A 57,671-nucleotide genomic window follows, 5' to 3' on the forward strand; every position below is an offset into this window, starting at 1 on the left:
GTATAAGGTCATGATCATCTTGGGAGCCACTGTCTTTTCACCTTCCGGAGTAAGGGTCACGTAATCGAGTTTGACCTCTTCGTTCTCTTCATATCCTTGTTTAGTGAGCTCCTTAAGACCGGGATAGAATTTGGATATATTTATAGGTTCAGTCTTTATGGCCGTAACTCCGCGACCGCCTGTTTCACTGATTCTTGCTGTCAGTCTGGCTTGCAAGGCTGAGTCGGATTTAAGTTTTCCGGGGATAAGAACGGAGAATGAGTGCTTGCCTGCTTCGTCAAGAGTGTCATCCGCAACCAATATTTCTAAAGGTTTAAAGGAGCTTGAATCAGTATTGAAGCGGAACTGCTCGTAGCCGTGGGGACTGAATTCACACGGCTCAAGTGATACTCTTGCTGTAACAGGCAGATTTTCAGCCGGAGGCCCGAAAAGATATCTGCCGTCAACTTCAAAATCTAAGCTTTCGCCCGGAGAAGTAATTTTGGATGTGATTATTTCCGCAGCTATTCTGTCCGGCATAAAGTCTTCTACTGAGTAACGATAGTTTCCGATATTTTCGTTGCCTGCCAGAATATTGATAGAGAAATGTCCTGTCGGTGAATAATCAGGAATTTCCCGTTTGAATTCAACCATACCCTGACTGTCTGTGGTGGTTGTTTTGCGGGAAAGTTCTCTGCCGCGTTGATCTAAGTAGACTAGGACCACAGGCATTTTGCTTGACGGCACAAGCTTCTCATTTCTGATAATTGCCACGCCTTTGACTGTTTCACCTGGACGGTAAAGATCTCTTTCTCCGTATGAAAAGGCTGTGAATCCCTTCTGGGAAAGTCTTTGTCCGGCTACATCAAGACCAGCCATGTCGGTTGCAAAATGGTCTAAAAGAAGAAAGGTCATGTCATTATTGGATGTGACAATAACCATATAAGGAGTACCTACATCACGGAGGAAATCATTCTCATTGATGATGAGCATTCCTCTAGTGTTTGTAGTTCCGCTTGCCATGAGCTGATTCCGGTCACTGATAACCTGCACCTTTGCATCCATAACAGGCTTAAGAGTCGAGACCGAAGAAACCCAGAACAGTGTTTTATTTTCGCCCTGTTTAGCTACAATTCCCAGATCAGTAATCATTACCCAACGCTGAGCTTTCTCGCCTTGGCGGGGAACTCCGGCGCTGACTCTGTATAACCCTTTTCCGCCTTCAGCTATAAAGCTTTGCAGCGATAGCGGGGTGACAGTCTTTTGGTTCTGCTTGCCCTTAGTCGTTATTCTGCCAGAGAAAATTTTATTTCCGAGCGCAGGGGATATGTCATTTCCGTAAGTATTTGAATCAAAAGCCATGTATCCATAATGGGTGAACAGCGAGAACAGATTGTTCGGGAAAACACGGTCAACTTCCACATCCACATGGTCGGTGTTGACGGTCTTAATTCCTAAAGTTTTGTAGCCTGTTTCAGACAGGAACATTCCGTTGGCAGTGAAGTCTGCATAAGGAGTGATGTCCGGAAGACTTATTTTTGCAACGAGTTCTTTTTCAAGCACTGCGCCGTCTGCGGCGGTTAGTCCTTTTTTGAAGGTTAGCTCATATTTGTAGCCCGGCAAAAATGAGCCGGACAGGATGAGCTTGTTGCCGGACGAAGAGGCCGATACAGGAACCTCAGGCTTGATTGAAATCATTTCCAGTCCTTGCGCAGGAATAACAGGACTTGAAAAACCAAGTTCTATACTTGAACCGGAAATTGTGCTTGATCCGGTATATCCTTCGTATTTCAGAACTGGATCGAAAACTATTTCAATGGTTTTATCATAGTCTTTGCCAAGTACCATGCTGTCTTTACCGTCAGGCATGTCTTTAGCTATTTTCAGCGTATATACTTTTTTATCAGTGGTTTTTTCAATTGGAGAACTTACAAAACTCTGTGAGTAATCGTTATAATTGCTGTTAAGGCTTACGGGGATCTCTTTACCGTCGGGCCCTGTAAGAGAAATATTTTTGAGGGTCTGCTCGGCACTCACATAGTTACTGAAAGTGAAGCTTCCAGCTATTCTGATTTGTTTGCCGGGGCCTTCAACAGGTTCAGTCCATAAGTTGATTTCATTAACTACAAAACTGCCTGTCTGGACAGAAAAAGAGGTTCTTCCTGCAAGGGTTTGCCCTTTGGGGAGAAATTTATCCGGTTCCATTTTGATTGTGAATCTTGTGTCCGGAGCAAACGAAGGATCAGCCGTAAATTTAAGCCCGTAAGGATTAATCCATCTCCATTCACCTTTCACTTCCGGGGTTATTTGCGCCGGAGGAGTTGCAAGCGGGGCTGATGCTTCTTGAGGTCCTATCGGTTTGTCAAAAGCAATGAGCAGTTCCGAGTAACCCTGACTGTCGAGGCTTACATCCGTAACGACAGCTCCGTCTCCAGCTTCTTTGCGCTGTGAAACTGACTCATATTTGTTTTTAAGCAGGGCGGAAGCTTGTATAATGCAAAGCATAAGCAGCATTCCGATAATGATATTTTTCTTGTCTCTGAAAGGTGACGGTCCTCTGTCCATGGGGTAATCCTCATCATATATAGCGTTTATTCATTAATGTCGTGGTAACGGGATCATACTGCCATTTTTTTTACATATAGTCATCGTAAGATGTAGCTTTACTTGTTAAATAAACGCAGGGGATCAATTCTGTGATAATTGATATGTTTGCTTGCGAATTTGCCTGAATCCGCGGTATGAGATGATGAAATAGGTGTAGTTGTTTTATAATTATATTATAATTATTAACTGATTGTAAATGTTTCGGAGTGTGAGAATTATGGAAAAGCATAATATTGCAATTGTAGGGCTCGGCCGTGTAGGGACAGTTTTTTTAGAAAAGGTTTTACGCAGTGACGGTGTGCTTATAATTAAAAGCGTGTGCGAACCGGCTGACACCGCCGGTAAAAAAATGGCACTTGCCCATGGAATTCCGATAGGCTGTATTGATGACATCATCAAGTCAGGTGTGGACGTAGATGTTATTTTTGACTTTACAGGAGATGAACAGGTTGCGGAACTTTTACGCGGCAAACTGGAAGAATCTGGAAATAACTATACTCAGGTTGCACAGAAAAGAATCGCACGGTTGATCTGGTCTCTTATTGCCGACGATGATTATCTGCCGGAAGTAGAAGCCACAAAATATCAGTCCTATGCCGATATGCTTTTGTCACAGCAAAAGTAAAATTATTCGGGTTAATCCTATGAGTTTGTGAAGATAGGGAGAGTAATGGTGAATCTTGTTCCTTCGCCGGGATTGGAGTCGGCTGCTATAGTTCCACCGTGGTTATGCGTAATAATGAAATACGAAACAGATAAACCAAGTCCGCTTCCTGCTCCTGGGGCTTTTGAAGTGTAAAAAGGTTCAAATATTCTTTTTAAATTTTTTTCAGGAATCCCGGGACCATTATCTTCGATTTCAATGCGGATGGAATTTTTGTCAATCGAAGTGCTGATTGTGATTGTGGGAATTTCGGTTCTGTCAGCCTTTTCTGCCAGGGCTTGAGCCGCATTTTTTATCAAATTCAAAATGACCTGACTGATTTCCATTTCAGTAAAGTTAAAGTTTGGAAGCGGGCTGTACTCTCTTATAATTTTTATCTTTTTGAAATCGTATTGTTTTTTAAGATCATAGTCGTTAGCGGCCAGTGACAATGCGCTTTCAATCACATTTTCAACGTTGCCGAGTGTTTTGGCGGAGTTACTTTTGCGGCTGAAATCCAGCATGGATTTTATAATGGTAGCCGCGCGTGTTCCGGCATCTTGGATGTTGGACAAGTAATAATTTATTCCCCGTTTTTCCATATAATTTTGCATGTTTGTAAGATCTATACCGCATTCGTTTGCAATAGGTATGTTACCGGGGAGTTTTGGCGAAGTCCTTCGGATAATATTCTGGGTGACTTGCAGAATAACTCCAAGTGGATTGTTGATTTCATGAGCCATGCCTGCGGCAAGACCACCGACAGACATCATTTTTTCTGTCTGGATCATGATTTCCTGCATTTTTTTGCGCTCAGTAATATCACGCATAACAATCAGCAGTCTCTTTTTCCCGCCGATAGTAGCAACTCTTGCTAAGTTGTCAGTCCAGAAAGGATCGCCTTGAACATCTTTTACCATCCACTCGAAATGAACAGCTTCGCCAAGTAGAGCTTTTGTGAACAACTCACTAGCATATTTGTTGTCATAAGGAGGTGTGTTGAAACTGATTTCTTCAGGACTCATGCCAATTGCCTGCATTCTGGAAAGTCCGAAAAAGTCTAGAAAAGCCTGATTGATATCAATAAAAATCCGTTTTTCAATGTCCAGCACTCCGATGGCTTCTTTAGTAGAGTTGAATATTTCGCGATAGGTTATTTCAGATTTTAAAAGATCTTTTCTGGCGGATTCCCGGCTGTCGATCATTTTGTTGGCAAGGACAGCCATTTGATTAAACTCTTTAAAAGCTATCTTTGATTGATCAATTTTGACAGGAGAGTCAGTTCCTTTGCGGAAAAAACTTTCAAAAGAATCAAAGTTATCCGATAGAATCCTTTTAAATTTTTCAGTAAAAAAGAAAACGGCCAGTGCCAGAAGAGAAAAAAGTACACATACTGCTGAAATTTGTATTATAACCTTTTCAAATAGATCTTCTTTTTTATTATTAAGGATTTGTTCTATCTGTGTAAGATTTTCTCCGGAACCTACGTACCAATCCCAGTCCGGGACAGGCAGGCAGTAGCTGATTTTTTTTACCGGATCATACGATGTATCAATTGAAGGCACAGTATAGTTTAAGAAGCCGCCGCCTGACTTTGCAAGGTTAATCAAATCTTGCATAATTGCAGCACTTTTCGGGTTTTTACCATGCAATACATTATTCCCTTTTCCAGGACCTTGCAGGACTAATCCTTCATAGGTTCCGACAAAGAAATAATCATCTTTATTGTTATTCATCTGTCCTAAACGTTTAAGAACTTCATTTTGAGTTGCTTTCTTAATTGAATTATAGTTTTGCCCTGTTCCTATAACCCAGTCAAAAGGTGCAAAGTATTTTATATATGTTACTTTTTTAGAATACTTGTCTGTATCATCTGGTGTTGGTGAAATAAACTCAAGAAATCCCTCTTTTTGAGACTTGGCAAGTTCAATCATTTCTTTAGTGATGGCTCTTCCGTCAGGAGTTGTCAGTTGCAGCACATTTACATGATCTAATTTCTGATTGTCTGATGACATGATTTGTATCCCATTCATGCCAAGTGCAAATACATAATCGTTGTTATTCTTATGAACAAGAAACCGTAATGCTTCTACAATCAACCGTTTCAGCTCTTCTTTATTTTTTGTATCTTTATATGTTTCATATAAGTGGCTGGCTACGTTGTGCGCCTCTAACAATTCTGATTTAATAGAGTCTATTGCTACGGCCCGCGCTTTGTTTTTGCTGAAATCAATGTAGTCGACGACTCTGTTCATTTCGGCTTTAAGAGATGTTTTGACGAGGCCCATAGCAGCTTTTTCGGCCTGATGGCTGGCAGCATAATAGTTTGAAATCATGAAATAAAATATGATTCCACCGAATATAATAATCGTTGAAATACAGAATATGAACATATAACGGGCAAGTGTAGAGACTATACTCTTCATATAAACACCGATTTTTTAACTATAAAATATTGTTACAAGAGTTAATTTTCAAGACAGCTGAATAAATATGCAGCTGTTTGAAAAATAAAGTTGATTAAAGGAAGTCTTGTCTTTTTATTAGCATTACACTCTTAATGAGACAAGAAAGGATTTAACTATTCAGATTACAGTTATAAATAGTAGTTGCATGAGTTTACATCCGCGGAAGGTCTGAGAGTATTCTTTGAAAAGACGGGATATTGATAATCATAGGCGAATAACAGGCTCTACCTCAAAGAAAGGGGCAGTGAAGAATCCTGGTAAAAAGAAAAAGGACTTAGATTTTCATCTAAGTCCTTGATATTCTTGTGGTGCGCCTGAGAGGATTCGAACCTCTGGCCTACGGATTCGTAGTCCGGCGCTCTATCCAGCTGAGCTACAGGCGCGCTTCGGAAGAAAGTACTATGGAGAAAGTTCATTTTCGTCAAGCATTTTTTGAAATAAAGATGAACTTTTTTGACTTTAAAAATAGACTTACTTTGCGTATAATATTTAACTATATAAATTTGTTAGTTAAAATTAAATTTTATTGTTTTGGATAAAAACAAGAAGTGGAAGTGCTGCAAGAGCTATCAGGACTAAAATCCATATTTTACCTTTAAAAATATTGTAATCAGAAAACAATTTAACCCATGAATTATTCATAATAAAATGGCCGAAGATGAATTCAAAGGCGATGGTCATTGTCAGCCACATAAATCCTATCAGGAGTGCTTCTTCTGAAGAGTGTAATGGCAATAATTTTTGGCAAAAAAGGGTGTAAAATGTAAAAAGGGCGATTGCTGTGACGGACGAAAGCTGGTGTGCTGATAGCTCACCCATAAACTTTGCGTATACCGTTTCTCTGATAACGCCGTTAGCTATTGCTATGAAAACCATAGGAATCCATGCGGCTCCGTAAATAGCAACCGTTTGCAGGTGTATGCTCATTTGTTTTCCTCAGGACGCATGGCTTTTGGAACGGTCGTAATCTCTGGGAAATTGTCGGTTGTATGAATGGATTCATCCGGCAGAACCCACATGGCGGAACAATTTGGATAAAACCGTTTCAGAAATTTCGTTCCTACTTCCGGTCCCATTATAAAAACAGTTGTGGCTAGGGCGTCAGCCGTTTCTGCATTCGGCGCAATGGCTGTTGTCGCTATACTCTCATGTGATGATCGCAGGAGGAATGGATCGAAAATGTGATGTTTCCTCATTTTATCGTTACCCGAAACAGGAGTGATGAACTGGTAATAATCACCGGAACCGCAAACAGCCATATTCTTAATAGTAATTTCTCCGAGCAATCCTTTTGCCCTTGGATTTTTAAGTCCGATGGTCCATGTCCTGTTTCCGTAACCGAAAAAATCTCCTCCGGCTTCAACTAAGCCGTTGGCTATGCCTGATTTTTTTAGCTCTGCGGCGGCCGCATCAATAATAGTTCCTTTGGCCATTCCGCCAAGGTCGAGGGCCATTCCCTTGCGGGGAAGTTTTACAGTTCCTTTATTGTGGTCAATTTCTACGAGTCTGTAATTGATAAGGGGTTTTCGTTTTTGAAAAGTTTCAGGATTCAAGGCATAATAAAAATCCGTTGTAGTGATGGCGCCAATGGTAATGTCGAATGTGCCGTTTGAATTGCCGCTGAATTTTAAACCCCGCTCAATCAATTTAAGCGCGTTCTCTGAAACAGAAACATCTCTGAGTCCTGCTTCTTTGTTAATCCTCCCGATTGATCCTCTTTTATTACGATGATCAAAATCTTTTTGTAGAGTGCGCATTTCCGCGATTGCATCACGGGCGGCTTGCTGAGCTTTTTTTTCTGAAGAAGTTTCAAGAGTTAAATTCACAATGGTTCCCATCGCGACATCGGTATAGCGAAAGAATGAGTTCTCTTGGTTGTGCCTTTTCAGTAACCCTTTAGGGATAAGAAAGATTATGAGCAGAAAAACAATTGCAGGAACTATAAGGCATTTTTTGCGTTTAAATCTGGAATAAAGGGCCTTACACATAAGCGGCAGGCAAAGAATTGCTCCTGCAAGCGCGATCAGTTGAAATGAAACCGTAAGCTTCGCAGAAAACTTGATAATTGTTCCGGCAAGCAGAGGGCCTACTATAAATCCTAGATTAGTGATCAAATTTGCAAGGCCGATTGTTTTTCCCTGTTTATTACTCACTTCAGCACATATCGCCATTGAGCCTGGGATTGAAAGGGCTGAACCGGATCCGATAGTGATGCCCGCCCAGACAAAATCAGTGATATTCGTGCAATTTGCTAAAAAATATAGCCCACCAGCACTTATAAGAAGTCCTGAGCAGATGATAAATTCGCGCTTAGCTCTGGAAAAGAAACGACCTGCAAGTGGTAGTAAAAAAATGGTCGCAAGATTTGGAATAGAAAAAAGTATTCCTGTTGTTATGGATGGTAAATGCAAGCTGGATTTGAGCAGGACCGGGTAGAATGCTACCAACCCTCCTATGCCGATCGTCCTTCCGAATACGGCAAGCAGAGTAAAGGCGAAAGTCTGTTTATTCTCGATTTGATCAAGGGGCGGAGCTGTTTTGTGTATGGAATTATGTGGCAGGTCGCAAAACGATAAAAGTAAAAATGACGCCAGCATAAATACAGAAAGCGCGGTAAGGACTGGAATAAAATCCTTATCTATATATAGAATGCCGCCGAGCAGTGGCCCGAGGAAGAATGCTGTATTGATTCCTGCCGCCAGTATTGAAAATCTTTTGGTGAGTCTGCTCCCCTTAGACTGCGCACCTATGGCAGCCATTCCGACAGTTTTTATTGCTCCGGCGCACAGTCCCAGAACGAATTGTATGGCATAAAGAGAATTAAGAGACGGAGATATAAGGTATATGAGCGGCAGCAGAGCTGCAACACTTGTTGCTGTAAGCAAAAGTCTTTTTGATCCGCTGCGGTCAGAAATTGTTCCTGAAAGAGGGGCAATGAGTAACTTTGCAATAAAATACCCGCTGAAAGCAGTCCCCAGCCACATCCCTCCGGCCATTTCATCAAGGCTTAAAAGGGGTAGCGTGAATGTAAAAATGCCGATCCCTATCGAGGCTGTAAAGATGGCAACGATAAGGAGTGGAATCTGGATCTGTTTTAGCTTTTGGCTACGCTTCGAACTATAAATGTGCATGCTTCTTCAAATAGCTCTGGAATTTGGTACGGTGCTAGGAATACAGTGCGGACTGCTCCGACAATGTGGCCATAAATAAGGAAGGAAGTTTGTGGAAGCGGGACTTCTTTTATGGAGCCGTCTTCCATCCCTTTTCTCAAATAAGTTTCAATTTGGTCGATAAGTGTTTGAAATTTTGCGGCAATAGCGTGTCTATCCAGTTGCGGGTTTTCATCACTGAACGGCGAACATCTAAGTAGGGTCGGGAACGTCGTTTTGTGTGCACTTGTAAAATCAAAATAAGATTCAACAAATATTCTTAAGGCATCGAGTCCGTTTTCAGCCTTATCAGCTTTCTGGGTGAAAATGCTCAGCATCTGATCTATCAGAGCCATGCCTGCTTCGAGGAACAGATTGTCTTTATTGCCGAAGTAGTGCGATACCAGTCCCGAGGCTACTCCTGCGTGATCTGCAACCATCTTCAGAGTTGTTCCGGTGAATCCGTGTTTTCCGAATTGTTCCTGTGCGGCAAGGAGTATCCTTTGTTTTTTGGGCATCTTTGCTAGCTCCATAGCTTTTTAAAGCATGATTGAAGTGAAACTTCGTTGCTGATACAGATAGTTTTAAAAAAAGTCCGCTTTTAATTTTCCTCCTTTTTGTTCGTATTACTTTGCTCCGTAACACAAATGGAATTATAAATAATCCTTATTTTGCGGTCAGCTGTAGATTTTAAGTTAAAAAAGTTGTTAAGCAAAAAAATATTTTGTTCTTATAACAAGCAAAGAATAACTGGGGCCACAAATCTTTGGGAGTGTTTTTACGTCATGTTCAAGTACGGTAAGTTATTATTTTAAAATAGATAAATAAAAGTAACATCTATTTTAAAATAATAGCACATATTTGTCCTGCAAAATAATTAAAAGTTGTCAACAAAATTTTGAATATTGATTGACCAGCCAATTAAGGGATGGTATTACATTTATCAATATAAGGAAATGGCTTTAGTCGTTTCAGTTGACAAGCAGTGTTGAGAGTTCTGTGGTTCTGGTTTTTTTATTTCTCTCCGGAAATCGTAGTAAGCAGCTCATGGGTGGGTTTCGTCGAGTCGATTTCTGGGTGGTCGGAGGATATATGCCAGTTGGAAGTCAAAACATATTTGCCGTATCAGATTTAGCAAGCTTTAAATCGCGGCAACAAAACGAAATTCAAAATAGCTTCATGGCTGTTTTCATTTTCTACTTTCTGTTTGTTTTCTTATTCTTTTCTATCCTGCCTTTTTTTGCCTTTCTAAAAAATATATGTAGATCTTTTTCGCCAAGTACGGCTTTATTTAAAAGGTCCTTCTTGCACATCAAATCCAGTTTTCAGCACATCCATTCCAGAAAACCATTCCATTTAATACCTTCACATAACAACCCGATCTTTCCGGATCGTTTGTCGCCATCAAATTATGAAATATTCCCATACAGGGAATTATTTATTTTAAACCGGGTTTATTACTCATTGTCTGGAAATAATTTACCGTTTTTCCAGAGCATTTGAGGGGGTGGCAACGCTATAAGCAGCGAAACTGTTTGTAGTATTTTTGTCACATTTAATCAGGCTGATGAGGTTATGCTGGTAGTCCATTAATGCGGGAGTATTTCCGTCAAAGGAGGATGATTATGGCTGTGGATGTATCTTCGCACGTAGTGCGGCCTGGAAAACGTGATGCGGTTCTTGACTGGCTGCAAATGCTCACAGGGGCAGGTCTGGTTCTCTTCATGTGGTGTCACATGCTGCTTGTTTCATCGGTTGTTATTTCTCCGAAACTTATGAATGCGATAGCCGGTTTTTTTGAGTCAACCTATATGGTTCAAGTTGGCGGTCCTTTGATTTTCTTAGCTTTTTTGCTACATTTCGTGCTGGCAGCAAGGAAAATACCTTTCCGCTCTGACGGTCAGGCCGCCATTTGGCAGCATGCAAGAATGCTTAAGCATCGTGACACATGGCTCTGGGTGGTGCAGGCAGTAACGGCCATGATTATTCTTGTCATGGGAGCTATTCATATGTGGGTCGTTTTAAATGACCTTCCCATCACCGCTGCAAAATCAGCCGCTCGTGTATCCGACGGATGGTGGCTGTTATTCTACCTTGTTCTTCTGCCCTGCGCTGAACTGCACGTCAGTGTCGGCTTTTACCGCATCGGCGTTAAGTGGGGAGTTGTTAAGACGGAAGGAAGAGCAAAGGCCAAAAAATTTGAATTCCTCCTTTTCTCTATCTTTATGACCATTGGCATTATCACTCTGATCAGGTTCGTAACTTTAATGTAAACGGGGTTATTAAATGCAAACATATTACTCTGATCTCCTCGTAATCGGAGCCGGACTGGCTGGCGAGCGAGTGGCTGTTGAAGCCGCACAGGAAGGTTTTGACGTAATCTGCCTTTCCATTGTTCCCGCACGCAGATCCCATTCTTCTGCCGCGCAGGGCGGAATGCAGGCTGCGCTCGGTAACTGTGTTAAAGGGGAAGGCGATAGTGTTGATGTTCACTTCGGTGATACTGTCCGCGGTTCTGACTGGGGGTGTGACCAGGAAGTTGCAAGGCTTTTCGCGGATGCGGCTCCTATTGAAATGAGACGGCTGGCTCATTGGGGTGTGCCTTGGAACAGAGTTGTTCCGGGGAAGTCTTTTTATTTTAAGGGCGGAGAAAAATTTGATAAGGAAGAAAAAGAAGAGAAGCGCGGCCTGATCACTGCACGCTCATTCGGCGGAACCGCTAAATGGCGGACCTGCTATACTTCTGACGGAACCGGACATGCTGTTATGTGTACCATGGATAACAGATGTGCCGAGCTTGGAATTACTGTTTTAGACCGTAAAGAAGCAATCTCACTTATCCATGACGGTGATGTCTGCACCGGAGCTGTTGTCCGCTGTCTGCGCACCGGAGAACTTGAAGTCTATCTCTCAAAATCTACTGCAATCTGCACAGGCGGTTTCGGTCGTATCTATAAAGCCACTACCAACGCTGTTATCTGTGACGGCGGCGGGCATATTATCGCTCACGACACAGGCGTTGTCCCTATCGGTAATCCGGAAGCTATCCAGTTTCATCCCACCGGAATTGTCCCGACCGATATTCTGGTGACAGAAGGGTGTCGCGGTGACGGTGGAACACTGCTTGATGTTAATGAAGAAAGATTCATGAACATTTACGAGCCTGAAAAAGCAGAACTTGCTTCCCGTGATGTTGTCTCCCGCTGGATGACTCATCATATGCGCCAAGGTAAAGGCGTTAAATCTGCTTACGGTGAACATCTCTGGCTGGATATCCGCCATCTCGGCGACAAACATATTTCGACTAAGCTTCGCGAAGTTGATGAAATCTGTAAAAACTTCCTTAATGTTGACCCACGCAAACAACTTATTCCTGTCCGTCCCACTCAGCATTATACAATGGCCGGAGTCCGTACCAATAAAGACGGCGCTGTCTACGGCCTTAAAGGGCTGTTCTCCGCAGGGGAAGCCGCATGCTGGGATATGCACGGGTTTAACAGACTCGGTGGTAACTCACTTGCGGAAACAGTTGTAGCAGGCGGTATCATCGGGACTAAAATAGTTGAATTCCTGAAAGGTTACGAAACTCAGTTTAAAACGAAAGTTGTTGCTGATGCTGTCCATAAGCAGGAAGAAAGAATCTATAACCTTGCTCACAAAACAAACGGCACCGAGAATGTCTACAAAGTACGCGGAGAGTTGCAGGAAGCTCTTATGCAGGGTTGCTTTGTATTCAGAAATGATCCGGGCCTTAAGGCCTGCATTGAAACTCTTAAAGGAACTCTTGAAAAAGCTCGCAAAGTCGGTCTGGTTTCAAATGGAGTGGGAGCTAATCACGAAATGGGAGCGGCTCTCAAGATTGTCGGTCAGGTCAAACTCGGCCTTTGTATTGCGCAGGCTGCTTTGGAACGTACTGAAAGCCGTGGATCTCACAATCGTGAAGACTTCACCGAACGTAATGACCGTGACTGGCTTAAAAGAACTCTTGCATACTGGCCTGAAGGCAGCGATATGCCTGACCTTAAGTATGAAGAAGTTACTCCCGTGTACGAAATTCCACCGGGAGATCGCGGTTACGGCGCAGGTAAGATAATCGAGGCTGACAAGGCTGAGATAGAAGCAAAAATGATCAAGAGATAAACTCCTGAAAGTAATCAAGGAACATAAAATGAGCAGAAAACTCGAATTCGATATATTCCGCTATAATCCGCAGGATAAGGGTTCCGTTCCGCACATGCAGACTTTTGTTCTGGATGAGACAGAGAACATGACCCTCTTCATTGCACTTAACCGTCTGCGTGAGGAACAGGATCCCGGCCTGATCTTCGACTTCTGTTGCCGCGCTGGTATTTGCGGTGCATGTGCCATGGTTGTGAACGGTCGTCCCGGACTGGCTTGCCAGACAAAGACTATTGATCTTCCGACTCAGATAACTTTGCTGCCGCTTCCGGTTTTTAAACTGATCGGTGACCTTTCAGTTGATACCGGAACCTGGTTCAGAGAAATGTATCAGTCCACAGAGTCATGGATTCATACTCATAAAGTATTTGAAGATAATGCTATCGAAGAACGCATGGAAAATGATGTTGCCGAACAGATCTATGAACTTGAACGGTGTATCGAGTGCGGTTGTTGTATTTCCGCCTGTGGTACTGCCCGTTTGCGTGACGACTTCCTCGGGGCGGCCGCTCTTAACCGCGTAGCCCGTTTTGTTGTCGACCCTCGTGACCAGCGTACAGATAGAGATTATTTTGAAATTATCGGAAATGATGAAGGAATCTTCGGTTGCATGGGGCTGCTTGGCTGTGAAGATGTTTGTCCTAAGAATCTTCCTTTACAGAACCAGTTAGGATTCCTGCGCCGTAAGATGGGTATCACCGCTATCAAGGAAATATTCAGGAAGTAGATGATGCGAACTATTAAAGCTGAAACTGTCATTGATGCTGTGGCGAAGATGTGCGTGAGCGCGAATCGCTACTTGCCGGAAGACGTGCGAAAGCGTTTTGAAGAATGTGCAGCTGCGGAAGATTCTCCGGCTGCAAAAGAAGTCTTCAGGCAGATCAAAGAAAATTGGGAGCTGGCGGAAAAGTCAGGACTTCCGCTTTGTCAGGACACCGGACTCGCAGTTTACATTGTGGATGTCGGTGAAGATGTCAAAGTTGAAGGAATGACTCTGCGTGAAGCTATCACAGAAGGAACTCGCAAAGGGTACGAAGAAGGATTTTTAAGGAAATCTTCCTGTGATCCTCTGACCCGCAAAAACACAGGAGATAACACTCCTGCAATCATTCATTTTGATATTGTCCCCGGTGACAAAATCAAAATCACTTTCATGGCAAAAGGGGGCGGTTCTGAAAATATGAGCCGCGTGACCATGCTTGCTCCTGCACAAGGGTGGGCCGGAATTAAAAAGTTTGTCATCGAAAGAGTTGCTGAGGCAGGTCCTAATCCATGTCCTCCGACAATGGTAGGCATCGGTGTCGGCGGAACTTTTGAATACTCCGCGCTTCTGGCTAAGAAATCTCTCATGAGAAAAGTAGGCACGCCCAGCCCAGATCCGGAAATCGCAAAGCTCGAAGCTGAACTCATGGAAGATCTTAATAAACTTGGAATCGGCCCCATGGGGCTTGGCGGTAAAACGACTGTGTTTGATGTAAAAATCGAAATGCGCCCATGTCATATCGCAAGTCTGCCGCTGGCTGTTAATATCCAGTGTCATTCTTCAAGGCATGAGGAGGTGGTACTCTAATGGCCCAGTATTCACTCACCACTCCGCTGACTGATAAAGATATGGAGCAGCTTAAAGCCGGTGATGTCGTAAAACTTACCGGAACTATTTATACTGCCCGTGACGCCGCTCATAAGAGACTGACGGATCTGCTTGATAAAGGAGAACCTCTTCCTTTCGACCTGAAAGGTTCAGTTGTTTATTATGTCGGGCCAAGTCCGGCCCCTCCGGGCAGACCGATCGGAGCAGCAGGACCTACCACCAGTTATCGCATGGACACTTATGCCCCGCGCCTGCATTGCCTCGGCCAGAAGGCCAGCATCGGTAAGGGGAAAAGGAGCGATGAAGTTAAACAGGCTCTTAAAGATAATAAGGCTGTTTATTTCGGAGCAACAGGCGGAGCAGGAGCACTTCTTTCCATGTGCATCAAAGAAGCAAAGGTTATCGCTTTTGATGAACTCGGACCGGAAGCGATCCGTGAACTGACCGTTGAAGATTTTCCTTTACTGGTCATCAATGATTGTCATGGGGGAGAACTTTACGCTGTACCGGACAGAAAAGCCGCAGGATTATAATTATCTGTATGCTTAAAAACAACTGACGAATCAGGAGAAAATTATGGCTCTTTTTACTAAACAGGAAGCTCTGGATTATCATTCCAAAGGCAGAAGAGGCAAAATTGAAGTTGTTCCGGTTAAACCCTGTGCAACTCAAAAACATCTATCCATGGCCTACAGCCCCGGCGTTGCCGAAGCTTGTTTGGAAATAGCTAAAGACAAAGATAAATCCTTTCTCTACACAGGGCGCGGAAATCTTGTAGGAGTTGTTTCAAACGGAACAGCTGTTCTCGGTCTCGGTAATATCGGCCCTGAAGCCGGAAAACCTGTTATGGAAGGTAAAGGGGTTCTCTTTAAAGTTTTTGCAGACGTGGACGTTTTCGACATTAATCTTAATGTCACCGATCCTGATGAACTTTGCGCAATAGTAAAAGCTCTTGAGCCTACTTTCGGCGGCATTAACCTAGAAGATATCAAGGCTCCTGAATGTTTTTATATTGAAGAGAAGCTTAAAAAAGAAATGAATATTCCGGTTTTTCATGATGATCAGCACGGAACCGCGATTATTTCCGGTGCCGGACTTATCAATGCCGCAGAAATTGCCGGTAAAAAAATCTCCGATATGCGTCTTGTTGTTTCCGGCGCAGGTGCTGCGGCAGTAGCCTGTACTAACTTCTACATGACACTTGGAATTAAACGCGAAAACGTTGCTATGTTTGATTCAAGAGGGCACATCAACAAAAGCCGTTCAGGTTTGAATCCTCAGAAGCAGTATTTTGCTACTGACAAAGAGTACAAAGATTTAGCTGATGCCATGAAGGGTGCAGATTTATTCCTCGGTCTTTCCGCAAAAGGCATAGTCTCAAAAGATATGGTTAAATCCATGGCTGACTCGCCGATCATCTTTGCCTGTGCCAACCCTGACCCTGAAATCACTTATACCGATGCTAAGGAAGCAAGACCTGATGCAATCATGGGAACCGGACGTTCTGACTACCCTAATCAGGTAAACAATGTTCTCGGCTTCCCGTTTATCTTCAGAGGTGCGCTGGATGTGCGTGCAACCACCATTAATGAAGAAATGAAAATTGCAGCAGCCAATGCTCTTGCCGCTTTGGCAAAAGAACCGGCTCCGGATTATGTCTGCAAAGCTTACGGTGTGGATAAACTTGAGTTCGGCATTGATTATATCATCCCGAAACCGCTTGATCTTCGCTTGATCGAGTTTGAATCCGCTGCTGTAGCGCAGGCTGCAATGGACACAGGGGTTGCTCAGATCACACTTGATATCGAAGAATACAAGAAAGAACTGCGCGAACGTCTGGCTGCTTCCAGAATTCGCGTCACGGACTTTATCGAATCTTACCATTTGGGAATCTAACTTGAAAACTCCTTTCCGGCTTCAGGTGAAGCCGGAAAGGTCAAATAGGTGATGAGGTCTTTATGTTAGCATCAGCAGTCTGCGTAGAGGGTTAAGCGAAGTGTAATCAAAGTGCGTTGACAATCTGCTTTTAAAGCAGAGCACAGGTTACATTCGCTTGTCCGGCAGTCTGCATAAGCGCAAAGTGAGGGACTATGAGCGCTCAAAAGGAAAGTGGTAAGGGCAGAAAAGTGGGCTTTTTTCTGGGGCCGATTGTATTTGCTTTAATGTTACTTATTCCGGTGCCAAGCGGGATGGAGCCGGGAGCTTGGAAAGTTGCGGCTGTAACAGCTTTGATGGCAATCTGGTGGATTTCGGAAGCAATTCCTATTCCGGCAACGTCTTTATTACCAATCGCTTTGTTTCCTATTCTTGGAGTTATGAAGTCTGCCGCAGCATGTGGGCCGTATTCAAATCATCTTATTTATCTATTCATGGGTGGTTTCTTTTTGGCAGTAACGATGGAAAGATGGAATTTGCATCGTCGCATAGCCATTCACACAATTAAAGCCGTTGGAACAAGTCCGGGGCGTATGATTCTCGGGTTTATGATTGCTACCGGTTTTCTTTCAATGTGGGTTTCCAACACTGCTACCGCAATGATGATGGTTCCTATCGGTCTTGCTGTTATTCAGCAGGCAACAGGCTTTGATTCACAAACTCTCAGAGCTTGCCCCACTTCTGGTCCTGAATCTAACTTTGGTAAATGTTTAATGCTCGGTATCGCCTATGCTGCATCCATGGGTGGTGTCGGTACAATAATCGGAACTCCTCCGAATACCGTTATGGTCGCTATGGTCGACAAAATGTACGGTGTTCAGATCGGGTTCGGACAGTGGATGGTTTACGGTGTTCCTCTTGCTGTGATCATGATCGGTGTTTCCTGGTGGATTCTTACTCAGGTTCTCTTTCCCACAAAGGGAATGGAGCTTGCCGGAGGGCAGGATATTATTGATCAGGAAATTGAAAAGCTCGGACCTATGAGCAAAGAAGAAAAGTACATAGTAATCGTAGGTTGCATTGTTGCCGCTTTCTGGCTGTCCCGTGGGTTCGTTGCCAAAGCTTCTTTTATTAAGGAAGTTTGGCCTAACTTTAAGTATATTGCTGATGCAACAATTGGTATTCTCGGTTCATTGGTTCTGTTCGCTATCCCTACTAATTTTAAGAAAGGTGAATTCCTGCTTGACTGGAAGACCGCTGTTAAAATTCCATGGGATGTTATTCTGCTCTTCGGTGGTGGTTTAGCTATTGCGAACGGTTTTTCTAAAACCGGACTTGCTTCTTATATCGCATCCAGACTGACCATGCTTGAAGGTATGACTCTACTTGTTTTTGTCGGGCTGGTTGTTATTATCACAATCTTTTTGACAGAAATAACTTCCAACACCGCAACGGCTACCTTGCTTGTACCTATTATGGGTAGTGCTGCAATTGCGATGGGTGTTAACCCGCTGGCAACAATTGTCGGTGCTTGTGTTGCTGCTTCCTTCGCATTCATGCTCCCGGTTGCAACTCCGCCTAATGCAGTTGTTTTCGGTAGCGGGTGTGTTTCGATCAAACAAATGGCCGCAGCCGGTTTTTGGTTAAACATATTCGGAGCAATTCTAATCACGTTCTCAGTTGTTTACTTCCTACCGGTAATTTGGGGTGTTGATCTGAATGTACTCCCTTCATGGGCTGTAATGCCTAAATAAAACAATCATCTTATTTCCGGGCGATATTTTTATCGCCCGGAAATATTTTTTCAAAGAAATATTATTTTTATACTTTACTAAAAGATAAGAGTCGTAGCGGACTAGCGCTGACTAAATTTTATGATTGAAAGAACGAAAATTTTTGACCGAAGCCGGATTTAGGTAGAGCTAAAAATTAATGCCCCTTCTGCTCTTGCTTATTCGAAGGCGTTTCTTAGCTGAAAAGATTAAGAATATTCGGTCGACAATGTATGACAACTGCATGTTTGTCCGTTTTTTTCCTGCTACCCGCAAGGCGGGGAAAAAGGATAATTTATCCGTTGTCATGGGAGACTTCAAAATGCCTCGCAAGCATTTTCCCGGCAGTGACGTTACAGTTTGCCTGCTCATCGCAACAACTGGTTGTAGCACTTACGACTTGGCAGTATGGCGGACCTCATCAGTACCTCCTGCGTTTGCTGTCGGGAAGTCTCCTTCTAATAGAAACGAAAGCATGATATAAAAAACTATTGTGGTATTATTTTATTTCCTAAATCCGGAGAAAATATGTCGAATTGTCTTTATATAGCGGCTACAGAAGCACGCAGCGGAAAGTCTGCTATTGTGCTGGGCGTAATGCAGTTGCTGCTGACCCATGTTCGTAAGGTTGCGATTTTCAGACCTATTATTCATGACGGCTTTGGCGGCGGGCGTGATCATGATATTGATTTAATTCTGAGCCATTTTAAACTCCCTCAAAAGTATGAAACAACTTACGTCTATACTCAGAGTGAAGCGACAAGAATGATTAATGACGGAAATAATTCAGTATTAATGGAAAATATTCTTGAAAAGTTCAGAAGTCTCCAAGAAGAATATGATTTTGTGCTTTGTGAAGGGACTGATTATTTGGGAGCTGAAGCCGCAGTTGAATTTGAAATAAATATGGATGTAGTAGGCAATTTAGGCTGCCCTGTACTTGCTGTGCTTAACGGAATGGAAGGTCAGGAAGATGAAATATGTGATTTGTCCAGAAGGACATTTGATTTGTTTCAGGAAAAGGGGTTGGACGTTATTGCTGTTATGGTTAACAGGGCCGGCAAAAAGGTTTCCAGTGATTTGGTTGACAGGATAAAAGCGGGCTTCATCACTGTGAACAAACCTCTGGTATATATTATCCCTGATGATAAACGACTTGCAAACCCGACTGTAAATGATGTTGCAAAATGGATGGATTGTAAGGTCCTGTACGGAGCAGACAGACTGGAAACTCCCGTAAATGATTACGTTGTAGCAGCAATGCATATTGAGAATTTTTTGAAGTATGTCGGTGAGGGAAGTCTTATTATCACCCCCGGAGACCGCTCCGATATTATTCTTGCAAGCTTGGCGTCGCGCTTGTCAGATGCCTACCCGAATATATCAGGCATTCTTCTGACAGGCGGTATACATCCGGCAATGACCGTGCATCATCTTATAGAAGGCTGGAAAGGTGTTCCGATACCTATCTTAATTGTCCCGGAGCATACATACAAAACTGCGCAGATAGTGCAGGGACTTCACGGAACCATTGATCCTGAAAACAGTGTTAAGGTTCTGTCGGCACTCGGCCTTTTTGAAACATGTGTAAACTCTCATGAATTGCAACAGAAGCTGGTCTCAACAGTCTCTACAAGAATTACTCCGTTTATGTTTGAACATACCCTGCTGCATAAAGCACGTGAGAAAAAACAGCATATAGTTTTGCCTGAAGGTACAAGTGAAAGAATTCTGCATGCTGCTGATATTTTGACGCGTAGGGATGTTGTTACACTTACGTTACTCGGTAATGAGGAAGAAATCAGGCAGATTGCATCAAATATTGATATCAATCTTGAGGGCATAAATATTGTCGACCCCGTGAAGGCAGATTGTTTTGAAAAGTTTGTGGAAGATTATTATGAACTGCGTAAGCACAAGTGCATTATGAAAGAAGATGCCCGTGACCGTATGAGTGATCCTACGTATTTCGGGACAATGATGGTCAAGACCGGAATGGCGGGTGGAATGGTTTCCGGATCGGTTACTACAACAGCTCAGACTATCCGTCCTGCTTTTGAATTTATAAAAACAAAGCCCGGAGTATCAATAGTTTCCAGTGTTTTTCTAATGTGCCAGAATGATCAGGTTATGGTTTACGGGGATTGCGCAGTAAATCCTAATCCTGATGCCAGCGAGCTTGCGGAAATTGCAATCAGCTCGGCGGAGACTGCAAGAATCTTCGGTATCGAGCCACGGGTGGCAATGCTTTCGTATTCAACAGGATCTTTGAGTAAAGGGAAAGATGTAGATAAAGTGGTGGAAGCGACCAGAATTATTCGCGAGAAAGCACCGGATTTGGCGGTGGAAGGACCGCTTCAATATGATGTTGCTGTTGACCCTTACGCTGCAGAGGAGTTTATGCCCGGTAATGCCGTTGCAGGCAAAGCGACTGTTTTGATTTTTCCTGACCTTAATACAGGTAACAATACGTATAAGGCTGTTCAAAGGTCTGTGCCTGATTCGGTTGCCATCGGTCCTATACTTCAGGGACTTAAAAAACCGGTTAACGATTTGAGCCGCGGGTGTCAGGTGCGTGATATTGTCAACACTGTGGCAATTACGGCGATTCAAGCTCAGTCTGAATCTTAATCAGCCAATAATTCAGTATCTTATGTTTAAATTAATTTTGTTGAATGCCTATTCAATATATAGTTGTAATAAGTCGTTAAAGCGTTTATATACAGCTTTAAAGGTACTGTTTGATCAATCGATCAATGAGGTCAGCTTCATTTTTGCCGGGATGCTGATATTTACAGGTAGGCAAACTATGTAATGGTATGCTAAAGTTTTCGGTGCACGCCTTCCAAACCAAAAGACACGGAGAAAGTATAATGGCTAAGAAAATGAAAACAATGGATGGTAACCAAGCCGCGGCATATGTAGCGTATGCTATGTGTGAAACCGCAGCTATCTTTCCTATCACTCCTTCATCCCCTATGGCTGAGTTTGCAGATGAATGGGCTCTTAAGGGTGTAAAAAATATTTTCGGGACTTCAATGGAAGTTCGTGAACTGCAGTCAGAAGGCGGAGCTGCCGGAGCCCTGCATGGTGCTCTTGCTGCCGGTAACCTTTCCTGTACCTTCACAGCCTCACAGGGCCTCCTGCTGATGATTCCTAACATGTATAAGATTGCAGGCGAGCTTCTCCCCACAGTCTTCCATGTTTCTGCCCGCGCTCTGGCCGGCCACGCTCTTTCCATTTTCGGTGACCATCAGGACGTAATGGCCTGCCGTCAGACCGGATTTGCAATGCTGGCTTCTAACTCCGTGCAGGAAAGTCTTGACCTTGCACTTGTTTCACATCTTGCAACTATTGAATCAGACATTCCTTTTGTTCATTTCTTTGATGGTTTCAGAACTTCTCATGAAATTCAGAAAGTCGAACTTATCGACTACGCTGATATGGCAAGTGCTCTTAACTGGGAAAAAGTAAGAGACTTCCGTGACCGTGCTCTCAATCCTGAACATCCTCACACCAGAGGAACAGCTCAGAACCCGGATATTTACTTCCAGGCTCTTGAAGCAATCAATCCTTACAGAGACGCAGTTCCCGGTCATGTTGAAGATGCAATGAAAAAAGTGGCTGATATTACCGGCCGCAAATATAAACTTTTTGATTACGTAGGACATCCTGAAGCTGAAGATGTTATTATTGCAATGGGTTCCAGCTGTGAAGCCATTGAAGAAACAATCGAACGCCTTAACGCTCAGGGCGAAAGACTCGGACTTGTAAAAGTCAGACTTTTCCGTCCGTTCTCAATGGAACACTTAGGACGCGCACTGCCTGCAACCACTCAGCAGATCACTGTTCTGGATCGCACCAAAGAAGGCGGAGCTATCGGTGATCCTTTGTACCTTGATGTTTGCACCGCTCTCAGAGAATTGAAAATTGATCTTCCTGTTCACGCCGGACGGTACGGCCTCGGTTCAAAGGAATTCACTCCTTCCATGGTCAAAGCAATCTATGACAACATGAAGTCAATTGCTCCCAGACATCATTACACTGTCGGTATCCACGATGATGTTACCCGTCTTTCTCTTGAAATCGGACCGAATTTGGATGTTACTCCTGAAGGCACTGTTCAGTGTAAATTCTGGGGTCTCGGTTCAGACGGTACTGTCGGGGCTAATAAGCAGGCGATTAAAATTATCGGTGATAAGACTGATAAATTTGCGCAGGGTTACTTTGCTTACGATTCCAAAAAATCAGGTGGTATCACCGTATCGCATCTGCGTTTTGGTGATCATCCTATCAAATCAACATATCTCGTTGAAATATCTGACTTCATAGCTTGTCATAATCCAAGTTACGTTAAACTTTATGATCTTTTAGACGGAATCCGCCCCGGCGGAACATTCCTGCTGAATACCAGCATGGGACTCGAAGATCTGGAAGTTGAACTTCCTGCAAAGCTCCGCCGCAAAATTGCCAAGAACAATCTTAAGTTCTACACAATTGATGCTGTTAAAATTGCCGCAGCTGTAGGTCTTGGCGGACGCATAAATATGATTATGCAGACCGCATTCTTTAAATTAGCAAATGTAATTCCTTTTGCGGATGCTGTTGCTTACCTTAAAGAATCAATTAAGAACGAATACGGCAAAAAGGGCGATAAAATCGTCAATATGAATAATGCCGCTGTTGATGAAGCAGAAGCCAATATCAACGAAATTAAATATCCTGAATCATGGGCAACCATGGAAGATGAAACGGTTGAAGAACACTTTGAACCGGAATTCATCACTGATGTTGTTAAACCTATCCTTGCTCAGAAGGGTGACGAGCTTCCTGTCAGCGCATTTTCACCTGACGGCCGTTTCCCGATGGGAACAAGCCGTTTTGAAAAACGCGGCGTAGCAATTCTGGTTCCTGAATGGGACAAAGACAATTGTATTCAGTGTAACCAGTGTTCATTCGTCTGCCCTCACAGTGCTTTGCGTGCTGTGCTTGTCAACGAAGAAGAACATTCAATTGCTCCGGACAGCTTTGAAACAGTTGAAGCCAAAGGTAAAGGATTTGAAGGCCTGCAGTATCGTATGCAGGTCAACGTCCTTGACTGTCAGGGCTGTGGGAACTGTGCGGATATCTGTCCTGCAAAAGACAAAGCTCTGCATATGAAACCTATAGCTTCGCAGACAGATGCTCAGGTTCCTAACTATGACTTCTCTGAAATTGTCTCCTTCAAGGATGACATTCTTCCCCGCACTACTGTTAAGGGCAGCCAGTTCCAGCAGTCTCTGCTTGAATTCTCCGGTGCCTGCGCAGGTTGCGGTGAAACTCCTTATGCGAAAGTTCTGACTCAGCTCTTCGGCGAACGCATGATTATCGCCAATGCAACCGGTTGTTCCTCCATCTGGGGTGCATCTGCTCCTTCCACTCCTTATTGCGAGAATCTGGAAGGCCACGGACCTGCATGGGGTAACTCCTTGTTTGAAGATGCCGCTGAATACGGTTTCGGTATGGAAATGGCTATCTCCAACCGCCGTAACCGCTTAGCTATGCAGATGAAGCAGGCTATGGAAGGCGAGATGAGTGCTGACCTGCGCGAAGCCATGACAGGCTGGATTGAAAATAAAGATGACGCTCAGAAATCACTTGAATACGGTGATAAACTTCGTGATCTCCTTTCTATCGAAGCTGATTGCAGTGACCTGCTTTGCGAAATTGAAGAGCAGGAAGATATCTTCACCAAGAAATCAATATGGTGTTTCGGCGGTGACGGATGGGCATACGACATCGGATTCGGCGGTCTCGACCATGTTCTTGCTTCCGGTAAGGATATCAACGTATTGGTAATGGATACCGAAGTGTACTCCAATACCGGTGGTCAGGCTTCTAAGGCAACACCTCTCGGATCAGTTGCCAAGTTTGCAGCCGGTGGTAAGATGACCGCCAAGAAAGATCTTGGACGTATGATGATGACTTACGGTTATGTCTACGTCGCTTCCGTCTCCATGGGTGCTAACAAGAATCAGGTAATGAAAGCATTCCTTGAAGCTGAAGCGTACCCCGGTCCTTCTTTGGTTATTGCATATGCACCTTGTATCAATCAGGGAATCAGAAAAGGCATGGGTAAAACCCAGTACGAAGGTAAACTTGCAGTTGAATCAGGTTACTGGCCTCTTTACAGATTCGATCCACGCCGCGCAGAAAACGGTGAGAATCCTCTGGTTGTTGAATATAAAGCTCCTGATGGAAATATTCAGGACTTTCTCTCCGGTGAAAACCGTTACGCAATGCTGGAACGCATGCTTCCTGAAACTTCCAAGACACTGCGTGCCGGAATTGAAAAGGATTGTCTGCAAAGATATAAACTGCTCAAGCAGCTCTCTGAACTTGATTACTCACTTGATGATTCAGCCGAATCACCAGCCGAATAATCTCTGTCTCAATATGAATTAAAAAGCCCCCGGATTCGTTAAATCGAATTCGGGGGCTTTATTTACCTGCCTAAACTAGCTTTATGATTTTTATCCGGCATAAAAATCCGCATTTATAATGTTCTTACTTGGTAATTGCAGATGGTAAACTTACGCAGATTGCTGTTCGAGGAGAGCCAGCTCGGCTTGAAGGAGGGCCAGGTCAACCTGTTTAGTTTTTAATTCTTCTGCAGCTTTTTCATCACTGGATGATTTTGCTCTGAGTTCTTCAATTTCTTCTTCAGCGTCGCTGATTTCATTTTTTTTGTCAGTTATTTCGTCAGAATCAGTTTCGGTTCCCTGAGCTGCGCCACTTCCCCCGGCACCTCCGGCACTTGCCCCTTTGGCTCCGCCAGAGTTACTCTTTGAACCTTCTGAATTTTCAGAGCCCTGCTGAGCGTCTCCTTCGCTCTTAGCTCCAGCCCCTTCCGGCTGCACTTCTTTCATGTTTGAAGTGTCTAGACCATTTTTTTGGGCAAAGGCATCCATGGTTCCTTTCAGCTCATTTTTTTGTTTATCATTGAGTTCTGAAGGGTCCTTTGCTCCGAATTCGTCAAGTTTGGTTTTAAACAGATCCATAGCTTCGGCGGAGATTATAACCGTGTCGCCAGACTGAGTTTTAGATTTAATAAGTTCTTCGTCGTGTACCTGTTTTTTTTGAATAGCCTGACTCGTGTCCACTGAGCTGCCGGTTATACTCTGATCAATCGATGAAATTCCATCCATAGCATTCTCCTTTTTTGAAGTTAAAGCCGTCTAGATGAATTAAGTAAGCAAGATATTGACCAAGTTATATTAAGTTATATTAAGAATAAAAAAGCCGCCTAAAGTGGCGGCTTAAAAAAAATATGAAGTCTGCGGCTAACCGCGGCCTTTAGTTTTTGTTTTGCCGTGCTTGGCATTTTTTTCAATAAAAGCGATCAATTTCCCGGCCACGTCTTTGCCGGTTGTTTTTTCAATTCCTTCAAGCCCCGGTGAGGAATTTACTTCCATAACAACCGGACCGTGTTTTGAACGGAGTATATCAACACCGCAAAATCCCAGTCCCATAATTTTAGCACTGCGGACGGCTGTTGAACGTTCTTCAGGGGTAATGGTTATAAGTGAAGCTGTTCCGCCCTGATGCAGGTTGGATCTAAAGTCTCCTTCGCGTCCCTGCCGTTTCATGGAGGCAATAACCTTATCACCGATGACCAGACAGCGGATGTCAGAACCGGATGCTTCAGCAATAAACTCCTGAACTAAAATATTGGCATTAAGTCCTTTGAAAGCTTCTATTATACTTGCCGCTGTATTCTTTGTTTCTGCTAAAACGACTCCTTTCCCCTGAGTTCCTTCCAGCAGTTTGATAACAAGCGGAGCACCCCCGACGACATTGATGAGGTCTTCAGTGTATTTTGTGGAATGGGCAAAAGCTGTTACAGGAAGGCCTATTCCTTTTCTTGCTAAAAGTTGCAAGCTTCTAAGCTTATCACGCGAGCGGGTGATGGATACGGATTCATTTACGCAATATACGCCCATCATTTCAAACTGGCGGACGACTGCGCAGCCGTAAAAAGTAATTGATGCACCGATGCGCGGAATTATTGCGTCAAACCCTTCAAGTGCTTCACCTTTGTAAAGAATACTCGGGTTGTGAGAAGTTATATTCATGTAGCAACGCAAGGGATTGATTACCTGTACTTCGTGGCCACGCTCTTCGCAGGCGCGGACCATGGAGGAAGTAGAGTAAAGTTCTTTTCTGCGTGAAAGAATGCCTATTTTCATATCAATCTCCGGAAATTAAAATCTTTTTATGGACAGCAGCTAAATCTTTTCCCAAAACATAGGAACGTTTGGGATCTACTACTAATTTTTGCGCCATGGCAGTGCGGCCCAGAAGCATTCTGAACTTCATGGTATCGCGATTGGTTAATGTGACTTCTACTTCCCAAGTAAGTTGGCCCATCGTCAACGGCGTCATAATTACAGTTCTTTTTTCCACTCCGCCGCCGGAATTAGTTACGCGACGGGTATCTACGACAGGGGCTTCGCAGAACAGTTCTATATCTTTTCTTCCCTGCGCAGGGTGAATGCCGAAACGAATCCAGCGTTTACCGTCACGCTCGAAAAATTCTTGCTGAAAAGAGTGCAGGCAGGATGTTTTTGCACCTGTGTCAACTTTAGCCTTAATTGCGGGAATTCCAAGTTCAGGGAAACAGGCCCACTCCCGCCAGCCGATGATTGTTCGGCCGTACACTGTGTCCGGTCGCTTCACTCTGTGCTCCTAGGTTATCATTTAAGCGCAAAATCAATGAAGAATGGACATCTTATCAAGATTAGACGTATTGCGGCAAATAGTATTAACGGCTCTCTGAAAATCAGAGCGAGGAAGTGGATAAATGTCGCCGCATTTAAATGCAAGGAAAAAAGATATATTAAAAATGCGGATGAATATAATTTCTTATTTTATCTTTAGCAGTGAAAGAAAACCTTCCTTGATAAAAAAACAGTTTCAGGCAAGAACAGCCACACGCGTAGCAAAGGAGGGGGCGTTTGACCATTATAACATTTAATTCGTTACTGGATGAAAAAATAGCAGATACTGCCGCTCAGATGAAAAGGGTGTTGCGTGAGCATGATCCTCTAAAAATTGCGGTAGCATGGACCGGCGGAAAAGATTCCACAGTCGTTCTTGCCATATGGCGTGAAGTTTTGAAGGCTGAAGGAATCTTGACACCTCTATGCTTTTCAATTGACACAGGGGTTAAGTTTCCAGAGGTAATGTCATTCAGGGATAATCTTGCCGAGGATTGGAATATCGATTTAAAAGTGATTCGCCCTGAAGTTGATATAAAAGCATATCCTATCGCAAAAGATACGGTTTCCTGCTGTCGGGATTTAAAAATTATTCCGCTTCAAAAAGCTCTGGCAAAAGAAAGCATTGAGGTCTTAATCACCGGAATCAGACGTGATGAACACCCGAGCAGGGCTGCCAGAGAACCTCTTGAACATCGCGAAAATCCTGATCACACCGTATTTAATCCAATCCTTGAGTGGACAGAAATGGATATATGGTCATTTATAACTATGCATGAAATTCCTCATTGTGAACTTTACGATAAAGGATATAGATCGCTGGGATGTCAGCCCTGCACTGTTCTGGGAGAAGGTGAAGGGGAGCGGCAGGGGCGAAATAAAGATAAAGAAAAGAATCTGGAACTGTTAACTTCGCTTGGATATTTTTAATGAAAATAAATTTTTGTAATACTACTTATATAATAGATAGTTCGTGGGATAATTTTTTTACAGCAGATAGATTGGCGCAACTGGATAAAATCGGTGCAGCAATAGGAACTGATTTTACTCCGCCGGCTGATAAAGTTTTGCGGTTTTCACAAGTTGACCTTGCACGTGTACGAGTAGTCATTCTGGGACAAGATCCATACCCGCAATCAGGCGTGGCAACAGGGCGATCATTTGAGGTCGGTAATATCAAACGCTGGTCGGATTTGAAACGGAACGCTTCACTGGTTAATATGCTTAAGTTGTTGCATAAAAATTATATCGGAGCATCTGACATTGCTGCAATCAGCAAAGTTCGTGAAGATATAGACGAAGGAAGCTTTCCCGTTCTGCCGCCGACGGAACTTTTCAGTCATTTTGAAAAGCAGGGTGTTTTGATGCTGAATGCTGCCTTTACCTGCAAAATTGATAATTCGGGTAGTCACACAGATGTCTGGAAATCATTTTCGCAAGACTTGCTCAGGTTTATTGCAGAAAATAACCCGCAAATTAAATGGTTCCTCTGGGGAAAAGATGCGCAGGAGTTCTGTGCATTTATTTCTGATTCAAAAAAGTTTAAAAGTTATCACCCGCGTTTGTTTGACCAAAAAGAAGGTTCTTTTTTAAAAGAAAACCACTTTGCGAAATGCCCGGAAATTAATTGGGTTGAATAATATAATTAAAAAATCAGTTTCTTTTTTAAATACCCATTCCACAACTAAAAAGTTTTGGGATTCTTAAACCCTTTTCCCAAAAGGGTTTAAGCCGGCCGAGGCTATTATTTCTTTATTGCCGCTATGGTTGGCTCCGAGGCTGATATATATTATGGTTTCGCTCACGCATTTTTGTTAATCGCGATAATTGAATAAATCAGGTGAAAAATGATCAATAGAAAAAAGACTCGTGAACTGTTTATAGGGAATGTAGGAATCGGCGGCGACAACCCTATCAGGGTTCAGTCCATGTGTAATACCGATACCCGTGACGTGCTTGCTACCGGAATGCAGATTAATGCTCTGGCTGAGGCCGGATGTGAGATTGTGCGCGTTGCTGTGCCCGATGAAGCTGCGGCTGCGGCTCTGGCTCCGCTTTGCAAAAATTCTCCGGTTCCTTTGATTGCAGATATTCACTTTGACTACCGCCTTGCCCTTGCTGCAATTGACGCAGGAATTAACGGGTTGCGCATTAATCCGGGCAATATCGGCGGAGAAAAGAAAGTTGACGCAGTTGTTTCAGCTGCAAAAGAGCGTAAAATCCCGATTCGTATCGGTGTAAACGGCGGTTCACTGGACAAGGGACTGCTTGCCAAGTATGGCGGACCCACACCGGAAGCAATGGTGGAAAGTGCACTGGAACATGTGGCTCTTCTCGAGAAAAGAAATTTCCATGATATTAAAATTTCACTGAAATCATCTTCAGTTTTAAATACTATTGCTGCGTATAAACTCCTTTCTGAAAAAGTTGATTATCCACAGCATGTTGGAATTACCGAAGCAGGAACTCTTGTTCGCGGCGCGGTGAAGTCCGCAGTCGGGCTCGGTATTTTGTTCTGGGAAGGTCTGGGAGACACCATGCGTGTTTCACTTACTCATGACCCAGTTGCCGAAGTTGGTGTTGCATGGGAGATTCTGCGCTCTCTGGGACTTCGTGAAAGAGGACCTGAAATTGTGTCCTGTCCTACCTGCGGAAGAACCGAAATCGCGCTTATTGAACTTGCGGAGCAGGTTGAAGAAAATCTGCGCGGGGTTAAAGAAGTTTTCACGGTTGCTGTTATGGGCTGCGTAGTCAACGGACCGGGGGAAGCAAGAGAAGCTGATATCGGAATTGCCGGAGGCCGTGACCTCGGCATAATTTTCAGAAAAGGTGAAGTTGTCCGCAAAATTCATGGTTCAGATAATCTTCTGCCGGAATTTATGAAAGAGATCGAATTATTTTTGGAAGAAAAAAGAGGAAAATAAATGCGTTTAAGCCGTTATTACATACCGACATTAAAAGAAGATCCTTCCGATGCGGAAGTTGTTTCACATAAACTTCTCATGCGCGCCGGAATGATCCGCAAAGTTACCAGCGGAATCTATAATTACCTGCCACTAGGACTGAAGTCTTTGAACAAGGTTGCAAATATAGTTCGCGAAGAAATGAACCGTGCCTACGCGCTTGAAGTGCTTATGCCTATGGTTCAGCCCGGAGATTTGTGGAGAGAGTCGGGCCGCTGGGATTTTTATGGCAAAGAACTGCTCAGAGTCAGCGATCGTCATGGCCGTGACTATTGCCTCGGACCTACGCACGAAGAAGTCGTAACTGACCTTGTTCGCGGTGAAGTTAAATCATATAAGCAGCTTCCGATTAATCTGTATCAGATTCAGACTAAATTTCGTGATGAAATCCGTCCTCGTTTCGGTCTGATGCGCGGCCGTGAATTTGTTATGAAAGACGGTTATTCCTTTGATAAGGATGAAGCCGGAGCAGAAGAATCTTACCGCTTGATGTTTGAAGCCTATAAAAAAGTATTTTCACGCATTGGACTTCGTTTCCGCCCTGTTCAGGCTGACTCAGGTGCTATCGGCGGCGATTTTTCACATGAATTTCATGTTCTTGCTGACACAGGTGAAGACACAATTGCTGTTTGTCAGAACGAAACTTGCGGATATGCTGCCAACCTCGAAAAAGCGAAAGTTAATGCACCCGCAGGCGAATGCGCATGCAAAGCTGAGTGTCCTGCAATTGAAGAAGTTGCAACTCCCGGCAAACACACTGTTGAAGAAGTCTGTGCATTCCTTGAAATTTCTGCTGATAAGCTGATCAAAACTCTGCTGTTTAAAGTTGACGGGGAGCCCGTTGCGGCCCTGGTTCGCGGCGACCGTGAAGTCAACGATGTTAAGCTTAGAAATATGATGGGCGGCAACGAAATAGAATTTGCGCTTGAAGATGAAGTGAAAGAATGGACAGGTGCTCCTGTCGGATTTGCCGGACCAGTCGGGCTGAAAGTTAAACGTATTTTTGCAGATCACGAACTTTGCGCTTCAACCGACTGGGTTGCAGGTGCAAATAAAGCTGATACCCATATCAAGCACCTTTCTCTTGGCCGCGATTGTAAAATTGAAAAATTTGCTGACCTTCGCGTAATCACAGAGAGTGATCCCTGCCCTGACTGCGGTGGCAAAATTGAGTTCACTAAGGGCATTGAGGTCGGTCATGTTTTCAAACTCGGGGAGAAGTATTCCAAAAAACTGGAAGCTACTTTTCTTGATGAAAACGGTAAAAGCAAACCGATGGTCATGGGCTGCTACGGTATCGGCGTTTCCCGCATTGTTGCTTCTGCAATTGAGCAGAATAATGATGAAAGCGGAGCTATTTTCCCTCCTTCCATCGCACCGTTTGAAGTCTGCATGATTTCTCTCGGAGGTAAAGATGAAGCTGTGAACGAAAAAGCCGCGGAACTTTATGAAAAGCTTATGGAAATGGGCATTGATGTCGCTTATGATGACCGCGCTGAAAGACCGGGCGTAAAATTCGCTGAGGCTGATCTCATCGGTTATCCGATGCAGCTGGTTCTTGGCGGTAAAGGTCTCAAGAGCGGCATTATTGAAGCTAAGAACCGCAAAACAGGCGAAAAAATAGAGCTTCCGCTGGAAGGATTCGCAGAGGCATTCACTTCGTGGCGCGCAGAAATATGGCAGTCATGGGGTCTTTCTTTATAGTTAAAAAAAATCTCCCCGCTAAAAGCTGTTTTGGCGGGGAGTTATGCGGAAGGTTTTTTTAAAAAAAGGTCCTTCTCTGATAGCCGAAGGCCAATTCCTCAATATGAGAATATTTTCAGTCAGTGATATTACCCGCGCCGTTAAGGACGTTTTGGAGGCCGAGTTCCCCTTTATATGGGTTAAAGGACAGGTCACTAATCTGGCACGCCCGGCATCCGGTCATGTTTATTTTACGCTGACTGACGGCGACGCGGGGTTGTCCGTAGTCTGGTTCAAAGGCAACCAGCGAGGTGCGTCAGGTGAAAGGGCTGAAGGAGTCACTGGCGATACTGCTGAGAAAATCAATCCTCTGACAGGCGAAGTTGAGTCCGGGGAAACTATTAAGCTTGAGGACGGCATGGAGATTCTCTGCGCCGGACACATGAATGTTTATCCGCCGCGCGGGGCATATCAGCTTATTGCAGAACTGATTCAGGAACATGGAGTCGGTGATTTAAGGCTTGCTTTTGAGGCCATGAAGCGCAAACTGGCGGACAAAGGTTATTTCTCTGAAGATCGCAAGATGGAGATTCCCCGTTCGCCTTCAAAAGTAGCTGTTGTAACGGCTCCTTCAGGCGCGGCTATAATGGATTTTCTGCGCATAGCGCAGGGCCGTGGAACCGGGGCCGAGATCAGGATTTATCCTACGCTGGTTCAAGGAGATAAAGCTCCTGTCCAGATTGCTAAAGCCATTGATAAGGTCTGCGAAGATGGCTGGGCTGAGGTTTTGGTGCTGATTCGCGGTGGCGGTTCACTTGAAGATTTGTGGGCGTTTAATACTGAATCTGTTGCGGACGCGCTTTTCAGATCGACAGTTCCGGTTGTCTGCGGAGTCGGGCATGAAGTTGATATTTCAATTGCCGACTATGTTGCGGATAAAAGGGTTGCAACTCCCAGCCACGCCGCTCAGGAACTCTGGCCAAGGCGTGAAACCCTTATGCAGAGCGTTGATGAGCTGGAAAGCAAATTGGTTCGCAGTTATAAAAATTTTCTTGAAGTCAGAAATTCCAGACTTGAAACTTTGCGAAAAGGGCTGACATGGCTTTCACCTTCGCAAAAAATTGATAGACTTCTCAGTTCCTTCAGTGATGAAAATCTCAGACTGAAAAGAGCTGCCGATCTTTTTACAGATCGCAAATCTTCAGAGCTTGAGGCTCTGATATATAGACTTACCGGCGTACTTGATGAAAGACATTTTGAAAGTATTGATAGAGAAATATCACATCTTTACGCAATGCTTGAAAGAAACGGAAAGATCTTTATGGATAATAAGTTTTCTGAATTTGACAATATGGCTAATTCCTTGCGAATGCTTGATCCTGAAATGCCTCTTGAACGCGGGTACAGTCTTGTTACAGTTGAAAAGAGCGGAACATTTTTGCGAAGCCCGGATGAAGTCATGAATGGTGACGGGCTGCGTGTTAGAGTTAAATCCGGAGAAATTCGGGCAAAGGTTGTAGGCAAATGAGAATTTTAGAGATTCAATTGAAAAGTTCCATGAAGTATATGAAAGTTTTTACCCTTGTAATCGTCTGCTGTTTATTTTTTGCGTCGTCAGCATTCGCGGCTGTTTCCTTGGCTTATCCCCAGAAAGCAGGACTTGGTGAACCTTTTCTGGTCAGAATAACTTCTGATACAAATTTGGATTCTGCTTCGGTAAATTGGCTCGGAGCGGCGGTCCATCCGGAAATTGAAAATTGGAAAGGAAAGTATGTAGCCCTTGTAATGCTTGGAACAGATGTCCTTAATGATAAAGCAGGTAAGAAAAATCTGACTATAAAAGTTGTTGAGAATGGAAAAGAACGTAGTTTTAAACGGAAGATTAAAATTTATAATAAGAAATATAAAGTGCAGCGGCTGACTCTTCCAGAAAAAATGGTAACTCCGCCCAAAGAAGTTCTTGAACGTATCAGGCACGATAGCGTAGAAGTTAAAGCTGCAAAAGAGACTCAGTCTGCCAAAAAAATGTGGGCTGTTCCTTTTATTAAACCGACAAAAGGTGCTGAATCAAGCCCTTACGGGGCTAGGCGGATTTTAAACGGTATCCCAAAGAATCCTCATCGCGGACTCGATTTCAGAGGGACGAAAGGAACGGATGTCTGCGCAATGGCGGATGGGAAAGTTATTCTTGTTAAAAATCACTACTATGCAGGTAATTGTATCTACCTTGATCATGGTAACGGGGTTGTTACGATGTATTTCCATCTTTCGCAATTCGATGTTAAGGAAGGCGACATGGTTGTACGCGGGCAGACTATCGGGCGTATCGGAGCAACCGGAAGAGTAACCGGACCACATTTGCATATGAGTGCAAGTGTACAGGGAAAACTGGTTGATCCAAGCTTTCTGCTTGAAAAAAATACTGATAAGCTGCTCGGTCTTTAGAACGCAGACAGATGAATAACTATATGAAATAATTATATGAAAGATAATAAAAATTTTGAAGAAAGACTGGAGCGTTTGAAAGCAATTGTCGCAGGTCTTGAACAGGGTGATCTCCCCCTTGAAGAGGGCGTTGCTCTTTTTAAAGAAGGACAGTCGCTTGCTAAAAAATGTGCGGATCAGCTCCAGAAAGCCGCGAATGAAGTTAAAATTGTTGGTGACGGGTTAATTAAAGATTTTGAAGCTAAAGTTGAAAATGAGGATATGACTGATGACAATTAAAGAAAAACTTGCAGTACATGCTGCAGAAGTTGAGCAATATCTCGCAGAGTGTCTTAAAGGTCGCGGCATACCTTATGGTCTGCTTGAATCAATGGATTACAGCCTTCTTGCAGGCGGTAAACGGCTTCGCCCTGTGCTGGCACTTGTGTGGGCGCAGATGCTTGGAGCGCAGAAAGAAGCGGTTATGCCTTTTGCCGCAAGCCTTGAGCTTATCCATACCTATTCTTTAATCCATGATGATCTACCTGCAATGGATAACGATGATTTAAGACGCGGCAAGCCTTCCAATCATAAAAAATTTGATGAAGCCACAGCAATTCTTGCCGGAGACGGACTGCTTACAGAAGCTTTCGGTCTTATGACACAGGCAAAAGCTCCGGCAGAAGTTGTAGTAGAAGCTATCAGCCTCGCGGCTTATTCTGCAGGAGCTTGCGGAATGGTCGGCGGTCAGGCTGTTGATATGAGCTATACAGGACGCGATGGCGTAACTCTTGACGAACTTAAAGTTATGCACGCAATGAAAACCGGGGCTTTGATTCTTGCCGCCTGCAAGTCAGGAGCTATTCTGGCCAGAGGAGTCGGCGCAACTGATGATGATGTCAGACGGGCAGAAGAGTATGGCCGTTTGATCGGCGTTGCATTCCAGATTGTAGATGATGTTCTTGATGTTGTGGGCGATGAAGCTTCCCTTGGAAAACCTGTAGGAAGTGACGAAGAACAGGGCAAATCGACTTACCCCTGTCTTATCGGACTTGAAGAAAGTAAAGAGCTTGCACGTAAATATGTGGATGAAGCAGTGGAACTTCTTTCCCCGTATTCCGGTGCAGAAGCTGATTTATTGTCAGAGCTTGCGCAATATATAGTTGATAGAGTTTATTAATCACTGATTTTTTATTCTAAGTGCGGTGGCGTTTTTTGTTTTAGGCGGTTAACACTGTTAAGTGGTCTTTGAGATTACAGGTGAATATTGGCCTATGTTTTTGAGTAGTATAACCCGGTGCGAGGTTCGGGGAATATGAGCAGTTCTGAAAAGTCATGTAAATGCGGGGAGTATCCCCTGCTTAAAAGTATAAAGAATCCTGTACAGGTTCAGTCTCTTGGAAAAGAAGAGCTGGTTCAGCTTGCTGACGAACTTAGACAGTGTATTATAAATACCGTTTCCAAGAGTGGCGGGCATCTTGCTCCTTCTCTTGGTGTAATTGAGTTAACCATCGCACTTTTTAAGTGTTTTGATTTTGATACTGATCGTATCGTCTGGGACGTCGGCCATCAGGCTTATGCTCATAAAATTTTGACCGGGCGTTATGAACAGTTTCATACGTTACGCCATAAAGACGGCATCAGCGGTTTTCCGCGCATGTCGGAAAGTCACTATGACCATTTCGGCGTAGGTCATTCAAGTACGTCTATTTCTGCCGTTCTAGGGATGGCTGTTGCTAATGACCTTGACGGCGGCGGCCGCAATTGTGTTGCTGTTATTGGTGACGGATCAATGACTGCCGGGCAGGCTTTCGAAGGTCTTAATCAGGCCGGAGGAATGAAGCGCAAGATGGTTGTCGTTTTAAACGATAATGAAATGTCTATTTCCGCTAATGTCGGAGCGTTATCTTCATTTTTAAGTCGTAAGTTGTCTCATCCTGTTTTGACCAGATTCAAAAGAGATTTTGAAAGTCTTTTGAAGCAGATACCTAAAATAGGTGATGACCTTGCTATGTACGCAAGGCGCGGCGAAGATTCGTTTAAAAGTTTCTTTACTCCGGGAATGCTTTTTGAGGCACTTGATTTTACCTACCTTGGACCGATTGACGGGCATAACACTGCTGATCTTATTGAAGTTTTCGAGCAGGTTAAAAAACTTGATACTCCAGTGCTGGTCCATGTCCTGACTAAGAAAGGCAAAGGGTACACACCGGCTGAAGAAAATCCGACACATTTTCACGGTGTCGGCAGTTTTGAGCCTGAAACAGGTATGGCCGCCAAATTTAAAGGCGGGCTGCCTTCATATACTGAAATTTTCGGTAAAACTCTCTGCCAGCTTGCAGCAAAAGATGACAAAATTATGGCCATCACCGCTGCGATGCCGGAAGGAACCGGAACCGATTGTTTCAGAGAAACTTATCCTGATAGATTTGTCGATGTAGGTATATGCGAACAGCATGCCGTAACTTTTGCCGCAGGACTTGCAACCATGGGGTATAAGCCGGCTGTTGCAATTTATTCGACATTCTTCCAGAGAGCGTACGATCAGATAGTACATGACGTTTGTCTGCAAAATTTGAATGTTAACTTTTTCTTAGATCGCGGAGGACTCGTCGGCGCTGACGGTGCAACGCATCACGGCGTATTTGATATGTCTTTTATGCGCCATATTCCAAACCTCATCTACATGGCTCCTAAAGATGAAGCTGAGCTTGCACGTATGGTTGCGACCGCTTTTAATTTTAACGGCCCCGCAGCGGTCCGTTACCCACGCGGAGTTGGAATCGGGGCAATAATGGACAAAGAACCTTCTTTGCTTGAAATAGGTGAAGGGGAGCTTCTTCGTGATGGATTTGACGGAGTAATCATTACTCTGGGGTCCAGAGTCTGGCCTGCCGTTGAAGCTGTCGAAGAGCTTGATGACGAGTATGGAGTCTCCATTGCTATTTTTAACACTCGCTTTTTAAAGCCGCTGCCTGAAAAACAGCTTCTGGAATTGGCTTCCCGCTTTAAACGGATAGTCATTGTTGAAGAAAATGCTAAAGCCGGTGGTTTCAGTTCAGCTGTTGTCGAGTTTTTTGTTGATCAAGACGTGCTTGACGGGCATCACATTAAACGTCTTGGTATTCCTGATCAATTTATTGAGCACGGAACACAGAAAGAACTCCGTGAAGAAATCGGTATTGATAAAAACGGAATGAAGAATGCGATGCTTGAACTACTTGATAAAAAATAGTTTTTGCTGAAAGAATAAAAAAACCTGCCGGAGAGATCCGACAGGTTTTTTTGTGCCTAATTTTATTTCTAATTCACTATCAGCAGTACATTACCGGTGTCAGCGGTAATTCCGTCAGGTGCATTTTCCCCGAAAGTCTGTAGCACTAGATTCGCATCAACAATAACTCCCTGCTCAAGCAAGCTGGCACCGACTTCTTTAGCAATAAGGTTGAAGAGCTTCACTTTCAGCAAAATCTCTCCTTCACCCACATCTTCGGTGTTTTTTGCGCTGATTTCACTGCGAAAAGGGCTTATTGGAGTATCGCGGCCCATTGCCATACCCGCAACGCCGGGCAAGGCCCCTGAAAGTGATAATATATCGCCATCTTTAACTTTGACGATATCGATATTATCCGCAGGGCAATTGTTAAGAAAAACAGTTCTGATTCTGCTTTCTATATATTCAGGTAAAAAGCCGGTACCTGCTAGGAGAAATTCTCTTATGCTCATTCCGGCAATTCCGCGCACGCCGACTCCTTTTTGAAGAAGCATTACAATACCTATTGTTCCGGCTGCGACTGTTACAGATTTTAAATTTTCGTACATGCTCACCCCGTATCGGTTTTATTCGTTGTCGTGGGTATTATGCTTTTTATGATATAATATGCTGTTTTATTTGATTTTTAAATAATGGACCTAACAAGGTGTCTTGTCAAATATGGGAACAAGAAAGATACGCGGATATAAAAAAGGCCCATCTGAATGGAATAAATTCTGTGACCGATTTGAGCACTTAAGAATTTATTATTCAGATGAACCTTTTACAGTTTATAAAATATTGAGCAAAAATATCTATTTATTTTTATTCATTTCCTCTTCACGTAAAGCACGTCTAAGTACTTTACCTACCATTGTTTTCGGCAGCTCTTTACGGAATTCAACCTGTCTTGGTACTTTATATCCTGCAAGTTTTTCACGGCAATAGGCAATTATCTCTGTGCGATCCATCGATTGCCCTTCTTTAAGTACAATATATATTTTAACAACTTCACCACGGGTCTTGTGCGGTAAGCCTACTGTTACAGCTTCCTGAATTTTAGGATGTTCGTATAATACTTCATCCACCTCACGCGGGTAAATATTGTAACCGCTGGAAATGATCATATCTTTTTTGCGGTCCACTATATAAAAATATCCTTCCTCATCCATATAAGCGATATCTCCGGTGTAAAGCCAGCCGTTGCGTATTGCTCCGGCAGTTTCATCGGGTTTGTTGTAGTACCCTTTCATGACCTGAGGACCGCGAACAATCAGTTCTCCCATTTTTCCAGGAGCCAAGGGAATGCTTCCCACTTCCATATCTACAATTGCGGCATCTGTTCCAGGGACAGGGACACCGATTGATCCCGGCTTTTTCTTTCCGTCAAGCGGGTTGAGATGCGTTACAGGGGAGGCTTCCGTCAGTCCGAACCCTTCAACAATGGTTGCACCGAAAACGGAATCAAACTGCTTAATCGCTTCAACAGGCATAGGGGAGGACCCTGAAATGCAATATTTAATCGACGCAATATCAAATTTAGCTAATTCTTTTTGCTGGAGCAGAGAGATATATAAAGACGGTGCGCCGGGGAAAAGAGTCGGCTTAAGTTTATGCATTGCCTTAAGAACATCAAGCGGCACATAGCGGGGAAATGGAACCATAGTGGCTCCAAGTGATGTAGAATAATTGAGACAGACAGTAAGGCCATATATATGAAAATAGGGGAGAATTCCAAGTACTACCTCTTGCTGTCTTCCCAGTTTATGAAGCATAGCATGAAACTGCTGAATATTGGCCCCGAGGTTTGCATGTGTGATTTTGCACCCCTTGGAAAGTCCTGTTGTTCCTCCTGTATACTGGAGCAGGGCTGTATCTTCAAGCGGGCGTATATTCGGGGCTGAATATGTTTCTTTGCCTTCAATCAGATTCTTCCATTTTAGGACGGAAGAATCGTTATATGGAATTTTAGGCGTGTTTTTATCTTTCAGTCTTCTGAGCTCATATAAGTGCTTGAGTGGGAATTTTAGAGCGTCTGAAATTTTGGTGATAAAATATTTTTGGACAGGAAGTTTGTCACGCAGTTTAAGCAGCTTGGGCCAAAGCATGTCCAGAGTAATGATAAATTTTGCACCTGAATCATTTAACTGATGGACTATTTCAGTTTCCATATAAAGCGGGTTTGTCATTGTGACAACGCCGCCTGCTTTGAGTATGGCCCAGTAAGAAATAATCATCTGCGGTGTGTTCGGAAGCATTAAAGCGACTCTGTCGCCTGTTTCGATTCCGTTTTTGCGCAGATTCGCCGCCATTACTTCCGCATAGCTTTTCAGCTTTTCATACGTAATTGACCAGTTCTGAAATTCAATGGCTTTTCGCTTAGGCCATTTTTCAGCAGTTCTATCCAGATATTCAAAAAGAGGGCAGTAATTGAAATCCAGATTTTTGGGTACTTCCGGATCGTAATGATCAAGCCATGGGCGAATAGGTTCCACTCAACACCTTCCGATTATTCAATATTAATCTGATACCCTCAAATTAAGGGCAGGTCTTAGCTGCAGGGAGGCGCGAGTATAATGATCAGTTTAAGTTCTGGCAAGTATGTATATTAATTGCGTGTTGCCGTGGTAAAAATGGAAAGAATGTAATCTGTTAAATTCTTATTTGCTCCCTGCCCGCACTCTGAAAAAGGGCATCCTAATACAAAAGGGACTTCTAGTGGTCTTGGAGTGCCATGATAAACAACGATGTCACGCTGATCTTCATCGGCTTTTATGAGAACCTGCGTGGTTATAAAGCAAGAATCCGGTCCACTTTTAATTCTCTGTATCTCTGGGGACCATTCACTGACAATAACAGGGTAATCATCAAAAAAAGGCCAGTCTCCGCCATCATCAACTGCAAAACCTACAGTCTCAGAACTTTCCGCTACAGCCTGTTTAGGAGAAATACTGCCGATCCTGGCTTCAATCAGATAATCAACGTTACCGTCCGGATTATAATGGTATCCTAATCCTTGCAGCGCAGATATTATGTTTTGCTCCATGGGAACAATTCCGGATTCAAGCCTTTGAACGCTGCCGTCATTGTTTAGCTGAAATAAAACAACTTTGACATTGAACGACCCTGATTTAGGGTTGAATATCGTCATTGGAACAGCAGGTTTAACTTCATGGCTTGCACAACCTGCCAGCGTCAGCAAAAATATGAATGTAATTAATTTTACAATTGCAGATTCTTTAAGCATAGTATCCTCAGTTTTTATATAAAATTATTGCTAAGAGCTTTCTTATACCATTAAGGTGAATGGGGCAAACATATAGCAAAAGTCTGCGGTGAATTTTAATGGTCCAGATCAGCCATTCTTGGTTAAACGTGATGATCTGAATCTGTAATATATGCTCAGTTTAGAAATTGAGCGGGGGATTTTATGAGCGGGAAGGATATACTGCTGGATACGGGGACAAATGAGTTTGAAATAATTGAATTTTATATTGATGAAGCAAAAGCTGATGTCAATGATAAGGATTATTTCGGAATAAATGTTGCCAAAGTTTTGGAAGTTGTTGAGGCCCCGAAGGGACTGGAAGCAGCTGAAGGAGCTCCTCATCCGAGTTATCTGGGAACAATGTCTCTGCGTGATATAATTCTACCGGTGATTGATTTATCGGTGTGGCTGGGGATTGAACGTAAGGAATCAGAATTTCAATTAATTATTGTGACTGAGATTAATTCTGTCATTACCGGTTTTCTTGTCAGCGGAGTGACCCAGATTCACAGGATAGGGTGGACTGACTTAAAGACGCCGAGTAAATATATCGCTGATATGGGCTCAAACTGCATCACAGGGACAATAGATTTGAATGATCGTTTTGTCTTAATGATAGATCTTGAAAAAATTCTTGGTGAGCTTGATCCGAGTATGGCTGAAAATCTGGAAGGAGGAGGTTTGTCGGCTCCTGAAAAGTGGTCAGCACTTATTGTAGATGATTCCGCCTCTGTCCGGACCCTGCTTAACAAAAATTTCGAAGCAGCCAACTTTGATGTTAAACTTTTTACCAATGGCCTTGAAGCGTGGGAAGGATTGCTTGCCATGCGCAATGAAGCAAAGAATAGCGGAAAATCGATTACTGACATGCTTGATGTTATTGTTTCTGATATAGAGATGCCGCAAATGGATGGCTATACGCTTACCCGTCAGATCAAGGAAGATTCTGAATTATCAAAGCTTCCTGTAATTTTGTTTTCTTCGCTGATAACCAAGGGGCTTTATCATAAGGGCGAGAAAGTTAAGGCAGATGATCAGGTTACAAAGCCGGAATTCGGCGCGCTTACAGGGCGGGCTATTGCGCAGATAGAAAAATATAGAGCAAAACGTGCGGAAGTTCTGTAATAACAAGATAATACAGAGCCCCTGTCGGTGATTCCGGCAGGGGCTTTAAATATTTATGCGGATTATTTTTTGCGCCAGCCTCGTTCTTTCATACATTTCTCAAAAATATTAGCCTGCGAGTAGTTCTCGGAAAATTCGGCTTCATATGTTGTCGGCTCCGGTGGAGCGTCGTCAGTTTCTGCTCCGATTGGGTCAATTTCAGCTGACTGCTGTCCACAGAAAGCTTTATCCTTTGCGAGGATCTCATTTCGCTGGGCAGGGTCAACCAGATTTGGATTCTGCCATTTAGAACATCCTCCGATAATCAGCAGTGCAGCTATAACAGTCAAAATTTTTTTCATAGTTAACTCCGTTTCTTTATTCCGGTTTAAGGTCGCGTTCCATCAGGTCACAAACTGCTTTATCAGGGTCTTTGTCTTTGTACAGTATTTTGTAGACTTGTTCGGTAATCGGCATTTCAACGCCTAACTTTTTAGCTAGAGTATGAACAGATTCTGCTGTTTTAACTCCTTCGGCGACCATTCTCATTTTAAGGATTTCAGAAAGCTTAAGACCTTGTCCCAGTTTTAAGCCGACTTGTCGGTTGCGGGAAAGATCTCCGGTGCAGGTGAGTATGAGATCTCCGAGTCCGGACAGTCCCATGAACGTTGCGGGATTTGCTCCCATTGCAACGCCGAGTCTGCTCATTTCGGTAATACCTCGAGTTATGAGAGCTGCTCTGGCATTGTTTCCGAAATTCAGACCGTCAGCTATTCCGGCGGCTATGGCCATAACATTTTTTATGGCACCGCCCAGCTCAACACCTCGGAAATCTGGATTGGTGTATACTCTTAAATAATTATTGGCAAAGAAAGCCTGAACTTCTTTTCCAAGCTCTTCATCTTCGCATCCCAAAACTATGGAAGTGGGTTTTTGCGCGCTTAATTCATAAGCAAAGGTCGGCCCTGAAAGGTGTCCGTATCTTGGGTTTAGTCCTTCAAGAGCTTCCTCAATGACTTGAGACATAGGTGCGCCTGAATTCAGTTCAATTCCCTTGCTGGCGCAGATTATTGCAGGATTTTTAGGAAAGAGGTGCTTGAGACTGATCAAAGATGAGCGCATGAACTGGCTTGGAACAACAAGAATAAAATATTCTGCTCCGTCCATGACTTTTGCAGGATCGCAGTCACATTTGAGTTTTTTTGAAAGGTCACAATTCGGTAAGTATATTGTATTGCGGCCAGTTTTTTTTATCTCATCAATCAGTTCCGCACTTCTGCCCCAGAGGCTCGCGTCATGATTATTCCGGGCAAGCGTGTTTGCTAAAGCGGTACCCCACGCTCCGGCACCAATAACAGCAATCTTCATATTTACTCCTTCAAAACAAAATATTGGAATTCCTCAAAAAAGGTTTCATCTCTTTTGCGGATATTATTTACATACACTTAACCGGAGTAATGTACGCATACTAAGTGATTATGGCAACCCGCATCACCGCAAGAAGAGCTTATCTGAATAGTATAAGCTTTACTTTATCTCTTTTAGTGTATAGAATAACTTGTATTTATAAATAGCTTAAATTGCAGGAGATTGTCATGAACGATACTGTTAAAGCTGAATGTCCTTACTGTTCCTTTAATGGGCCGCACCATTTATATAAAGCCATAACTCATGTTATAGTTTTAAACTCATGCAGCACACATGACGGGCAGAGTCCTACGGCTGACTCGGATGTGTATATATGCGGAAATTCTCTGTGCGGGAAACCTTTTAATGTTAAAAAGTAGATTATGCTTGAATCTGAGCTTGAAATTAAAAAAGGTGTGCCGTTAACGCCGGATCAGCAGCAAAGGTTTGAAAAGCTCGAGCAGGGTAAATATGGTGTGGCAGCGCACCTTCAAACTTATTCAGCTATATTATCTGCAACAAATATAGCCATGCTGGGATTGATTAATACTTTTACCTCAGCCGGAACAGGGTTTCAAAGTTACTGTTTTTATGGATCTGTTTTGGGGTATATTATTTCTTTGCTCATCTGCCTGTATGCCTTGTATCCAAGGTATGCAGCAGTTCCCATGTCTGAGATCAAACTTGAGATAATAAATGAAAATAAAGAAATTGCGCGAGCAAATAAGTGGCTTAAAGAGGCTTTCTTTATTTGTCTTATAGCGATTGCTTTATCGGTCCTGACAATCCTAAACAGTATTTTTTGTTAATAGCCTTTAATCAGCAAAAAGAGGGTGCATTGCACCCTCCTTGTTAGAGATTGTTTGCCGAATTTAAACAGATCAGAGAGGCCCTGTGCTCATCACATGCGACAGATCTTCGATCTTTCCAGTCTTGATTCGGTATTCATAAATCTTCTGCATATCTTTGTAGACTTGGAATACTTGGAAGAAACCATGCCAATGGGCATAGTCCGGTCCATTCATCGCTGCGCCTTGGCGTGCGCGTCTGCCGCAATGGTGCCAGAGGTAGTACATCAGCTCCTGAAATCCGTCGTTCCAAGGATCATCAATCAGCAACAGATTCTTTTCAGCTAGTTCTTTTTGCATCTTCGTCGCGCCGTCCCAATAGGTGTTGTAAAGATCTACAGCATCATCAAGGGTTTTGCGTTGGACATTTGTGTGAGTCGTGCCGTGGCAGTTGACACATACCTGACGCATAAGTTCATCACCTTTTTCGCCGTCTCCGCGTTCTCCGCTGCGGATGACGCTCTTCTGGTGCATCAAATCCCACTTGAGGCGTTCATTGATGTTATGAGTGGTACTCAGTTCGCCGATTCCGCTCATATGGCAGACTGCGCAGGTAGGGGCTTCATAGTCGCCCGGCTGCCACGCGTCAGGAGCACTGTCCCATCTCCAGTCTTCACCATGTGCGGCGTAACGTTGACCGTGCTTACTTTCCTGATAAATTTCAATATCCGGATGGTCCGGTCCCAGATGACAACTGGCGCAAGCTTCCGGCTTCCGGGCTTCCTCGATGGAGAATTTGTGTCTGGTATGGCACACAGTACAAGTACCGATTGATCCATCGGGATAACGTGTTCCTACGCCGCCCGGCCAAGTGTTTTTGATAGGTTTGTTGTCCGGTCCAAGTTCAACCTGAGTCCCGTGACACATCTGGCAGCCGGCTGAACGTGAAGCCGTGCTTTGAGGTGCATCGTCTTTTACTCCGATAAACTGTGCGCCTTCATAGTAATACATCAGTTTTATAAATTTTTTGTTGTCGATGACCGGATTTCCGGCAAGCTTGGCATGTCCGCTTTTCAGGAACTGATCGACTTCCTGTGGGTGGCAGCGGGAACATGTTTTAGAAGAGACCATCGGGGAAATAAAAATTTTAGTTCCTTTAAGCCCTTCGCATTGACTTGCCATTGGTGATGTTTTTTCAACAACATGACAATCATAACAGGATACTGTGGCGTGAGCCATTTTCCCTGATTTCCAATCATCAACAATTCCGGGAGTTTTCTTGGCATGACATTCAATACAATTTGTAGCGTCTTTAGAAAACCCTCTTTTAACCACCAGCTCTTTAGGAGCAAGGTTTGGAAAAGGAGCCGTAGTTTGTGCAGCATAAGCAACTGCAACCGACAGTGTTATGACCATCCCGGCTATCACTAATTTAATTACCTGCTTTAACATGATTCCCCCCAATTAAAATCATAAGTCCTTTTCAAAGAACTTGTTAGCCATTTCAATCATGTCTTTGTGACCGACATGAGGGTGGCAACTTGCGCATTTCTTATCCGTCTGTCCGTACAGATAAGCCCGATGGGCGAGAAGAGCTCCAGGTTTAACACCTCTTGGTTCCAGCTTAATGTGGCAATGCCTGCATGCGCTGTCGTAGGTGAATTTCAGCCTGTTCTTCTCGGCATTTTCGGCCCAGTCGAACTCTGAAGGGTTGAACGTGAAGTTATGGATTACGTCACTTGTTCCGGTGATTGCTTTGGTGGTCAGATATTCAAGAAAGTTTCCATGCGGCAAATGACAATCTACACATTGGGCCGCAAAGCCCTGCGGATTTTCTCCTCCGTGTATAGACTGCTGCCAAGCCGCTCTGAAAGGTTTCATTCCATGACAAGTTTGACAGAAAACATCTGTATTTGTCGTATCTATCATAAACCCAGATGCAAGCACCGTAACAACTGCTACCAAAAGTCCCGTTGCAACTCCCCAACGCCATCTTCGACTGAAACCGCTCCCCCCTTTGGGTTTAGGGTTTTTCGGCATTTTTCAGTCACCTCCATGTTGTTAGGATTTGTCTCTTAACTTACTGATTTATTATCTGTTTTTTTGAACACCTCCTTAAAAAAAATTAATAGTTCTATAAATATCTCATCATTAGAAAATTGTGTCTATGACTTAAGTCAAAAGATTTGGATGTATGAAAAAAAGTGGAGTGTGGAATTTTTGAGCCTATACAAACTGCTCATGGTAATTAATTGTGTTTCAACCCTTGAGCATGAAGCAATATGCAGGTATCACCTTTTTATAAAAACGAACCCGGTCTGAGTCAGGCCGCAGTCAAGGATGGGATATGGCTATAAAATTTACTGAGATTGAAGAAAACATTTTGGCACTTGCAGGTGGAACTCTTTCCGAAAGTGCCACTCCTTATGCTGATATAGCTGAGAAAGTCGGGACTGATGAAAATACAGTTATCGAATTGCTGACTCGTCTTAAAGATGAAAAAATAATTCGCCGTTTCGGTGCCACTCTAAGGCATCAAAAAGCTGGATACGGGGCTAACGCAATGGTTGCGTGGCGTGTGGAAGCTGATCAGAATCCTGAGAAAATCGGCGAACAGATGGCGAAAAGACCGGAAATCAGCCATTGTTATCTGCGTAGTGTTTTCCCTGAGTGGCCTTACAATTTATACACTATGATTCACGGCAAAGGTCTTGATGATTGTAAAAAAGTAGTAAGTGAACTGATGGCGGAAACAGGCATCACCGATCATTGTATCTTGAAAAGTTTGAAAGAACTCAAAAAAACCTCAATGAAATATTTTGAGTTCAAAAAGAGCTCTTAATTACTGTTAGAAAATATTTTTAAGTTCATTTAAAAATAGTGTTATACCTCAATGCTTAAAATTATAGATAGGAGTGTCTTTTATGGCTTCATCTTCTGATCTTTTTAAACACGCGCAGGAAGTTCTACCCGGCGGTGTTAACAGCCCTGTCAGAGCTTGCAAGAGCGTCGGCTGTGATCCTCTTTTCATAGAAAAAGCAGACGGCAGTCGTATGTGGTCTGTCGACGGGCAGGAGCTCATCGATTACGTAATGAGTTGGGGCCCGATGATGCTCGGTCATGGGTATCAGCCTATTAAAGACGCTGCACATAAAGCCGTGGATATGGGCGCAAGTTATGGCGCACCGTGTCCTGATGAGATAACTCTTGCGGAAGAAATTATTAAAATGATTCCATCTATTGAGATGGTCCGTATGGTTAATTCCGGAACCGAAGCAACCATGAGTGCTCTGCGTCTTGCACGTGGCATAACCGGGAGAGATAAAGTCCTTAAATTCGAAGGATGTTATCACGGGCACAGTGATTGTTTTCTCGCCAGTGCCGGATCAGGACTCGCAACTTTTTCTATTCCCGGAACCCCCGGTGTTCCAGAAGGCACAGTTAAAGATACTTTGCTTGCTCCATACAATGATTTAGCCGCAGTTAGAGCCGTTTTTGAAAAAGAAGGCAAAAACATTGCTGCTATTATTGTAGAACCTGTTGCCGGAAACATGGGACTCGTCCTCCCTGCTGAAGGATTTTTACAGGGACTTCGCGATATTTGCGACGAGTACGGTGCACTTTTAATTTTCGATGAAGTGATCACCGGATTCAGAGTCTCCGCCGGCGGAGTACAGAAGCGTTTCGGAGTTGAAGCAGATCTGACTACTTTGGGTAAGATTATCGGTGGCGGTTTCCCCGTAGGAGCATACGGAGGAAAGAGTAAATTTATGAACCGTATTTCCCCTTGCGGTGACGTTTATCAGGCTGGAACTCTTTCCGGTAATCCTGTTGCCATGGCAGCAGGTATTGCTACTCTTCGTGCTTTACAGAAGCAGGACTACGAAGCTCTCGAAGCTCGCACGCTTAAGCTTGCACAGGATCTTAAAGCCGCACTCGAAGTGAACGGATTCAAAATGACTTTGAATCATATTGCCTCGATTTTTACCTTGTTCTTTACTGACAAGCCGGTAACTGATTTTGCGTCTGCAAAGACTGGCGATGCTGATATTTATTCTGCTTTTTATCGCCATATGCGTGCAAAAGGTATTAACCTTGCTCCTTCAGCGTTTGAATGTACTTTCACTTCTTTCGCGCACAGCGAAGCTGATTACGAAGCTACTCTTGAAGCTGTTAAAAGCTTTAAAGGTTAATTTATTAAGAACTCTTTGATGTCCAGAGTGGGAAATTTTTGTAAGAAGTTTCCCACTCTGGACTCCCCTTTCAAACTTTTTTTAGTAAGTTTTTACCTCTGCTAGTTTTAACCGAAGTTTCTTGCGCCTTGGTTGATGTTTCTATATGTTTCAAGGTAGTGAACTCAATAATCAAGGCTGGTTTTACGCGCCATGTTGAAAAAAATATTAAATATGGTTTTGCTGCTTTTATGTCTGCTGACGATTCCGTCCGTTGCGGGTACAGCTAATAGTGCGGTGCGTTCCGGCCAGAATTCATCTGCTCCTTCCCCTTTTTCTTTTTCCGGAAGTTCCGGTTCTTATAAACTCGGTGATTCTGTTTTTAGCCTAAGCGCGCCAGGAGCTTTGACAGATGATCCGGACGACCAGAATAGTGATCCCAAACTTCATAACACTGAATTCTCCTACAAAATTGACAACAAAGTTAGCGCGACTGTTTTGTCTACAAACTACCTTCTTGATAAAGAACTTGTTGAATTTGGCGGAAAATATAAATGGCTTGGCATGGATGATCGATGGGCCGGAGTTGCGGATATAACAGGATCAAGTAACTTTTTACAGCTCTCCACGTCCCATGCGTTTTTGCTGAGTGATGACACTGGCGAAGGGCTTGGTCTCATGCGTTTTTCCCTTGCGTATCTTGAAAAAGAGATAAAACAGGATTTTGATTTTAGCGGAACACAGAAATACCGTATGCCTCAGTATAATATCGGCGCAAAATATGAAAAAGAGTTTGAACCGATTGAAGATTTTTATAGCGTGTTTGAAGGAAGCTACAATTATTACTATGCTGACGGGGCAAGTCTGATCCCGGAGAAAGCAATGGCTGCTGCAGATACGACCACTGCTTTTGTAGGATTCGGAGGCGGTAGCCAGCATGTCGCCAAGATACGGAATAATTTCGGCAATGATTGGTTCAAAGTCTCTGGCGGACTTGGTATTGAATATACGCAGTTTAATTCCGTGTCGGATGTTGATCTGGGGCGCGAAGATGTAGCCCGTCTGACCACAGAACTTGGCGGAACTGTTAATGTTCTTGACTGGTTGCAACTGGATAGCGGCTGGAAATGGTCCGATATGCAGTCCGTCTATCGCGGTGGAATTAATGCTGATGCCGGACCTGCTGTAGTCGCATTCAAGGCGAAAAAAGTTGAGAATCGTTTTGCTGTAGATGATGAAAGGCTTGCTTTAGAACTTAATTTCCCTCTCTGGGATATAGTTTCATTTTTCAAAGGAGATTTGAATCAGGCGTTCCGCGGGGATCATAAAAAGTTGAATTTTAGTGATAATCTTAAATTCTCCGCTGAGAATCCCGCTCCTGTAAGGTTCAGCAGTGCTATGACTGATGCAGGTAGAGTTGAAGGCAGTGCTGATAAAGTTATCAAAGTTCACCGTTTTAAAGAGCGGAGTATTGCCGGTAACTAGCTGAGGCCGGTCTGTCTGTAGTCTTTTCGAATCTGCCATGTTCTCTTCTCCTTTGCTTTGTTTATCTTTTTTCCGTATTTACTTCTTATGAGCAATTCTAAAACAGCTATTTATTCCCTCACTGCAAAAGGTGCAGACCTTGCGCGTAAAATTGCGTTTGCAACAGGCTCGGTTTCATACGTCCTAGAGCGTTATGCTGAAGAAAGTGATATACCGTTCACTGGATTCACGTCTCTCATTTCAGATACTTTTTCTGCTTATGAATCACATATTTTTATTATGGCTTCGGGTATTGTTGTTCGGGCGATAGCTCCGCATTTAAAATCAAAGGATACCGACCCCGCTGTAGTTGTACTTGATCAGGAAGGGCGATTTGCAATTTCGCTTGTTTCCGGTCATTTAGGCGGTGCTAATGAGCTTGCCCGTATGGTTGCAGGTCAGATCGGAGCGACTGCTGTTATTACAACCGCTACGGATTGTGCCGGGGTTCCTTCAATCGATATGCTTGCACGTGCCAGCGGGTTGGTAATCGGTGATACAGGCTCAATTAAGCATGTAAATTCGGCTTTGCTTGATGGTGATAAAGTAGGGGTATATGACCCTGAAATATTTCTGAATATAGACGGGCTAAGTGAGTTTTTTTATAAAGTTGATAACGTTGCAGATCTTGATGAATTGCGATGCGGTGTCTGCATTGATTGGCGCATTCACGATTTGCCTGAAAACGTGCTGAAACTTTATCCGAAGTGTTTACGGCTCGGAGTAGGATGTCGCAGAGGCGTGCCGGCTGAAGAGATTAATGCGCTGGTAACGGATGTTCTGGCGGATCATGGAATTGCTCTGCAATCAATTGTTTCACTTGGAACTATAGATGCGAAAAATGATGAAGTAGGAATGCTTGAATTTGCACGGCAGAAGAACTTGAAAATAAATTTTTTCAGTGCAGATGAATTAGAAGAAATTAAAGGAACCACTCCTTCGGGACTGGTGATGAAACATATGGGAGTTGGCAGTGTATGCGAAGCAGCAGCAATGAAACAGTCCGGGGGGGACAATCTGATTGTCCCGAAGAAAAAAAGTGCACGGGTGACAATGTCTCTGGCCAAGGATGTGCGGGTAAAGGGTGTTTAAAAATAGTCGGCCTCGGCCCCGGTGATGAATGTTTAATGTCGCCGCATGCACGTGAAGCTATCCATCTGGCTGACGTTGTGGTAGGGTACACAGGCTATATAAAATTAATTGCTCCGGATTTGCTTGAGGGTAAAGATGTTTTATCCACAGGTATGATGGCGGAAGTTGAGAGATGTCGTAGGGCTGTTGATGAAGCCGTGGCCGGAAGAAATGTTGCAATGGTTTGCAGCGGCGATCCCGGCATCTATGCCATGGCCGGGCTTGTTATGGAACTTTTGGAAACACACGATTTTTTCAGTGATATCTGTTTTGAAGTTATCCCGGGTATTCCGGCTTTCGCTGCTGCGGCAGCTTTGCTAGGAGCCCCGCTTATGCACGATTTTGCCTCTGTCAGTTTAAGTGATCTGCTTACGCCTTGGGATAAGATTGAAAAACGGATCAGGTGTGCGGCTGATGCCGACTTTGTAATCGCAATTTATAATCCCCGTTCTAAAAAAAGAGCCGGACATTTAATTGATGCTATAAATATTATAAAGTTATTCAGACGCGGATCAACACCTGTCGGGATTGTAAACAGGGCTTATCGTGAAGGCCAAAAGGTTCAATTAGTGACTCTTGATACCGTGAATGAACAGGATGTTGATATGCAAACTGTTTTGATTATTGGTAATTCTTCAACTAGAGAAGTTGCCGGTAAAATGCTGACCCCGCGCGGTTATGCCGGAAAGTACGACATATAATAATTCTAAAAAGTTTTTTATTTAATAGCAGTTAATGGATTGTTTTTATTGAGTGTGCTTGACATGGTTTTTTTTCTAAATTAAATCTCCAAGAAGACTGTAATTAGGTTAACGTTATTTTAATGGAGGAAAATTAGGATGAAAAAGACCTTATTGATTTGTATGGTTACAGCTGCATTGGTATGTGCGTTTGCACTTCCATCTTTGTATGCTGTAGACGCTCCCGGCGATTTGGTTATTAAAGCGCCTGCCGGCACTAAGATGACCAAAGAACCTGTTAATTTCTCACACAAAGGACATGCTGCTCTTGACTGTAAAAAGTGTCATCACAAATGGGATGGTGCCGGTGCAATTAAGAAATGTGATTCTGAAGGATGTCATATCGACACAAGCAAAGAAGGTAAGAGTGCTCCAACTTCTTACTACTCCGCTTTTCATGGTAAAGCAGATAACAGCTGCGTAGGCTGTCATAAAGCTATGAAGAAAGATAAAGCTAAGACTGGTCCTACCAAATGTAGCGATTGTCATCCTAAGAAGTAAGTCTTCTTGATTTTGTAATGAAAGGGGGCTTGCGAGCCCCCTTTTTAAATTTTCACAGAGGGTAAGCTATGACCCCGGATTCACCGGATAAGCAGGCAAAGGAAGAGGTTCTTGACCTTAATGATATTGCGGAAGAAATTGTCACGGACGATGCTTCTGGAGTTCATGATGTAGATGCAAGTTTTGAGCAGGAACTCGAAGACCTTTTTTCCGAAGATCTGGAGCTTGAAGAGCCCGCTGTCGGTAAAATCGAAGAAGATTCAGAGGATGATGATCTTCTTGTTCTCGATGATGTTGTCGAAGATGGCGAAGACGTGCTTGAACTTGATGATGTTGTCGAAGATGGCGAAGACGTTCTCGATCTCGATGATGTTGTCGAAGAGGGTGAAGACGTTCTCGATCTTGATGATGTTGTCGAAGAGAACGAAGACGTACTTGATCTTGATGATGTTTTAAATGAAGCTGGAGAATTGGAATCTGCCGATTCTGATTCTGATACAGATGCAATGTTGGAAAATTTTGATCTTGGCGAAGAATCACTTATGGCTGCCGAAGGTGATTTCGCTGAAGGTGAGGTTGATGCTGAGGGATTAGATAATATTATCGACGGACTTGGCGGTGACAGCACTGTCGCCGCTGACGACAAAGACGATATTGATAATTTATTTGACGGCGACACAGATGTCGCAGCCCTTGATCAACTGCTGCAAGATTCCGGTGATGATAACGAAACTGATGAACTGGATGATCTGCTCGGTGAAGTTTCAGATGATGTGGATCTTTCCGGACTCGGCGAAGATGTCCTTGCAGATGAAGATATCGAAAGTCTGCTGTCTGACGATGCAGATCTTGAAGAGCTTTCGGAAGAAGGACTCGATCCTTTAGAAGCTGATGAACATGACGCTGTAAACGGGCCGGTTGAAGCTTCTGAAACCACTGAAGTGCCAGAAGTTGAGATAGCAGAAGATTCAGAAGCCGAAGAGACTGCAACTCTTGAAGATTCAGAAACTGAAGACGCTTCAGAGCTCAGTGAAGAAATTTTAGGAGATGTCTTTCTTGATGATGATCTTGACTCAATTCTTGAAGAAAAAAATGCAGATTTGGATGAACCCTCTGATGCAGATGCCGTCGATCTTGATAAAGATATGGACGTATCAGAACTTAATAAGCTTAATGAATTAGATGATAGTGATGATATCCAGCTTGATGATGACGATATTGATTTAGGTGAATTACTTGAAGATGTTGAAATAGATCTATCTGATCTTGATGAAGATGATATTTTGCCGGTTGATGAGTCCGGAGCGATTGTGACAGTTGCGGCTGTAAATGAGCTGGCTGATAAAATTGATTCGTTTGATTCAGAATTAGCTAAACTTAAAGATCTTATTGACTCTACTGCGGCCGGATACACAGAAGCAAATCTTGAAGAAAAAGCGGTGCTGGCTGAAAAGCGGGCTGAAGACCTTGAGGTCGCTCTTGCCGAGTCTTCTGAAAGAATTATTGCTCTTGAAGAAAAAGCAGTGCTGGCTGAAAAGCGGGCTGAGGACCTTGAGGTCGCTCTTGCTCAGTCTTCTGAAAGAATTATTGCTCTTGAAGAAAAAACTGTTCAGATTGGTTCACTTGAGGACACTGTTTCATCTTTGATGGCTTCAATTCAGGGACTTGAAGAACGGCTGTCCAGTGGAGAGATTGAGTCTGTTGTCGGACAGAGATTAAGCGAAACACTGAAGGCTGATTCTCCGACAGTTGCTGCCGTTGCGGTTGCTGCCGCTGACGAAATCCAGGAACGAGTCGAGGAATGGGTTCAGACCGGAATGCTCGATATTAAGGCTGATGTCGCTGAGAAAATTACAGCTTTAGAAGAAAAACTTAATGCCGAGCCTGATATGGCGGAACTTGTAAGTAAAGAGCTTGAAAAAGAACTTGATCCTGAGTCTACCTCCTTCTATCGCATCAAGAGTCGACTCACAGAAGATATTGAGGATTATTTAACTCCGCGCTTGATTGAAAAAATAGAAGAGATGAAAGGTGATGTCGAAGACAATTTCAAATCTACTATTGATGAAATTCTTGCTGAAAAGCTCGAAAGATCAGTCCCTGCTGAAGCAGCGCGGATTATCAGAGAAGAGATTGCGGCTCTTGCCCGCGATTTTGACGAATAGAAATTATAAAAAAATCAGATTAATTGACGGTCCGCTGGAGTAATCTTCCAGCGGACCTCTTTGATTTATATGGCTTTAATTATTGAGGTTTAACCTATATTCCACCGCCGTCCTGTTCCTATTTGTGTATTAATATGCGGGTCGACTAAATAGGGGTCTCATGTTAAAGAGCCTCTCAAAAGAGAGGGGCTTTTAAGTTTTTTTCTTTTTACCCGCCCGGTAGCCCTGCCTGTGGAGGTCGTGGCCATTTCCCCCCGGGCGGGGTTTTTCAGCGTAAGAAGGAGGCATATTATGGATAAAATTGAGAAGCAGGCTTTGCAGGTAACTAAAGAGATCATAGTGAAATTTATTGAAGTGGGAAGAATTTCTCCTTCTAATTTCTCTGAGACTTTCAGTTCTATCTATGCCGATGTTATCGCGTCTGTCAGGGCTCAGCAGATCAAAGAGGAAGACGTCCGTGGAGAATCTGAGTAGATGCAGGGTCAGACTCATCAGGAGCACGGTAAAAAAGTTGCGGCCATGTTTGGACGCATTGCCGGGTGGTACGATTTTCTGAATCACGCTTTGAGCGCAGGGCAGGACATATACTGGCGATACAGACTGGTTAAACTGGTCCGTCCCGCTAAAAACGGTTTGGTCCTTGATCTCGCTGCCGGAACTCTTGATGTTTCTGTGGAGCTTGTAAAACAGTATCCGGACATCAAAGTTCTCGCTATGGATTTTGCGTTTCCCATGCTCGCCTGTGGCAAATCTAAGAAATTAGAAGGCAAATATGAGAGTACAAGAGGAAATCAAATTGCCGCCGTGCAGGCTGACGGAAAGAAACTTCCTCTTCCTGATTCATGTCTTGACGGAGCAACTATAGCATTTGGAATTCGTAATATTCTTCCACGCGAAGAAGCATATAAAGAAATTTTGCGCACACTGAAACCCGGTGCAAGATTTTGCATTCTTGAATTCGGTTCAGGACGTAAACGCATATGGAAAGGGTTCTACAATTTTTATTTGAACAGAATTCTGCCGCTCCTAGGAAAGATCGTCTCCGGAGATTCTGGAGCGTATACCTATTTGGCAGATACAATCCGTTCTTTTCCTGATGAGAGAACTTTAGGCACAGAACTTCGTAACTCCGGTTTTGACAGAGTTATGTTTGTCCCGCTGCTTTCAGGCATCGTGTATATCCACGTTGCTGAAAAACCGGCAGATTAGAACCGCCTAAGCAGAGTAGTTAAAGTCCTACGAGAGATTGACCGAAAGAGATAAGCAACAAGCCGAAGATCATTGCGATAAGGCCGAGAATGCGTAATTGTCTCGGTCCTCTTTCGATAATAGAGATTAGAATTCTGGGCATACGCTCAGAAAACAAAAAATATGGTATTCCTTCAAGAATGAAGGCCAAGCCTAGGGCTGATAGCAGAAAAGACCAGTCGATATTCATAATAGCTGCAGTTTTATATGGGCTGTCAGACATTGTCTACCCCTCTTCAGGTAGTTTGTTGATAAATTTTTAGTTATATGGTGATAAAAAAATTGTCGGTATCCGGCTTTCCGGAAAAACATTAAAGGATATAACGTCATGATTAAATTTGAAGATATTAAAAATAAAAAAAGTTATGTAGCAGTTGTAGGTCTCGGTTATGTAGGTCTGCCGCTGGCTGTAGCTCTCGGAAAACATTTTAATGTTCTTGGAGTTGATATTTCCGAAAAGCGTGTAGGCGAACTGCGTGACGGTTACGACCGCACTGCGGAAGTTCTTGAAAAAGACTTTCATAATTTTGTAGAATTCAGCAGTAATCCTGAAGATCTTAAAAAAGCAGGAATTATTATTATCGCTGTTCCTACACCGATTGACGCAGCTCGTAATCCTGACCTCCGTCCGGTTGTAGGCGCATCCACCATGGTTGGTAAGCATATGTCAGAGGGAACAATTGTTGTTTATGAATCAACAGTTTATCCCGGACTCACAGAAGACATCTGCATTCCTATCCTCGCTGAACAATCCGGTCTTGAATATCACAAGCAGTTCGGCGTCGGATATTCACCTGAAAGAATTAATCCGGGTGACAGAGAACATACTTTGCAGACAATTGTTAAAGTTGTCTCCGGAAGTTCTGAAGATGTCGCTGAAATTTTAGATAAACTTTATTCAACTGTTGTTACCGCAGGAACTCACAGGGCTTCATGTATTAAAGTTGCCGAGGCTGCAAAAGTCATTGAAAACACTCAGCGTGATCTTAACATCGCACTTATGAATGAACTCTCCATGATTTTTGATCGTCTGGGTATTGATACTTTAGATGTTCTTGAAGCTGCCGGAACTAAATGGAACTTTCTTCCGTTCCGTCCGGGCTTAGTCGGCGGTCATTGTATCGGAGTCGATCCCTATTATCTTACCACTAAGGCAGAAGCTATCGGACATCATCCGCAGGTTATTCTTGCCGGACGTAAAATCAACGACTCTGTCGGTAAATTTATTGCTGACACAACTGTTAAGCAGATGATCGACGGCGACAGTAAAGTTAAAAATGCTAAAGTCGGTATCCTCGGTCTTACTTTCAAAGAAAATGTTCCTGATCTGCGTAACACCAAAGTTGTTGACGTTGTTGACGAATTGCTTTCTTTCGGTGTGAAAGTTCTGGTTCACGATCCTTATGCTGATCCGAATGAAGCAATCGAAGAATATGGACTTAAAACCGTTCCTTTTTCTGAATTTAAGGACCTTGATGCTCTTATTCTTGCTGTTTCGCATAAAGAATATCGCAGCCTGAGTTTTGACGAAATTAAGAGCTGGTTTAGAGAGCCTGAAAATGCACTGATCATTGACGTAAAATGCTTTTTTGATCGGGATGAGCTGGCTAAGGCTGGAATCAGATCCTGGAGACTCTAGAATCGGTGAAAGATATTCTTTTTGTCACTGCGACTGTAAAGGAGATGAAAGCCGCCCTCGGAGGCGTATGCGAACTGCCTGATCTCAGGCAGGGTGTTGCAGTTCCTTTTGATTTCAGTGGTCAATCAGGTTTATTACTGGTTACCGGTATCGGGATTATTAATTCATCTTTTGCTTTGGGACAGACTCTTGCAAAATATGAAATAGGGATTGTTGTTCTTGCCGGAATAGCAGGTACTTTCAATCCTGATCGGTTTCCAGTCGGTTCAGCATGCATCGTAAAGACGGAAATATGGCCGGAATACGGGCTCAAAAATGGAAAAGAAATAGATCCGAAAGGACTTGGTTTCAGCCTCGCTGAAATAAACGGTATCCAGATATGGGACCGGATTGAGCTCAACTGCGGAAATAGTTTTAGAAAGTCAGTGCTTGACCGATTTGCAAAACTGCCCGAAGCTGTTTCTTTAACAGTGAGCGGAGTTACCGCAACGGAAGATGAGGCCTTGCGGCTCAAAACTGAGTTTAAGGCGGATATAGAAAATATGGAAGGTTTTGCCACTGCGTATGGATGTGCTCTTTCGGGGGTTCCTGTATGTCAGGTGCGGACTGTATCGAACCTTGTGGGGTCAAGGGATCGTA

At 43.5% G+C, this 57,671-nt stretch carries 50 protein-coding genes and 1 tRNA gene (2 of these 51 running past the window's edge); 34 read left to right on the top strand and 17 right to left on the bottom strand.

What is annotated here, in order from left to right:
* Positions 1 to 2,544 carry the start of an alpha-2-macroglobulin family protein gene (locus B9N78_RS05475; protein ID WP_085099577.1) on the bottom strand. 2,856 nt of this gene lie to the left of the window's left edge, so the window shows 2,544 of its 5,400 coding nt (coding positions 1-2,544); its start codon is at positions 2,542 to 2,544; its stop codon lies beyond the left edge, outside the window.
* A gap of 259 nt (positions 2,545 to 2,803) precedes the next feature.
* Here B9N78_RS05475 and B9N78_RS05480 point away from each other — a divergent pair, with 259 nt between their 5' ends.
* Positions 2,804 to 3,211, top strand: coding sequence for a hypothetical protein (locus B9N78_RS05480; RefSeq protein ID WP_085099579.1), 408 nt, complete (start codon positions 2,804 to 2,806; stop codon positions 3,209 to 3,211).
* A 17-nt stretch (positions 3,212 to 3,228) separates the two neighbouring features.
* Here B9N78_RS05480 and B9N78_RS05485 read toward each other — a convergent pair whose 3' ends face one another.
* The 5 genes from B9N78_RS05485 to B9N78_RS05505 all read right to left on the bottom strand — a co-directional run bounded on the left by B9N78_RS05485 (position 3,229) and on the right by B9N78_RS05505 (position 9,364).
* Complete coding sequence (locus B9N78_RS05485) at positions 3,229 to 5,655, bottom strand: cache domain-containing protein (RefSeq protein ID WP_085099582.1); 2,427 nt, start codon at positions 5,653 to 5,655, stop codon at positions 3,229 to 3,231.
* Positions 5,656 to 6,003: 348 nt separating this feature from the next.
* Positions 6,004 to 6,080: transfer RNA gene (locus B9N78_RS05490), tRNA-Arg, on the bottom strand.
* Between the two features lie 133 nt (positions 6,081 to 6,213).
* A complete protein-coding gene (locus B9N78_RS05495; RefSeq protein ID WP_085099585.1) occupies positions 6,214 to 6,624 on the bottom strand; it encodes a hypothetical protein in 411 nt (136 codons plus the stop codon).
* Positions 6,621 to 8,828 (bottom strand): MFS transporter, encoded by a 2,208-nt coding sequence (locus B9N78_RS05500; protein WP_085099588.1) that lies wholly within the window; start codon positions 8,826 to 8,828, stop codon positions 6,621 to 6,623. The genes B9N78_RS05495 and B9N78_RS05500 overlap by 4 nt, the downstream gene beginning before the upstream one ends.
* Positions 8,792 to 9,364 (bottom strand): TetR/AcrR family transcriptional regulator, encoded by a 573-nt coding sequence (locus B9N78_RS05505; protein ID WP_085099591.1) that lies wholly within the window; start codon positions 9,362 to 9,364, stop codon positions 8,792 to 8,794. Before B9N78_RS05505 ends, B9N78_RS05500 begins: the two co-directional genes overlap by 37 nt.
* 1,107 nt (positions 9,365 to 10,471) lie before the next feature.
* Between B9N78_RS05505 and B9N78_RS05510 the strand changes: the two genes are divergently transcribed.
* The 10 genes from B9N78_RS05510 (at position 10,472) to nifJ (ending at position 24,685) form a co-directional block, all read left to right on the top strand.
* Positions 10,472 to 11,119 carry a succinate dehydrogenase/fumarate reductase transmembrane subunit gene (locus B9N78_RS05510; protein WP_085099594.1) on the top strand — a complete coding sequence of 216 codons (648 nt, stop codon included), beginning with the start codon at positions 10,472 to 10,474 and terminating at the stop codon, positions 11,117 to 11,119.
* A 13-nt stretch (positions 11,120 to 11,132) separates the two neighbouring features.
* Positions 11,133 to 12,986 carry a fumarate reductase flavoprotein subunit gene (locus tag B9N78_RS05515; RefSeq protein ID WP_085099597.1) on the top strand — a complete coding sequence of 618 codons (1,854 nt, stop codon included), beginning with the start codon at positions 11,133 to 11,135 and terminating at the stop codon, positions 12,984 to 12,986.
* Positions 12,987 to 13,014: 28 nt separating this feature from the next.
* On the top strand, positions 13,015 to 13,752 hold the full coding sequence (locus B9N78_RS05520; protein WP_085099600.1) for a fumarate reductase iron-sulfur subunit: 738 nt from the start codon (positions 13,015 to 13,017) through the stop codon (positions 13,750 to 13,752).
* A 3-nt stretch (positions 13,753 to 13,755) separates the two neighbouring features.
* Positions 13,756 to 14,595: a fumarate hydratase gene (locus B9N78_RS05525; RefSeq protein ID WP_085101257.1), complete on the top strand. Its 840-nt coding sequence runs from the start codon at positions 13,756 to 13,758 to the stop codon at positions 14,593 to 14,595.
* Positions 14,595 to 15,149 carry a Fe-S-containing hydro-lyase gene (locus B9N78_RS05530; RefSeq protein ID WP_085099603.1) on the top strand — a complete coding sequence of 185 codons (555 nt, stop codon included), beginning with the start codon at positions 14,595 to 14,597 and terminating at the stop codon, positions 15,147 to 15,149. The genes B9N78_RS05525 and B9N78_RS05530 overlap by 1 nt, the downstream gene beginning before the upstream one ends.
* A 43-nt stretch (positions 15,150 to 15,192) precedes the next feature.
* Positions 15,193 to 16,512 carry a malic enzyme-like NAD(P)-binding protein gene (locus tag B9N78_RS05535; protein ID WP_085099606.1) on the top strand — a complete coding sequence of 440 codons (1,320 nt, stop codon included), beginning with the start codon at positions 15,193 to 15,195 and terminating at the stop codon, positions 16,510 to 16,512.
* Between the two features lie 194 nt (positions 16,513 to 16,706).
* On the top strand, positions 16,707 to 18,245 hold the full coding sequence (locus B9N78_RS05540) for an SLC13 family permease (RefSeq protein WP_085099609.1): 1,539 nt from the start codon (positions 16,707 to 16,709) through the stop codon (positions 18,243 to 18,245).
* A gap of 178 nt (positions 18,246 to 18,423) precedes the next feature.
* Positions 18,424 to 18,747: a hypothetical protein gene (locus tag B9N78_RS05545; protein WP_085099611.1), complete on the top strand. Its 324-nt coding sequence runs from the start codon at positions 18,424 to 18,426 to the stop codon at positions 18,745 to 18,747.
* Positions 18,748 to 18,791: 44 nt separating this feature from the next.
* Entirely contained in the window at positions 18,792 to 20,894 is a 2,103-nt protein-coding gene (gene pta / locus B9N78_RS05550) for a phosphate acetyltransferase (RefSeq protein ID WP_085099614.1), read from the top strand.
* A 242-nt stretch (positions 20,895 to 21,136) separates the two neighbouring features.
* Complete coding sequence (gene nifJ, locus B9N78_RS05555) at positions 21,137 to 24,685, top strand: pyruvate:ferredoxin (flavodoxin) oxidoreductase (RefSeq protein WP_085099617.1); 3,549 nt, start codon at positions 21,137 to 21,139, stop codon at positions 24,683 to 24,685.
* 150 nt (positions 24,686 to 24,835) lie between these two features.
* Here the strand turns inward: nifJ and B9N78_RS05560 are convergent, their stop codons facing one another.
* The 3 genes from B9N78_RS05560 to B9N78_RS05570 all read right to left on the bottom strand — a co-directional run bounded on the left by B9N78_RS05560 (position 24,836) and on the right by B9N78_RS05570 (position 26,981).
* On the bottom strand, positions 24,836 to 25,450 hold the full coding sequence (locus B9N78_RS05560; protein WP_085099619.1) for a hypothetical protein: 615 nt from the start codon (positions 25,448 to 25,450) through the stop codon (positions 24,836 to 24,838).
* Positions 25,451 to 25,585: 135 nt separating this feature from the next.
* Positions 25,586 to 26,491, bottom strand: coding sequence for a 30S ribosomal protein S6--L-glutamate ligase (gene rimK / locus B9N78_RS05565; protein WP_085099622.1), 906 nt, complete (start codon positions 26,489 to 26,491; stop codon positions 25,586 to 25,588).
* 1 nt (position 26,492) lies between these two features.
* Positions 26,493 to 26,981 carry an ATP-dependent zinc protease family protein gene (locus B9N78_RS05570; RefSeq protein WP_085099625.1) on the bottom strand — a complete coding sequence of 163 codons (489 nt, stop codon included), beginning with the start codon at positions 26,979 to 26,981 and terminating at the stop codon, positions 26,493 to 26,495.
* A gap of 278 nt (positions 26,982 to 27,259) precedes the next feature.
* Between B9N78_RS05570 and B9N78_RS05575 the strand changes: the two genes are divergently transcribed.
* From B9N78_RS05575 to dxs, 9 genes are all read left to right on the top strand, one after another.
* Positions 27,260 to 27,952: a phosphoadenosine phosphosulfate reductase family protein gene (locus B9N78_RS05575; RefSeq protein WP_245805476.1), complete on the top strand. Its 693-nt coding sequence runs from the start codon at positions 27,260 to 27,262 to the stop codon at positions 27,950 to 27,952.
* Complete coding sequence (locus tag B9N78_RS05580; RefSeq protein WP_170921379.1) at positions 27,952 to 28,662, top strand: uracil-DNA glycosylase; 711 nt, start codon at positions 27,952 to 27,954, stop codon at positions 28,660 to 28,662. The genes B9N78_RS05575 and B9N78_RS05580 overlap by 1 nt, the downstream gene beginning before the upstream one ends.
* Positions 28,663 to 28,869: 207 nt before the next feature.
* Complete coding sequence (gene ispG, locus B9N78_RS05585; protein ID WP_085099639.1) at positions 28,870 to 29,946, top strand: flavodoxin-dependent (E)-4-hydroxy-3-methylbut-2-enyl-diphosphate synthase; 1,077 nt, start codon at positions 28,870 to 28,872, stop codon at positions 29,944 to 29,946.
* Positions 29,947 to 31,689, top strand: a complete 1,743-nt coding sequence (locus B9N78_RS05590) for a proline--tRNA ligase (RefSeq protein WP_085099642.1) — start codon at positions 29,947 to 29,949, stop codon at positions 31,687 to 31,689.
* Positions 31,690 to 31,792: 103 nt separating this feature from the next.
* Entirely contained in the window at positions 31,793 to 33,196 is a 1,404-nt protein-coding gene (gene xseA, locus B9N78_RS05595) for an exodeoxyribonuclease VII large subunit (RefSeq protein WP_085101263.1), read from the top strand.
* Complete coding sequence (locus tag B9N78_RS05600) at positions 33,193 to 34,113, top strand: M23 family metallopeptidase (RefSeq protein WP_245805477.1); 921 nt, start codon at positions 33,193 to 33,195, stop codon at positions 34,111 to 34,113. The genes xseA and B9N78_RS05600 overlap by 4 nt, the downstream gene beginning before the upstream one ends.
* Before the next feature lie 36 nt (positions 34,114 to 34,149).
* Positions 34,150 to 34,392 (top strand): exodeoxyribonuclease VII small subunit, encoded by a 243-nt coding sequence (locus B9N78_RS05605; protein WP_085099645.1) that lies wholly within the window; start codon positions 34,150 to 34,152, stop codon positions 34,390 to 34,392.
* Positions 34,382 to 35,272 carry a polyprenyl synthetase family protein gene (locus tag B9N78_RS05610; protein WP_085099647.1) on the top strand — a complete coding sequence of 297 codons (891 nt, stop codon included), beginning with the start codon at positions 34,382 to 34,384 and terminating at the stop codon, positions 35,270 to 35,272. The genes B9N78_RS05605 and B9N78_RS05610 overlap by 11 nt, the downstream gene beginning before the upstream one ends.
* Before the next feature lie 135 nt (positions 35,273 to 35,407).
* Positions 35,408 to 37,327, top strand: a complete 1,920-nt coding sequence (gene dxs, locus B9N78_RS05615) for a 1-deoxy-D-xylulose-5-phosphate synthase (protein WP_085099650.1) — start codon at positions 35,408 to 35,410, stop codon at positions 37,325 to 37,327.
* 68 nt (positions 37,328 to 37,395) lie between these two features.
* On the opposite strand, the gene B9N78_RS05620 is transcribed toward dxs, so the two are convergent.
* The 3 genes from B9N78_RS05620 to B9N78_RS05630 all read right to left on the bottom strand — a co-directional run bounded on the left by B9N78_RS05620 (position 37,396) and on the right by B9N78_RS05630 (position 40,592).
* On the bottom strand, positions 37,396 to 37,914 hold the full coding sequence (locus B9N78_RS05620) for a hypothetical protein (protein ID WP_085099656.1): 519 nt from the start codon (positions 37,912 to 37,914) through the stop codon (positions 37,396 to 37,398).
* A 246-nt stretch (positions 37,915 to 38,160) separates the two neighbouring features.
* Positions 38,161 to 39,840: a long-chain-fatty-acid--CoA ligase gene (locus B9N78_RS05625; RefSeq protein WP_085099659.1), complete on the bottom strand. Its 1,680-nt coding sequence runs from the start codon at positions 39,838 to 39,840 to the stop codon at positions 38,161 to 38,163.
* Positions 39,841 to 39,953: 113 nt separating this feature from the next.
* Positions 39,954 to 40,592 (bottom strand): hypothetical protein, encoded by a 639-nt coding sequence (locus B9N78_RS05630; protein ID WP_085099661.1) that lies wholly within the window; start codon positions 40,590 to 40,592, stop codon positions 39,954 to 39,956.
* A gap of 183 nt (positions 40,593 to 40,775) precedes the next feature.
* On the opposite strand from B9N78_RS05630, the gene B9N78_RS05635 reads away from it, so the two are divergent.
* On the top strand, positions 40,776 to 41,738 hold the full coding sequence (locus B9N78_RS05635) for a chemotaxis protein (protein ID WP_085099664.1): 963 nt from the start codon (positions 40,776 to 40,778) through the stop codon (positions 41,736 to 41,738).
* Positions 41,739 to 41,800: 62 nt separating this feature from the next.
* On the opposite strand, the gene B9N78_RS05640 is transcribed toward B9N78_RS05635, so the two are convergent.
* Positions 41,801 to 42,079 (bottom strand): hypothetical protein, encoded by a 279-nt coding sequence (locus B9N78_RS05640; protein WP_085099668.1) that lies wholly within the window; start codon positions 42,077 to 42,079, stop codon positions 41,801 to 41,803.
* 16 nt (positions 42,080 to 42,095) lie between these two features.
* A complete protein-coding gene (locus B9N78_RS05645; RefSeq protein WP_085099671.1) occupies positions 42,096 to 43,085 on the bottom strand; it encodes an NAD(P)H-dependent glycerol-3-phosphate dehydrogenase in 990 nt (329 codons plus the stop codon).
* Positions 43,086 to 43,312: 227 nt separating this feature from the next.
* Here B9N78_RS05645 and B9N78_RS05650 point away from each other — a divergent pair, with 227 nt between their 5' ends.
* Both B9N78_RS05650 and B9N78_RS05655 read left to right on the top strand, forming a co-directional pair.
* The gene (locus B9N78_RS05650; RefSeq protein WP_085099674.1) at positions 43,313 to 43,504 is read left to right on the top strand and encodes a hypothetical protein; all 192 of its coding nucleotides are present in this window, start codon (positions 43,313 to 43,315) and stop codon (positions 43,502 to 43,504) included.
* A gap of 3 nt (positions 43,505 to 43,507) precedes the next feature.
* Positions 43,508 to 43,933, top strand: a complete 426-nt coding sequence (locus B9N78_RS05655) for a hypothetical protein (protein WP_085099677.1) — start codon at positions 43,508 to 43,510, stop codon at positions 43,931 to 43,933.
* Between the two features lie 72 nt (positions 43,934 to 44,005).
* On the opposite strand, the gene B9N78_RS05660 is transcribed toward B9N78_RS05655, so the two are convergent.
* A complete protein-coding gene (locus B9N78_RS05660) occupies positions 44,006 to 45,364 on the bottom strand; it encodes a multiheme c-type cytochrome (protein WP_085099680.1) in 1,359 nt (452 codons plus the stop codon).
* Between the two features lie 18 nt (positions 45,365 to 45,382).
* Positions 45,383 to 45,952, bottom strand: coding sequence for a cytochrome c3 family protein (locus tag B9N78_RS05665; RefSeq protein WP_085099682.1), 570 nt, complete (start codon positions 45,950 to 45,952; stop codon positions 45,383 to 45,385).
* Positions 45,953 to 46,259: 307 nt separating this feature from the next.
* On the opposite strand from B9N78_RS05665, the gene ahbB reads away from it, so the two are divergent.
* The 9 genes from ahbB to B9N78_RS05710 all read left to right on the top strand — a co-directional run bounded on the left by ahbB (position 46,260) and on the right by B9N78_RS05710 (position 55,354).
* The gene (gene ahbB / locus B9N78_RS05670; RefSeq protein WP_085099685.1) at positions 46,260 to 46,754 is read left to right on the top strand and encodes a siroheme decarboxylase subunit beta; all 495 of its coding nucleotides are present in this window, start codon (positions 46,260 to 46,262) and stop codon (positions 46,752 to 46,754) included.
* A gap of 82 nt (positions 46,755 to 46,836) precedes the next feature.
* A complete protein-coding gene (gene hemL, locus B9N78_RS05675; protein WP_085099688.1) occupies positions 46,837 to 48,105 on the top strand; it encodes a glutamate-1-semialdehyde 2,1-aminomutase in 1,269 nt (422 codons plus the stop codon).
* A 192-nt stretch (positions 48,106 to 48,297) separates the two neighbouring features.
* Positions 48,298 to 49,569 (top strand): hypothetical protein, encoded by a 1,272-nt coding sequence (locus B9N78_RS05680; RefSeq protein ID WP_085099691.1) that lies wholly within the window; start codon positions 48,298 to 48,300, stop codon positions 49,567 to 49,569.
* An 87-nt stretch (positions 49,570 to 49,656) separates the two neighbouring features.
* Positions 49,657 to 50,700: a cobalt-precorrin 5A hydrolase gene (locus B9N78_RS05685; RefSeq protein ID WP_137982497.1), complete on the top strand. Its 1,044-nt coding sequence runs from the start codon at positions 49,657 to 49,659 to the stop codon at positions 50,698 to 50,700.
* Positions 50,586 to 51,440: a precorrin-3B C(17)-methyltransferase gene (gene cobJ, locus B9N78_RS05690; RefSeq protein ID WP_085099695.1), complete on the top strand. Its 855-nt coding sequence runs from the start codon at positions 50,586 to 50,588 to the stop codon at positions 51,438 to 51,440. Before B9N78_RS05685 ends, cobJ begins: the two co-directional genes overlap by 115 nt.
* Before the next feature lie 138 nt (positions 51,441 to 51,578).
* Positions 51,579 to 51,980 carry a cytochrome c3 family protein gene (locus B9N78_RS05695; protein ID WP_085099698.1) on the top strand — a complete coding sequence of 134 codons (402 nt, stop codon included), beginning with the start codon at positions 51,579 to 51,581 and terminating at the stop codon, positions 51,978 to 51,980.
* A 68-nt stretch (positions 51,981 to 52,048) separates the two neighbouring features.
* Positions 52,049 to 54,145, top strand: coding sequence for a hypothetical protein (locus tag B9N78_RS05700; RefSeq protein ID WP_085099701.1), 2,097 nt, complete (start codon positions 52,049 to 52,051; stop codon positions 54,143 to 54,145).
* A gap of 291 nt (positions 54,146 to 54,436) precedes the next feature.
* Positions 54,437 to 54,619, top strand: a complete 183-nt coding sequence (locus B9N78_RS05705; protein ID WP_085099704.1) for a hypothetical protein — start codon at positions 54,437 to 54,439, stop codon at positions 54,617 to 54,619.
* Positions 54,620 to 55,354: a ubiquinone/menaquinone biosynthesis methyltransferase gene (locus tag B9N78_RS05710; protein WP_085099707.1), complete on the top strand. Its 735-nt coding sequence runs from the start codon at positions 54,620 to 54,622 to the stop codon at positions 55,352 to 55,354. It abuts the gene before it with no gap.
* Positions 55,355 to 55,373: 19 nt separating this feature from the next.
* Here the strand turns inward: B9N78_RS05710 and B9N78_RS05715 are convergent, their stop codons facing one another.
* Positions 55,374 to 55,583 (bottom strand): DUF2065 domain-containing protein, encoded by a 210-nt coding sequence (locus B9N78_RS05715; RefSeq protein ID WP_085101269.1) that lies wholly within the window; start codon positions 55,581 to 55,583, stop codon positions 55,374 to 55,376.
* 138 nt (positions 55,584 to 55,721) lie between these two features.
* On the opposite strand from B9N78_RS05715, the gene B9N78_RS05720 reads away from it, so the two are divergent.
* The gene (locus B9N78_RS05720; protein WP_085099710.1) at positions 55,722 to 57,032 is read left to right on the top strand and encodes a nucleotide sugar dehydrogenase; all 1,311 of its coding nucleotides are present in this window, start codon (positions 55,722 to 55,724) and stop codon (positions 57,030 to 57,032) included.
* Positions 57,033 to 57,037: 5 nt separating this feature from the next.
* Positions 57,038 to 57,671 carry the 5' portion of a futalosine hydrolase gene (mqnB, locus tag B9N78_RS05725; RefSeq protein WP_085099713.1) on the top strand. Its footprint extends 74 nt past the window's final position, so the window shows 634 of its 708 coding nt (coding positions 1-634); the start codon lies at positions 57,038 to 57,040; the stop codon falls past the right edge of the window.

Source organism: Desulfovibrio gilichinskyi (assembly GCF_900177375.1).
Classification (GTDB): domain Bacteria; phylum Desulfobacterota; class Desulfovibrionia; order Desulfovibrionales; family Desulfovibrionaceae; genus Maridesulfovibrio; species Maridesulfovibrio gilichinskyi.

Bases quoted from the DNA above. Each gene is read 5' to 3' on its own strand.
- B9N78_RS05480 (WP_085099579.1), top strand. From the start codon at position 2,804: ATGGAAAAGCATAATATTGCAATTGTAGGGCTCGGCCGTGTAGGGACA.
- B9N78_RS05485 (WP_085099582.1), bottom strand. From the start codon at position 5,655: ATGAAGAGTATAGTCTCTACACTTGCCCGTTATATGTTCATATTCTGT.
- B9N78_RS05495 (WP_085099585.1), bottom strand. From the start codon at position 6,624: ATGAGCATACACCTGCAAACGGTTGCTATTTACGGAGCCGCATGGATT.
- B9N78_RS05500 (WP_085099588.1), bottom strand. From the start codon at position 8,828: ATGCACATTTATAGTTCGAAGCGTAGCCAAAAGCTAAAACAGATCCAG.
- B9N78_RS05505 (WP_085099591.1), bottom strand. From the start codon at position 9,364: ATGCCCAAAAAACAAAGGATACTCCTTGCCGCACAGGAACAATTCGGA.
- B9N78_RS05510 (WP_085099594.1), top strand. From the start codon at position 10,472: ATGGCTGTGGATGTATCTTCGCACGTAGTGCGGCCTGGAAAACGTGAT.
- B9N78_RS05515 (WP_085099597.1), top strand. From the start codon at position 11,133: ATGCAAACATATTACTCTGATCTCCTCGTAATCGGAGCCGGACTGGCT.
- B9N78_RS05520 (WP_085099600.1), top strand. From the start codon at position 13,015: ATGAGCAGAAAACTCGAATTCGATATATTCCGCTATAATCCGCAGGAT.
- B9N78_RS05525 (WP_085101257.1), top strand. From the start codon at position 13,756: ATGCGAACTATTAAAGCTGAAACTGTCATTGATGCTGTGGCGAAGATG.
- B9N78_RS05530 (WP_085099603.1), top strand. From the start codon at position 14,595: ATGGCCCAGTATTCACTCACCACTCCGCTGACTGATAAAGATATGGAG.
- B9N78_RS05535 (WP_085099606.1), top strand. From the start codon at position 15,193: ATGGCTCTTTTTACTAAACAGGAAGCTCTGGATTATCATTCCAAAGGC.
- B9N78_RS05540 (WP_085099609.1), top strand. From the start codon at position 16,707: ATGAGCGCTCAAAAGGAAAGTGGTAAGGGCAGAAAAGTGGGCTTTTTT.
- B9N78_RS05545 (WP_085099611.1), top strand. From the start codon at position 18,424: ATGCCCCTTCTGCTCTTGCTTATTCGAAGGCGTTTCTTAGCTGAAAAG.
- pta (WP_085099614.1), top strand. From the start codon at position 18,792: ATGTCGAATTGTCTTTATATAGCGGCTACAGAAGCACGCAGCGGAAAG.
- nifJ (WP_085099617.1), top strand. From the start codon at position 21,137: ATGGCTAAGAAAATGAAAACAATGGATGGTAACCAAGCCGCGGCATAT.
- B9N78_RS05560 (WP_085099619.1), bottom strand. From the start codon at position 25,450: ATGGATGGAATTTCATCGATTGATCAGAGTATAACCGGCAGCTCAGTG.
- rimK (WP_085099622.1), bottom strand. From the start codon at position 26,491: ATGAAAATAGGCATTCTTTCACGCAGAAAAGAACTTTACTCTACTTCC.
- B9N78_RS05580 (WP_170921379.1), top strand. From the start codon at position 27,952: ATGAAAATAAATTTTTGTAATACTACTTATATAATAGATAGTTCGTGG.
- ispG (WP_085099639.1), top strand. From the start codon at position 28,870: ATGATCAATAGAAAAAAGACTCGTGAACTGTTTATAGGGAATGTAGGA.
- B9N78_RS05590 (WP_085099642.1), top strand. From the start codon at position 29,947: ATGCGTTTAAGCCGTTATTACATACCGACATTAAAAGAAGATCCTTCC.
- xseA (WP_085101263.1), top strand. From the start codon at position 31,793: ATGAGAATATTTTCAGTCAGTGATATTACCCGCGCCGTTAAGGACGTT.
- B9N78_RS05600 (WP_245805477.1), top strand. From the start codon at position 33,193: ATGAGAATTTTAGAGATTCAATTGAAAAGTTCCATGAAGTATATGAAA.
- B9N78_RS05605 (WP_085099645.1), top strand. From the start codon at position 34,150: ATGAAAGATAATAAAAATTTTGAAGAAAGACTGGAGCGTTTGAAAGCA.
- B9N78_RS05610 (WP_085099647.1), top strand. From the start codon at position 34,382: ATGACAATTAAAGAAAAACTTGCAGTACATGCTGCAGAAGTTGAGCAA.
- dxs (WP_085099650.1), top strand. From the start codon at position 35,408: ATGAGCAGTTCTGAAAAGTCATGTAAATGCGGGGAGTATCCCCTGCTT.
- B9N78_RS05620 (WP_085099656.1), bottom strand. From the start codon at position 37,914: ATGTACGAAAATTTAAAATCTGTAACAGTCGCAGCCGGAACAATAGGT.
- B9N78_RS05630 (WP_085099661.1), bottom strand. From the start codon at position 40,592: ATGCTTAAAGAATCTGCAATTGTAAAATTAATTACATTCATATTTTTG.
- B9N78_RS05635 (WP_085099664.1), top strand. From the start codon at position 40,776: ATGAGCGGGAAGGATATACTGCTGGATACGGGGACAAATGAGTTTGAA.
- B9N78_RS05640 (WP_085099668.1), bottom strand. From the start codon at position 42,079: ATGAAAAAAATTTTGACTGTTATAGCTGCACTGCTGATTATCGGAGGA.
- B9N78_RS05645 (WP_085099671.1), bottom strand. From the start codon at position 43,085: ATGAAGATTGCTGTTATTGGTGCCGGAGCGTGGGGTACCGCTTTAGCA.
- B9N78_RS05650 (WP_085099674.1), top strand. From the start codon at position 43,313: ATGAACGATACTGTTAAAGCTGAATGTCCTTACTGTTCCTTTAATGGG.
- B9N78_RS05655 (WP_085099677.1), top strand. From the start codon at position 43,508: ATGCTTGAATCTGAGCTTGAAATTAAAAAAGGTGTGCCGTTAACGCCG.
- B9N78_RS05660 (WP_085099680.1), bottom strand. From the start codon at position 45,364: ATGTTAAAGCAGGTAATTAAATTAGTGATAGCCGGGATGGTCATAACA.
- B9N78_RS05665 (WP_085099682.1), bottom strand. From the start codon at position 45,952: ATGCCGAAAAACCCTAAACCCAAAGGGGGGAGCGGTTTCAGTCGAAGA.
- ahbB (WP_085099685.1), top strand. From the start codon at position 46,260: ATGGCTATAAAATTTACTGAGATTGAAGAAAACATTTTGGCACTTGCA.
- hemL (WP_085099688.1), top strand. From the start codon at position 46,837: ATGGCTTCATCTTCTGATCTTTTTAAACACGCGCAGGAAGTTCTACCC.
- B9N78_RS05680 (WP_085099691.1), top strand. From the start codon at position 48,298: ATGTTGAAAAAAATATTAAATATGGTTTTGCTGCTTTTATGTCTGCTG.
- B9N78_RS05685 (WP_137982497.1), top strand. From the start codon at position 49,657: ATGAGCAATTCTAAAACAGCTATTTATTCCCTCACTGCAAAAGGTGCA.
- cobJ (WP_085099695.1), top strand. From the start codon at position 50,586: ATGCGAAGCAGCAGCAATGAAACAGTCCGGGGGGGACAATCTGATTGT.
- B9N78_RS05695 (WP_085099698.1), top strand. From the start codon at position 51,579: ATGAAAAAGACCTTATTGATTTGTATGGTTACAGCTGCATTGGTATGT.
- B9N78_RS05700 (WP_085099701.1), top strand. From the start codon at position 52,049: ATGACCCCGGATTCACCGGATAAGCAGGCAAAGGAAGAGGTTCTTGAC.
- B9N78_RS05705 (WP_085099704.1), top strand. From the start codon at position 54,437: ATGGATAAAATTGAGAAGCAGGCTTTGCAGGTAACTAAAGAGATCATA.
- B9N78_RS05710 (WP_085099707.1), top strand. From the start codon at position 54,620: ATGCAGGGTCAGACTCATCAGGAGCACGGTAAAAAAGTTGCGGCCATG.
- B9N78_RS05715 (WP_085101269.1), bottom strand. From the start codon at position 55,583: ATGAATATCGACTGGTCTTTTCTGCTATCAGCCCTAGGCTTGGCCTTC.
- B9N78_RS05720 (WP_085099710.1), top strand. From the start codon at position 55,722: ATGATTAAATTTGAAGATATTAAAAATAAAAAAAGTTATGTAGCAGTT.